Origin of the sequence: Stenotrophomonas sp. AN71, from assembly GCF_050435725.1 — a bacterium.
GTDB lineage: Bacteria > Pseudomonadota > Gammaproteobacteria > Xanthomonadales > Xanthomonadaceae > Stenotrophomonas.
In genome coordinates this window covers 114,385-169,621 of the sequence record NZ_JBNDKU010000001.1, presented here as the reverse complement: position 1 = coordinate 169,621, position 55,237 = coordinate 114,385, and the positions used below count along the sequence as shown (strand labels likewise).

55 protein-coding genes (2 of these 55 running past the window's edge) are annotated in these 55,237 nt (G+C 67.4%); 24 read left to right on the top strand and 31 right to left on the bottom strand.

All coding sequences use genetic code 11. The features are described 5' to 3' along the window. A protein-coding gene (locus ABH900_RS00770) for a histidine kinase (protein WP_429620342.1) crosses the window boundary here: on the bottom strand, window positions 1–381 show its 5' end (the start). The gene continues 1,329 nt to the left of window position 1, outside the view; the window shows 381 of its 1,710 coding nt (coding positions 1–381); its start codon is at window positions 379–381; the stop codon falls past the left edge of the window. 132 nt (window positions 382–513) lie between these two features. Between ABH900_RS00770 and ABH900_RS00765 the strand changes: the two genes are divergently transcribed. Continuing rightward, window positions 514–2,007 carry an alpha/beta hydrolase gene (locus ABH900_RS00765; RefSeq protein ID WP_429620340.1) on the top strand — a complete coding sequence of 498 codons (1,494 nt, stop codon included), beginning with the start codon at window positions 514–516 and terminating at the stop codon, window positions 2,005–2,007. A gap of 28 nt (window positions 2,008–2,035) precedes the next feature. Here the strand turns inward: ABH900_RS00765 and ABH900_RS00760 are convergent, their stop codons facing one another. The 11 genes from ABH900_RS00760 to moaA all read right to left on the bottom strand — a co-directional run bounded on the left by ABH900_RS00760 (window position 2,036) and on the right by moaA (window position 10,009). Continuing rightward, entirely contained in the window at window positions 2,036–2,701 is a 666-nt protein-coding gene (locus ABH900_RS00760; RefSeq protein ID WP_429620338.1) for a sulfate/molybdate ABC transporter ATP-binding protein, read from the bottom strand. Next, window positions 2,691–3,374 (bottom strand): molybdate ABC transporter permease subunit, encoded by a 684-nt coding sequence (modB, locus tag ABH900_RS00755; protein ID WP_429620336.1) that lies wholly within the window; start codon window positions 3,372–3,374, stop codon window positions 2,691–2,693. The genes ABH900_RS00760 and modB overlap by 11 nt, the downstream gene beginning before the upstream one ends. A gap of 3 nt (window positions 3,375–3,377) precedes the next feature. Next, entirely contained in the window at window positions 3,378–4,121 is a 744-nt protein-coding gene (gene modA / locus ABH900_RS00750) for a molybdate ABC transporter substrate-binding protein (RefSeq protein ID WP_429620334.1), read from the bottom strand. Between the two features lie 22 nt (window positions 4,122–4,143). Next, window positions 4,144–4,920: a helix-turn-helix domain-containing protein gene (locus ABH900_RS00745; protein WP_429620332.1), complete on the bottom strand. Its 777-nt coding sequence runs from the start codon at window positions 4,918–4,920 to the stop codon at window positions 4,144–4,146. 68 nt (window positions 4,921–4,988) lie between these two features. Beyond that, window positions 4,989–5,354, bottom strand: coding sequence for a hypothetical protein (locus ABH900_RS00740; RefSeq protein WP_429620330.1), 366 nt, complete (start codon window positions 5,352–5,354; stop codon window positions 4,989–4,991). Next, window positions 5,351–5,887, bottom strand: a complete 537-nt coding sequence (gene mobA / locus ABH900_RS00735) for a molybdenum cofactor guanylyltransferase (protein ID WP_429620328.1) — start codon at window positions 5,885–5,887, stop codon at window positions 5,351–5,353. The genes ABH900_RS00740 and mobA overlap by 4 nt, the downstream gene beginning before the upstream one ends. Window positions 5,888–6,019: 132 nt before the next feature. After that, a complete protein-coding gene (locus tag ABH900_RS00730) occupies window positions 6,020–6,508 on the bottom strand; it encodes a molybdenum cofactor biosynthesis protein MoaE (RefSeq protein WP_429620326.1) in 489 nt (162 codons plus the stop codon). A 3-nt stretch (window positions 6,509–6,511) separates the two neighbouring features. Continuing rightward, entirely contained in the window at window positions 6,512–6,772 is a 261-nt protein-coding gene (locus ABH900_RS00725) for a MoaD/ThiS family protein (RefSeq protein WP_429620324.1), read from the bottom strand. Further along, the gene (locus ABH900_RS00720) at window positions 6,772–8,025 is read right to left on the bottom strand and encodes a molybdopterin molybdotransferase MoeA (RefSeq protein ID WP_429620322.1); all 1,254 of its coding nucleotides are present in this window, start codon (window positions 8,023–8,025) and stop codon (window positions 6,772–6,774) included. Before ABH900_RS00720 ends, ABH900_RS00725 begins: the two co-directional genes overlap by 1 nt. Further along, the gene (gene moaCB / locus ABH900_RS00715; RefSeq protein WP_429620320.1) at window positions 8,022–9,020 is read right to left on the bottom strand and encodes a bifunctional molybdenum cofactor biosynthesis protein MoaC/MoaB; all 999 of its coding nucleotides are present in this window, start codon (window positions 9,018–9,020) and stop codon (window positions 8,022–8,024) included. Before moaCB ends, ABH900_RS00720 begins: the two co-directional genes overlap by 4 nt. An 8-nt stretch (window positions 9,021–9,028) precedes the next feature. Next, window positions 9,029–10,009, bottom strand: coding sequence for a GTP 3',8-cyclase MoaA (moaA, locus tag ABH900_RS00710; protein WP_429620318.1), 981 nt, complete (start codon window positions 10,007–10,009; stop codon window positions 9,029–9,031). 181 nt (window positions 10,010–10,190) lie between these two features. Here moaA and ABH900_RS00705 point away from each other — a divergent pair, with 181 nt between their 5' ends. Beyond that, window positions 10,191–11,732, top strand: a complete 1,542-nt coding sequence (locus ABH900_RS00705; protein ID WP_429620316.1) for a serine hydrolase domain-containing protein — start codon at window positions 10,191–10,193, stop codon at window positions 11,730–11,732. Window positions 11,733–11,749: 17 nt separating this feature from the next. Here ABH900_RS00705 and ABH900_RS00700 read toward each other — a convergent pair whose 3' ends face one another. Beyond that, window positions 11,750–12,766 carry a hypothetical protein gene (locus ABH900_RS00700; protein ID WP_429620314.1) on the bottom strand — a complete coding sequence of 339 codons (1,017 nt, stop codon included), beginning with the start codon at window positions 12,764–12,766 and terminating at the stop codon, window positions 11,750–11,752. 26 nt (window positions 12,767–12,792) lie between these two features. Between ABH900_RS00700 and ABH900_RS00695 the strand changes: the two genes are divergently transcribed. The 4 genes from ABH900_RS00695 to ABH900_RS00680 all read left to right on the top strand — a co-directional run bounded on the left by ABH900_RS00695 (window position 12,793) and on the right by ABH900_RS00680 (window position 15,130). Beyond that, window positions 12,793–13,479: a hypothetical protein gene (locus tag ABH900_RS00695; RefSeq protein ID WP_429620312.1), complete on the top strand. Its 687-nt coding sequence runs from the start codon at window positions 12,793–12,795 to the stop codon at window positions 13,477–13,479. A 133-nt stretch (window positions 13,480–13,612) separates the two neighbouring features. Continuing rightward, window positions 13,613–14,065, top strand: coding sequence for a hypothetical protein (locus ABH900_RS00690; RefSeq protein WP_429620310.1), 453 nt, complete (start codon window positions 13,613–13,615; stop codon window positions 14,063–14,065). A 33-nt stretch (window positions 14,066–14,098) separates the two neighbouring features. Continuing rightward, entirely contained in the window at window positions 14,099–14,626 is a 528-nt protein-coding gene (locus tag ABH900_RS00685) for a nuclear transport factor 2 family protein (RefSeq protein ID WP_429620309.1), read from the top strand. Between the two features lie 111 nt (window positions 14,627–14,737). Beyond that, window positions 14,738–15,130 (top strand): diacylglycerol kinase, encoded by a 393-nt coding sequence (locus tag ABH900_RS00680; RefSeq protein ID WP_429620307.1) that lies wholly within the window; start codon window positions 14,738–14,740, stop codon window positions 15,128–15,130. A 52-nt stretch (window positions 15,131–15,182) separates the two neighbouring features. On the opposite strand, the gene ABH900_RS00675 is transcribed toward ABH900_RS00680, so the two are convergent. Beyond that, window positions 15,183–16,103 carry a M14 family metallopeptidase gene (locus ABH900_RS00675; protein ID WP_429620305.1) on the bottom strand — a complete coding sequence of 307 codons (921 nt, stop codon included), beginning with the start codon at window positions 16,101–16,103 and terminating at the stop codon, window positions 15,183–15,185. Window positions 16,104–16,248: 145 nt separating this feature from the next. Between ABH900_RS00675 and ABH900_RS00670 the strand changes: the two genes are divergently transcribed. From ABH900_RS00670 to ABH900_RS00645, 6 genes are all read left to right on the top strand, one after another. Then, window positions 16,249–16,902, top strand: coding sequence for a DUF3348 family protein (locus tag ABH900_RS00670; protein WP_429620303.1), 654 nt, complete (start codon window positions 16,249–16,251; stop codon window positions 16,900–16,902). A 10-nt stretch (window positions 16,903–16,912) separates the two neighbouring features. After that, on the top strand, window positions 16,913–19,177 hold the full coding sequence (locus ABH900_RS00665) for a DUF802 domain-containing protein (protein WP_429620301.1): 2,265 nt from the start codon (window positions 16,913–16,915) through the stop codon (window positions 19,175–19,177). Continuing rightward, window positions 19,174–19,812 carry an OmpA family protein gene (locus ABH900_RS00660; protein WP_429620299.1) on the top strand — a complete coding sequence of 213 codons (639 nt, stop codon included), beginning with the start codon at window positions 19,174–19,176 and terminating at the stop codon, window positions 19,810–19,812. The genes ABH900_RS00665 and ABH900_RS00660 overlap by 4 nt, the downstream gene beginning before the upstream one ends. Beyond that, window positions 19,730–20,185 carry a DUF2894 domain-containing protein gene (locus tag ABH900_RS00655; protein WP_429620297.1) on the top strand — a complete coding sequence of 152 codons (456 nt, stop codon included), beginning with the start codon at window positions 19,730–19,732 and terminating at the stop codon, window positions 20,183–20,185. The genes ABH900_RS00660 and ABH900_RS00655 overlap by 83 nt, the downstream gene beginning before the upstream one ends. Window positions 20,186–20,377: 192 nt before the next feature. After that, complete coding sequence (locus tag ABH900_RS00650) at window positions 20,378–22,696, top strand: TonB-dependent receptor (RefSeq protein WP_429620295.1); 2,319 nt, start codon at window positions 20,378–20,380, stop codon at window positions 22,694–22,696. A 21-nt stretch (window positions 22,697–22,717) separates the two neighbouring features. Next, window positions 22,718–24,178, top strand: a complete 1,461-nt coding sequence (locus ABH900_RS00645; protein WP_429620293.1) for an esterase-like activity of phytase family protein — start codon at window positions 22,718–22,720, stop codon at window positions 24,176–24,178. A gap of 83 nt (window positions 24,179–24,261) precedes the next feature. On the opposite strand, the gene ABH900_RS00640 is transcribed toward ABH900_RS00645, so the two are convergent. From ABH900_RS00640 to ABH900_RS00600, 9 genes are all read right to left on the bottom strand, one after another. Beyond that, a complete protein-coding gene (locus ABH900_RS00640) occupies window positions 24,262–25,020 on the bottom strand; it encodes a 2,3-dihydro-2,3-dihydroxybenzoate dehydrogenase (protein ID WP_429620291.1) in 759 nt (252 codons plus the stop codon). After that, window positions 25,011–28,907, bottom strand: coding sequence for an amino acid adenylation domain-containing protein (locus ABH900_RS00635; protein ID WP_429620289.1), 3,897 nt, complete (start codon window positions 28,905–28,907; stop codon window positions 25,011–25,013). The genes ABH900_RS00640 and ABH900_RS00635 overlap by 10 nt, the downstream gene beginning before the upstream one ends. Further along, window positions 28,904–29,161: a phosphopantetheine-binding protein gene (locus tag ABH900_RS00630; RefSeq protein WP_429620287.1), complete on the bottom strand. Its 258-nt coding sequence runs from the start codon at window positions 29,159–29,161 to the stop codon at window positions 28,904–28,906. Before ABH900_RS00630 ends, ABH900_RS00635 begins: the two co-directional genes overlap by 4 nt. After that, window positions 29,161–29,793 (bottom strand): isochorismatase family protein, encoded by a 633-nt coding sequence (locus tag ABH900_RS00625; RefSeq protein ID WP_429620285.1) that lies wholly within the window; start codon window positions 29,791–29,793, stop codon window positions 29,161–29,163. Before ABH900_RS00625 ends, ABH900_RS00630 begins: the two co-directional genes overlap by 1 nt. Further along, window positions 29,793–31,445 (bottom strand): (2,3-dihydroxybenzoyl)adenylate synthase, encoded by a 1,653-nt coding sequence (locus ABH900_RS00620; protein WP_429620283.1) that lies wholly within the window; start codon window positions 31,443–31,445, stop codon window positions 29,793–29,795. Before ABH900_RS00620 ends, ABH900_RS00625 begins: the two co-directional genes overlap by 1 nt. Then, window positions 31,442–32,635: an isochorismate synthase gene (locus tag ABH900_RS00615; protein WP_429620281.1), complete on the bottom strand. Its 1,194-nt coding sequence runs from the start codon at window positions 32,633–32,635 to the stop codon at window positions 31,442–31,444. The genes ABH900_RS00620 and ABH900_RS00615 overlap by 4 nt, the downstream gene beginning before the upstream one ends. Further along, a complete protein-coding gene (locus tag ABH900_RS00610; RefSeq protein ID WP_429620279.1) occupies window positions 32,632–33,828 on the bottom strand; it encodes an MFS transporter in 1,197 nt (398 codons plus the stop codon). The genes ABH900_RS00615 and ABH900_RS00610 overlap by 4 nt, the downstream gene beginning before the upstream one ends. Window positions 33,829–33,979: 151 nt before the next feature. Further along, window positions 33,980–34,324: a DUF3817 domain-containing protein gene (locus ABH900_RS00605; protein WP_429620277.1), complete on the bottom strand. Its 345-nt coding sequence runs from the start codon at window positions 34,322–34,324 to the stop codon at window positions 33,980–33,982. Window positions 34,325–34,448: 124 nt separating this feature from the next. After that, on the bottom strand, window positions 34,449–35,384 hold the full coding sequence (locus tag ABH900_RS00600; RefSeq protein WP_429620276.1) for a TIGR03571 family LLM class oxidoreductase: 936 nt from the start codon (window positions 35,382–35,384) through the stop codon (window positions 34,449–34,451). Window positions 35,385–35,450: 66 nt separating this feature from the next. Here ABH900_RS00600 and ABH900_RS00595 point away from each other — a divergent pair, with 66 nt between their 5' ends. Then, window positions 35,451–35,903 (top strand): GNAT family N-acetyltransferase, encoded by a 453-nt coding sequence (locus ABH900_RS00595; protein ID WP_429620274.1) that lies wholly within the window; start codon window positions 35,451–35,453, stop codon window positions 35,901–35,903. 15 nt (window positions 35,904–35,918) lie between these two features. Here the strand turns inward: ABH900_RS00595 and ABH900_RS00590 are convergent, their stop codons facing one another. Beyond that, window positions 35,919–36,680: an SDR family NAD(P)-dependent oxidoreductase gene (locus ABH900_RS00590; RefSeq protein ID WP_429620272.1), complete on the bottom strand. Its 762-nt coding sequence runs from the start codon at window positions 36,678–36,680 to the stop codon at window positions 35,919–35,921. Window positions 36,681–36,718: 38 nt separating this feature from the next. Here ABH900_RS00590 and ABH900_RS00585 point away from each other — a divergent pair, with 38 nt between their 5' ends. From ABH900_RS00585 to ABH900_RS00565, 5 genes are all read left to right on the top strand, one after another. Then, window positions 36,719–37,693 carry a LysR family transcriptional regulator gene (locus tag ABH900_RS00585; protein WP_429620270.1) on the top strand — a complete coding sequence of 325 codons (975 nt, stop codon included), beginning with the start codon at window positions 36,719–36,721 and terminating at the stop codon, window positions 37,691–37,693. A 106-nt stretch (window positions 37,694–37,799) separates the two neighbouring features. Further along, complete coding sequence (locus tag ABH900_RS00580) at window positions 37,800–39,323, top strand: thioredoxin family protein (RefSeq protein WP_429620269.1); 1,524 nt, start codon at window positions 37,800–37,802, stop codon at window positions 39,321–39,323. A gap of 178 nt (window positions 39,324–39,501) precedes the next feature. Further along, a complete protein-coding gene (locus ABH900_RS00575) occupies window positions 39,502–40,131 on the top strand; it encodes a superoxide dismutase (RefSeq protein ID WP_429620267.1) in 630 nt (209 codons plus the stop codon). Continuing rightward, window positions 40,128–40,706, top strand: a complete 579-nt coding sequence (locus ABH900_RS00570; protein WP_429620265.1) for a flavin reductase family protein — start codon at window positions 40,128–40,130, stop codon at window positions 40,704–40,706. The genes ABH900_RS00575 and ABH900_RS00570 overlap by 4 nt, the downstream gene beginning before the upstream one ends. Continuing rightward, on the top strand, window positions 40,703–41,038 hold the full coding sequence (locus ABH900_RS00565) for a tetratricopeptide repeat protein (protein WP_429620263.1): 336 nt from the start codon (window positions 40,703–40,705) through the stop codon (window positions 41,036–41,038). Before ABH900_RS00570 ends, ABH900_RS00565 begins: the two co-directional genes overlap by 4 nt. Before the next feature lie 5 nt (window positions 41,039–41,043). On the opposite strand, the gene ABH900_RS00560 is transcribed toward ABH900_RS00565, so the two are convergent. Beyond that, window positions 41,044–42,192 carry a fatty acid desaturase family protein gene (locus tag ABH900_RS00560; protein WP_429620261.1) on the bottom strand — a complete coding sequence of 383 codons (1,149 nt, stop codon included), beginning with the start codon at window positions 42,190–42,192 and terminating at the stop codon, window positions 41,044–41,046. Window positions 42,193–42,203: 11 nt separating this feature from the next. After that, window positions 42,204–43,274, bottom strand: coding sequence for a ferredoxin reductase (locus ABH900_RS00555; protein WP_429620259.1), 1,071 nt, complete (start codon window positions 43,272–43,274; stop codon window positions 42,204–42,206). A gap of 92 nt (window positions 43,275–43,366) precedes the next feature. Here ABH900_RS00555 and fabR point away from each other — a divergent pair, with 92 nt between their 5' ends. From fabR to ABH900_RS00540, 3 genes are all read left to right on the top strand, one after another. Continuing rightward, window positions 43,367–44,023 carry an HTH-type transcriptional repressor FabR gene (gene fabR / locus ABH900_RS00550; protein ID WP_429620257.1) on the top strand — a complete coding sequence of 219 codons (657 nt, stop codon included), beginning with the start codon at window positions 43,367–43,369 and terminating at the stop codon, window positions 44,021–44,023. A gap of 272 nt (window positions 44,024–44,295) precedes the next feature. Next, on the top strand, window positions 44,296–46,455 hold the full coding sequence (locus tag ABH900_RS00545; RefSeq protein WP_429620255.1) for a TonB-dependent receptor plug domain-containing protein: 2,160 nt from the start codon (window positions 44,296–44,298) through the stop codon (window positions 46,453–46,455). Then, a complete protein-coding gene (locus ABH900_RS00540; RefSeq protein ID WP_429620253.1) occupies window positions 46,445–46,993 on the top strand; it encodes a thioredoxin-like domain-containing protein in 549 nt (182 codons plus the stop codon). Before ABH900_RS00545 ends, ABH900_RS00540 begins: the two co-directional genes overlap by 11 nt. A gap of 67 nt (window positions 46,994–47,060) precedes the next feature. On the opposite strand, the gene mntR is transcribed toward ABH900_RS00540, so the two are convergent. After that, entirely contained in the window at window positions 47,061–47,531 is a 471-nt protein-coding gene (gene mntR, locus ABH900_RS00535; protein WP_429620251.1) for a manganese-binding transcriptional regulator MntR, read from the bottom strand. 117 nt (window positions 47,532–47,648) lie between these two features. On the opposite strand from mntR, the gene ABH900_RS00530 reads away from it, so the two are divergent. Continuing rightward, the gene (locus ABH900_RS00530; protein WP_429620249.1) at window positions 47,649–48,980 is read left to right on the top strand and encodes an Nramp family divalent metal transporter; all 1,332 of its coding nucleotides are present in this window, start codon (window positions 47,649–47,651) and stop codon (window positions 48,978–48,980) included. 95 nt (window positions 48,981–49,075) lie between these two features. Here the strand turns inward: ABH900_RS00530 and ABH900_RS00525 are convergent, their stop codons facing one another. The 4 genes from ABH900_RS00525 to ABH900_RS00510 all read right to left on the bottom strand — a co-directional run bounded on the left by ABH900_RS00525 (window position 49,076) and on the right by ABH900_RS00510 (window position 53,347). Further along, window positions 49,076–49,402 (bottom strand): thioredoxin family protein, encoded by a 327-nt coding sequence (locus ABH900_RS00525; RefSeq protein ID WP_005409967.1) that lies wholly within the window; start codon window positions 49,400–49,402, stop codon window positions 49,076–49,078. Continuing rightward, window positions 49,374–49,841, bottom strand: coding sequence for a flavodoxin (locus ABH900_RS00520; RefSeq protein WP_429621387.1), 468 nt, complete (start codon window positions 49,839–49,841; stop codon window positions 49,374–49,376). Before ABH900_RS00520 ends, ABH900_RS00525 begins: the two co-directional genes overlap by 29 nt. 25 nt (window positions 49,842–49,866) lie before the next feature. Next, window positions 49,867–50,907, bottom strand: coding sequence for a ribonucleotide-diphosphate reductase subunit beta (locus ABH900_RS00515; RefSeq protein ID WP_429620247.1), 1,041 nt, complete (start codon window positions 50,905–50,907; stop codon window positions 49,867–49,869). Between the two features lie 61 nt (window positions 50,908–50,968). After that, window positions 50,969–53,347, bottom strand: coding sequence for a ribonucleoside-diphosphate reductase subunit alpha (locus ABH900_RS00510; RefSeq protein ID WP_429620245.1), 2,379 nt, complete (start codon window positions 53,345–53,347; stop codon window positions 50,969–50,971). 433 nt (window positions 53,348–53,780) lie between these two features. Here ABH900_RS00510 and ABH900_RS00505 point away from each other — a divergent pair, with 433 nt between their 5' ends. Further along, entirely contained in the window at window positions 53,781–54,758 is a 978-nt protein-coding gene (locus ABH900_RS00505; RefSeq protein WP_429620243.1) for a zinc-binding dehydrogenase, read from the top strand. 214 nt (window positions 54,759–54,972) lie between these two features. Further along, on the top strand, window positions 54,973–55,237 hold the 5' portion of the coding sequence (locus ABH900_RS00500) for a TonB-dependent receptor (protein WP_429620241.1). 2,363 nt of this gene lie beyond the right edge of the window; only the first 265 of its 2,628 coding nucleotides appear in the window; it begins with the start codon at window positions 54,973–54,975; its stop codon lies off the right edge, out of view.

The following is a 55,237-nucleotide window of genomic DNA, read 5'->3' as shown; positions in this document are numbered from 1 at the left end:
AAGACCGGGGCGCTCCTCCACCGGGGTGCGGCCCACCACGCCGTTCCCCGGCAAGGACTGGCCGTTCCAGTAGAGCTGGCTGGCACCGCGCAGCGACAGGCGCAGCGCACGACTGGCGTCGCCTGGCGCCGAGATCGTGGTTGATCGCCAGCGCAGCCAGTAGGGATCGCGCCAACCCGCGAGGACGCCCTGGTCGAGCGGGCGCCAGTCCACGTCGCCCGGCGGGCTTTCCGGCAACTGCCCGATGGCCGACAGCGTCGCAGGCGCCATCTCGCCCGCCAGGATCTGCACCGCAGACTCGTCCGGCGTCGACACAAGCCGCCACGCGCCGACGGCGGCGATCAGGACAGCGAGTACGGCCAGGACGCGAGGAATCTGCATGCGTGCATCGTATCGGCTGCAAGGAGACATTGGACAGCCACGGGGAGACGTTCGGCGGCCCAGCGTGGCTGAGTCACCACGTGCGGGCAGATGCTGGCTCCGCAAGCACCCGAGCCCTGACCGGAGTCCAACATGTTCCGCAATCCCTGCCCCGCTTCCCGCCACCGTTGCCCCCGCCTGCCCTGGACCGGACGACTGGTGGCGCTCTGCATCGCCCTCGCCGCCGCACCGGCGTTCGCAGGCGACGCGCCCGCGGGCCTGGTCTTCGTGCCCTATGCCATGAAGACCCAGAGCCACGGCACCATCGCAGCCGAAGAAGCGTTCCTGGAGGTGCCGCGCCGGCACAGCGAACCCGATGGGCCGCGTATCCGCCTGCGCGTGGTGCGACTGCCGACCACCGGCGGCGATGGCCGCGCCGCACCGGTGGTCTATCTTGCCGGCGGCCCGGGCGGCTCGGGCTTCGGCGCCGCGCTCGGCCCACGCTGGCCGGTGTTTGACCGGGTCCGTCGCGAAACCGACGTGCTGCTGCTCGACCAGCGCGGCACGGATTTCTCGGAAATGCCCCCGGAGTGCTCGCACACGCACCGGTTCGATGATGCCCGGCCGCTGCAGCGCGAGACTGCACTGGCCGCACTGCGGGGCACCGCGGCCAAGTGCATCACCGAATGGCGGAAGGGCGGCGTCGACCTGGGTGCCTACACCTCCGCCGAGAGTGCCGACGACATCGATGATCTCAGGCGCGCGATGGGGCTGCCGCGCGTCAGCCTGTGGGGCATGAGCTATGGCACCCATCTGGCGTTGGCCACCATTCGCCGGCATGGGCCGCGCCTGGAGCGCGTGGTGCTGATGGGCACCGAAGGACCGGACGATACGATCAAGCTGCCGCTGGCAGCCGATGCCCTGCTGGCAGACCTGGCCATCGTCGCCGCCGCGCAGGGCTTCGAGGATCTGCAGGGTTCGGTGCGACGCGTGCTGCAGGCGCTGCGTCGCCACCCGGTGGAGGCGGGCAGCGCCCTGCATGGCGGCAGAAAGGTCGTCTTCGGTGAGTACGACGCCCAGATCGCGATCGCCAATGCGCTGGGGCGGCGGTCGACACAGCAGATGCTGCCGCTGCTGTTTCGTCAGGCCGAAGCAGGCGACTACAGCCTGCTGGCAGGCTTCGTGCTGACGATGCGCGAAGATCTGGGCACGTTCCGGGCCATGCCTCTGGCGATGGATATCGCCTCCGGCCAGAGTCCGGGGCGCCGCGCCCGGGTTGAAGCGCAAGCGCGCGACAGCGTGTTTGGCGACGCCCTGAACTTTCCGTTCCCGGAGCTGGCCGATGGCCTCGGGCTCACCGATCTGGGCGAGTCGTTCCGCGGCCCGCTGCACAGTGACCTCCCGGTGTTGTTCATCAGCGGCACGCTCGATGGCCGCACCCCGCCCGCCAATGCCCAGGCACTGCTGCCGGCATTCAGCAAGGGACAGCAGATGGTGATCCGCGGCGCCAGTCATGACAACGAACTGTGGCTGGGCAATACGCAGATTGCCGAGAACATCGCCGGTTTCCTCGGCGGTCGCTCGATCAACGAGGCCGTGCTGGAGGTACCAGCGCCGGTCTTCATCACCCGCATGGGCGAGCGCTGAGGCCTGCGGCGCCGGGCCCTGCGAGGCGCTAGTCGACGATCCGGCCGTCCACCACGCGCGCCACCTGCTGGCCGAACATCGCCACGTCCTGCGGGTCGTGGCTGATCAACAACAAGGGGATGCCGGTCTTGTCCAGCACTGCCTCCAGTTCCTGGCGCAGATGCTGGCGCAGGTCGTGGTCGAGCGCGGCGAACGGCTCATCCAGCAGCAACGCCTGCGGCCGGGTCACCAGTGCGCGTGCCAGGGCGGTGCGCTGGCGCTGGCCGCCGGACACCTGCGAAGGCAGCAGATCCCCCATGTGGTCGATGCGGAACGCCTGCAGCCATTGCTCCACCGCATCGATGCGCCGGCTGCGCGATGGATTGAACCAGCCGCGTTCCAATCCGAACGCCACGTTCTGGCGCACGCTCAGGTGCGGGAACAATGCGTAATCCTGGAACACATAGCCCAGCCGGCGACGCTGCGATGGCAGGTCCATCCCGGTGGCTGCATCGAACAGGGTCTGGCCCTGCAGGCGGACATGCCCCTGGTCTGGCCGAAGCAGCCCGGCCACCGTCTTCAGGGTCAGGCTCTTGCCCGCGCCGGAAGGACCGCACAGCACCACCTGCCGTTGCGTGCATTGCAGTGATACATCCAGCACGAACTCCTGGCCCGCGGCCCGCAGGCGACGCTGCACCCGCAGATCAAGCCACATCGCGCAGCTCCCGGCGGCGCCCGCCTACCAGCCGCGCGGCCAGCAGCAGGATCACGATGCACACCACCGAGGTCAGGATCACCAGCACATTGGCCCGGCCATCCTGCCCGGCCTGCACCGCCTCGTAGATAGCGATCGACAGCGTCTGGGTGCGGCCCGGAATGCTGCCGGCCACCATCAGGGTGGCGCCGAACTCACCCATCGCACGTGCGAATGCCAGCAGCAACCCCGCAAGGATGCCGCGCCAGGCCAGCGGCAGCGTGATGCGGAAGAACACCGCCGCCTCGGAAACCCCCAGCGTGCGCGCCGCCTGCTCCAGCTGGCCATCCACTTCCTCGAACGCTGCGCGTGCCGGCTTGAACACCAGCGGCAACGAGGCGACCGCCGCGGCGATCACCGCCGCCTGCCAGGTGAATACCAGGTTGATGCCGAACCAGGACTGCAGCCACGCACCGATCGGCCCATTGCGACCGATCAGCACCAGCAGGTAGTAGCCGAGCACCGTCGGCGGCAGCACCATCGGCAGGGTCAGCAGCGAATCGAGCAACTCACGACCCGGGAAGCGCCGCCGCGCCAGCAGCGCACCCAGCGCCACGCCCAGCACCAGGTTGATCGCCGTGGCCCAACCGGCCACCTTCAGCGACAACCCCAGCGCGCTCCAGTCCAGATCCATCCGTCAGGGCTTGCCGAACCCGTGCCTGGCCAGGATCGCCTGGCCTTGCGCCGAGCGCACGAACGCGGCGAAGCGCTTGGCTTCGACCGGCTGCGCGCTGGCCTTGGTCACCGCCAAGGGATAGGCGATGCGCCCAGCGACCGGTACGGCAAACGCGCGGCGCACGCGATCCGGCATGGCCTGGGCATCGGTGGCGTAGACGAAGCCGGCGTCCACTTCACCACGTGCCACGTAATCCAGCGATTGACGTACATTCTGCGTGGTGATGGCCTTGCCCTGCACCGACGGCCACAGGCCGGCCGCTTCCAGTGCGCCCTTGGCATAGCGCCCGACCGGCACGCTGTCCGGGTTCCCCAGTGCGATGCGCTGCACGCCGGCACCGGCCAGATCCTTCAACACGCGCGGCGGCGCCTTGGCCTGCGGCGGTACCACCACCCACAACGCGTTCACCGCGAACACCTCGCGGGTGCCCGCCGCCAGCAGATCCTGCTGCTGTGCCTGGTCCATCGTGGTTTCATCGGCCGATGCGAACACGTCCACCGGCGCACCACGGCTGATCTGCTGCAGCAGCACACCGGAGGCGGCGAAGTTGAAATCGACCTTGGTGCCCGGGTGCGCCTTCTCGTAGGCCGCGCCCAGTTCGCGGAAGCTCTCGGTCAGGCTCGATGCCGCCGACACCGTCAGGTCGGCCGCCCAGGCCGGCATCGCAGCCAGAATTCCCAGCAACAACAGTCCCGCTCGCTTCATGGTCGGCCCCTTGGCTGTCTCGTCAGTCCGGATCGGATTCCCTGGCCACGGCCAACGCCGCCAGCCGTTCGGGTTGCAGCAACAGCATCTCACGTTGGTTGACTGCAATCACACCCTCGTCGCTCAGCCGGCGCAGCACCCGGCTCACCGTTTCCGGCGCCATCCGCAGGTAGTTGGCGATCTCGGTACGGGCCATGCTCAGGTTGAAGCGGGTGGCCGAGAACCCGCGCCGTGCATAGCGCTCGGAAAGATCCAGCAGGAACGCCGCCATGCGCTCCTCGGTGCGGTGGTTGGCGGCCAGCGTGGCGACCTTGCCGATCTCGGCACTGAGCAGACTGAACAGCCGTGCCTGCAATCCCGGCATGCGCGTGGCCAGCAGGCTCAATCGCGGGAAGGAGATCCGGCACAGGTACACCGTGTCCAGCGCCACGGCATTGCAGGGGAAACGCGCGCCATGGATGGCATTGAGCCCGATCACCTCACCGGGCAGGCTGAAGCCCAGTACCTGCTCGTTGCCCTGGCTGTCATCAACGAAAGTCTTGACCATGCCGGCACGCACCGCCGCGATCGAGTCGAACGGGTCGCCGGCACGGAACAGGTAGTCACCCGCCTGGAACGGCCCCACATGGTCGACCAGCACGTGCAGCTCGCCCAGCGCGGTCTTGTCGTAGCCCTGCGACATGCAGGCATCGGAAAACGCGCAGGTGCTGCAGAAATGCAGTGCGTCGCCATCATCGGCCGCCGCCGGGTTGGGCGTGGAGAGATGGGAACGGGACGGTACGGAAGGAGTGAGGGGCATTGCAGCAACGCAGGAACGAAGGCCCTCATCATACGACAGCGACCTTGAGCCCCTCGTGCGCAAAGCGCTTACTCCGCCGCAGGCTCTGGACGCCGGTGCGGGCCACGTTGGCGCACGCTGTCGCGCACGTCCACGTCGAACTGCAGTTGCAGCAGGCTGTCGTCATCCAGCGCAATGCTGAAGCCCAGGCCATCGCGGCAGGGCAATCGCTCCGCCAACGCCTCGACCCCTGCACGCGGCAGCACCAGCCGACAGAACGTGCCACCATCCAGCAGCACCGCCTGGTCGCCGGCGTGCAGCGACAGCGCCACGCCCCAGCCGCCACTGCCGCCGAAGCGGGTCAGGTTCTCCAGCGATTCGCCGGCCAGCAGCCGTGCCAGTTCCTCTTCATCAACGCGCAGGCGCATCGATTGCTGTTGCAGCTGGACTTTCATGGTGCGATGGACTCCCATTCCGACGGGGTATTGCAGTTGAGCAGCAGGGCGCGATCCTCAGCGGCCAGGGGCAGCCGGGTAACACCCAGGCGTTCCTGCAGGGCGCGCAGCGAACGACGCGCCAACGGATCATCAACCAGATCCTGCAGCACGCGGCGGCAATGATCATCGATCTGCAACCGCATCGGCAACGGCTCGTCGGCAAACACGGTGCAGGAACTGCCCTCGCCCGCGTGCAACTGCTGCAACAACGCCGGCGTCATCCGCGGTGCATCCACCGGCACCACCCAGGCCGGGCCATCGGGCATCTGCATCGCCACGCTGTAGAGCCCGCCCAGTGGACCGCAACGCGCGACCCGGTCCGGCACGCCGCCGAAGGCCGGGTAGTCGCCACTGATCCAGACCCGTCGTGCGCCGGCCTGCTGCAACACGCGCTGCATGTGTTCCAGCAGGGTGCGGCCCTGCCATGGCAGCAGTGCCTTGTCGCGCCCCATCCGGCTGGACAGGCCACCGGCCAGCACGATGCCGTCCATCGACCCACTCACCGTAGAGCCACGCCATGCGCGGCTGCGCCGATCAGGTACGCGGGAAACGCCCCATCCACGCATGGCGTGGATCTACTGGATTCCTGGCGCTCTTCCACGCGGGGCGTGGATCTACGGAGGTCAATGGCTGTGATGGTGATCATGTGCGGGTTCATCGTCCGCATGGCACAGGCTGCAGCCTTCACTCCACACGCTGTCGCCATCCTCGTAATGCTCCTGCTTCCAGATCGGGCACTGGTGCTTCACCGCCTCGATCAGCTGTCGGCACGCGCGGAACGCCTCGTCGCGATGCGGGCTGCCTGCGGCCACCACCACGGCCACATCGCCAATGCTCAACCGGCCCCTGGCGTGTGCCACATAGAGTTTCAGCTTCGGGCCGAAGCTGGCCTCGACCTCGGCGGCCAGGCGTTTGAACTCGTTCAACACCAGCGGCTCGAACAGGTCATAGGTGATCCCGGTCACCACGCGCCCCACGTTGAGGTCACGCACCTTGCCGATGAACACGTCGATGCCACCAAAGCCCGGATCGGACACCGCCGCGATGCCCTCGGCCGGATCGATCGCCGCCTGCGCGCGCTCCACTACCTTCACGATGATCTTCCCGCTCATGGCTCAGCCCCCGCTCACCGGCGGCAGGATCGCCACCCGGCCATCGTCCGGCAGCGCGTCGCCATCGCGCAGCACGCGCTGCTGGTCGGCAAACGCCGAATAGTCCAGCAGGCCTGCGCGGAAGCCCGGCCAGCGCACGAGCAGCAGCTCGCGCAGTGCCTGGCGCAGGTCAGCCACGGTACCGCCCTCCACATCCACCGCAATCTCGCGGCTGGCGTCGAGATCGGAAAAAGCACCGAACAATTGCAGCGTCACCTGTCTCATCACGTTTCCTGGCTCACCAATCGCACAGGATCCTGGTGACCCCAGCCATGCACGCGCACATAGGTACCCGCACTGGCCAGGTCACCGTCGGCCTCCAGCACCACCCAGGCGTTGGCCTGCAGCATGGACATCAAACGGAACGACTCCTGCCCGGCCAGCACACGCGCAGTCAGGCGGCCCAGTCCGTCCACTTCGACCCGCGCCCGCGCGTGGAAGCGCAGGCCGGGCGGCGTGCGCACATCGGCCTGCAACGGCAGCTGCAGCACGGCTTCCTGTGGCAGCCCCAGCAGGCGGCGCAGCACCGGCTCCACGAAGAAGCGCTGGCCCACCGCAGCCGATACCGGGTTGCCCGGCAGCCCGAAATACAATGCGCCGTTGGGCAGCACCGCGAACAACAGCGGCTTGCCCGGGCGGATTGCCACCTTGTGGAACACGATGCGGGCGCCACGGTCACGCAGCGCATCGGGAACGAAATCGTAGCGACCGGCCGACACCGCGCCGGTGCTGATCAGCAGCTGCGCACCGGCGGCCAGTGCTTCATCCAGCACCGCATTGAACGCGGCCACCTCATCACCCACCGTGCCCTGCCAGACCACCTCGGCACCGGCGGCCTGCAGCCGGCCGACCAGATAGGGTCGGTTGCTGTCACGGATCTGACCCGATTCCAGCGTCTGCGCCGCCTCGGTCACCAGCTCCTTGCCGGTCGCGACCACCGACGCCTTCGGCCGCGCCACCACCGCCACCTCGCCGACGCCGATGGCATGCAGCAAGGTGCGTGCATTGATATCCAGCACCTGCCCGGCCTGCAGCACACGCTCGCCTTCGCTCACGTCCTGGCCGCGCAGGCGCACGTGCTGGCCCGGCTTCGCCGGCGCCTTGAGGGCAATGCGGGTCGGCCGGCCGTCCGCGCGGGAGAGGATCTCCACCTGCTCCACCGGCACCACCGTATCCAGCCCGGACGGCATGCGCGCACCGGTCATGATTTCCCAGGCGCCCTCGCCACCCTCGACCCCTCCATCGCCGGCGGCCTGCCAGCCCTGCACCGCGAACTCGGTACCAGCATCGAACACCGCACCGTTGGCGCGCAACGCGAAGCCATCCATCGCCGAGTTGTCGAATGGCGGCAACGACTGCCCACTGTGGATATCGCTGGCCAGGGTGCGGCCGGCAGCCTCATGCAAAGGCAGACGCTCGGCCGGCAGCGGCGTGGCCGCGTTCAGCAGGTGCTGCAGCGCTTCGCTGTAAGGAATCATGCGTGGCCACCACCATCGACCATCGCCAAGGCGTGGCCCAGCACCGGCGCCAGGATGTCCAGGCACTGCGCCGCTGCCTTCGGGCTGCCCGGCAGCGCGAACACCAGCAGGCCGCCCAGCTGTACCACCTCGGCCCGGCTCAGCCAGGCCATCGGTGTGTGCTGCGCGCTCAGTGCACGCACCATCTGTGCCAGACCGTGCACCGGCCGTGCGTTCAACGAACGCAGCGCCTCCGGGGTCAGGTCTCGCGGACCCAGCCCGGTGCCGCCGGTGCACAGGCACAGGCGCACGCCCTCGGCCGCCAGCGCCCGCAGGCGGCCGGCCAGCGGCTCGATACCATCGGGCAGCACTTCGGCAGACACCACGTCGCCACCCAGCCGCCGCAGGCCGCTGACCAACGTCGGACCCGACACATCGTCGTAGGTGCCCACGCTGGCGCGGTCACTCAACGTAATCACTGCACACGCAGCGCCCCCAAGCCCCTTCGGTGCAAGCGGCTTGAAACGCGCGTGCTCAGCCTCGTCCATGCCATCGGGGTGCAGCCAGACGCCACGCTTGCCGCCCTCCTTGAACAACAGACGGATGCCTTCGATGCGCAGTGCAGGCTCCACCGGCTTGCTCAGGTCGTACAGGGTCAACAGCGCCGCGTTGACGCCGGCCAACGCCTCCATCTCCACGCCGGTGCGCGCCTCGCTGGCACATTCGCACCACACGCGGATCGCCTGCCGTTCCGCCACCGGCGCGCAGAACACCTGCACCAGTTCCAGCGGCAACGGGTGGCACAGCGGCATCAGCATCGAGGCCATCTTGGCGCCCTGCAGGCCGGCAATCTCGGCCATCACCAGCGCATCGCCCTTGGGCAGGCGGCGTTCGACGATCAGCGGATAGGCCACGGGGCCCGCATGCAGCTCGCCGACCGCCACCGCACGGCGGCGACTGATGCGCTTGTTGCGCACATCGGCCATGTGGAAGGCCGCATTCCATTCCCCACTCATCGTGTTGCTCATCCTCCGATGGACGCCAGATGCGGAGTCAGCCCGGTCTGGCCCTGGTGCAGGCCATGCCCGGCCGCTTTCAGGCCAAGCTGGGTGGTGATGCGCGCCAGCAGCGCGTCATGGTCGCCGTCGTTCTGCAGCAACGGGCGCAGCGGCACGCCGAACTCGCCAAACAGGCACAACCGCAGATCGCCCCTGGCGGTCACCCGCAGGCGGTTGCAGCCCTTGCAGAAGTCACGCGAATACGGGGCGATGATGCCGATGCGGCCGCGATGGTCGGGATGGCCGAACTCGCGCGCCGGGCCGGCGTCAGCTGCGCGCGGGCGCTCGTGCCAGCCGGCAGCCAGCAGCTGCTCGATCACCACATCAGCGCGCAGGTGATGGCGCTGGAAATAGGCTTCGTTGTCGCCGGTGCGCATCAGTTCGATGAAGCGCACGCTGAAGGGGCGCTCGCGCAGGTAGTCCATCCACTGTGGCAGCTCGTCGTCGTTCAGGCCGCGCAACAGCACCGCATTGAGCTTGATCGCCGGCAGGCCCAGCGCCTGCGCCAATGCCAGCCCCTGCTCGATCTCCGGCAGACGGTCGTGCCCGGTGATGGCCGCGAAGCGCTCGCGCTGCAGGGTGTCCATGCTCACGTTCAGGGCGGTCAGCCCGGCGCGGTGCCAACCCGGCAGGCGCCGCGGCAGCAATGTGCCATTGGTGGTGATGGCCACCTTGGCGATGCCCGGTACCGCCGCCACGGTTGCGATGATCTCGTCCAGGTCCTTGCGCAGGCTGGGCTCGCCGCCGGTCAGGCGGATCTTGCTCATGCCCAGCGCAGCAAAGGCACGCACCAACCGCGCGATCTCATCCACCTGCAGGAAGCGCGGGCGGCCATCGGCCTGGTAACCGTCAGGTAGGCAGTAGCTGCAACGGAAGTTGCAGGCCTCGGTGAGCGACAGGCGCAGGTACGGAAAGCTGCGTCCGAAGCTGTCGGTGAGTTGGCTCATGGCTGTTCCACCTCCTGACTCCACCGTGCCACCGGGTGCCTGAACGGCCTGTCGATCCGAGCCCCCAGAGTGCGCCGGGGCGTTGGAGGCGTCAACCTCGGCCCCGCCCGTCCGCTTCCACCAAGCCCCCTATACTCGGCGCGCCCTCCACACCCTGCCCGTCCCACCCAAGGCCCCCTCAATGCCCAGCGCCAGCAACGCACGCCCCGGTAGACCTCTGCGTGATCACGTCCGCGCCAACGCCTTCGCACTGCTGATGCTGCTGACGCCCTGCACTTACGCCATGGCCGCCGATATGCCGGCGGCCTCACCGGGCGATTCAGCAGAACTGCTGGCACGTATCGCCCGCGTCGAAAACGGGCTCTCCAGCCGCATCGTCATCAAGGGGCGGCCCGGCCAGAAAACCCCCTTGGCCGAGCGCATGGCCTATCACCATGTTCCCGCGGTCAGCATCGCCCTCATCAACAACCATCGCATCGAATGGGCACGCGCCTACGGGACCCTGGAATCGGGCAGTCAGCGTCCTGCGACACCGGACAGCCTGTTCCAGGCGGGCTCGGTCAGCAAATCGGTCACCGCGGTGGGCGCACTGCGCCTGGTTGAACTCGGCCGCCTCAACCTGGACGGCCCCGTCAACACACAGCTGCGGCAGTGGAAGGTACCCGACAATGCCTTCACCCAGCAGCAACCGGTCACATTGCGCGCGCTGCTCAATCACAGCGCCGGAATGAACGTGCACGGCTTCTTCGGCTACCCGCAGGGCCAGCCGCTGCCCACCTTGCCGCAGATACTGGAAGGCGTTGCGCCTGCCACATCGGACCCGATCCGGGTCGAGGCGACACCGGGCACGGCATGGACCTATTCCGGCGGCGGCTACACGGTCATCCAGGCACTGATGAGCGACGTCAGCCAGCAGCCCTTCCCCGACGTCATGCAGGTGCAGGTACTGGATCCGCTGCAGATGCACGACAGTACGTTCGCCACCGAGCTGCCGTCCACCTGGCGCGCGCGGGCTGCCCATGCCCATCCTGCCGATGGCAAGCCGGTGCCCGGCGGCTGGTATGTCTACCCCGAATCGGCTGCCGCTGGCTTGTGGACCACCGCCAGCGATCTCGCCAAGCTGGTGCTGGAGGTGCAACAGGCCCAGCATGGCGCGCCGGGGCGAGTGCTTTCCGGCCCGATGACCGACGCCATGCTGACCCGAGGCCTGGGCGAGTATGGGCTGGGGTTCTATGTCGAACGGCTGGGCGCAGGCAGCAGCTTTGCACATACCGGCGGGACCCACGGATTCCGTGCGCAGCTCTACGGTTACTCCAACACCGGCCAGGGCATCGTGGTGCTGACCAACAGTGACAGCGGTGCGGCGCTGGTGGACGAGATCCTGGTGAGCGTGGCTGCCGAGTATGGCTGGCCAGAGTTTCAGACCATCGAGAAGACCGCGCTGGCGCCCGACCCTGCGGTGAATGCCGAAGTGGCAGGTGACTACCTGCTGTTGGACAAGCCTGCGCACGTGGTGGCCGAAGGGGATCGCCTGTATTTCCAGAGCGATCTGTTCGGCGCGCAGCGCATGGAGCTGTTCCCGCTGTCGGCGCGCACCTTCTTCATGACCGCGCAGGACATGACCCTCCAATTCCCGGTGGCGAATGCAGGCAAGGTGGAGGGCTTTTCGTTGAATCGGGGTGCGACGGTCTATCCGGCTACGCGGAACCAGGTGGACGAATAGCGCACGTCCACCGACGCTCAGCTCTCCCTGCTCACCCACTCCCAGACCCGCTCCCAGATTTCCGGCGCAATGGAGATCCGCTTGCCCGGATGGTCCGGATCGGCCACGCGGAACCCATGGTCCGCCTCGGGATAGACCCAGTAGTCCAGGTTGCTGCGGCCACGTGACAGGAAGGCCACCATGGCGAAGTCGGTATTGATGATCGGCGCCTTGGCATCGTCGCCGCCCTGCACCAGCAGCAACGGGATCTCCAGCGCCAGCATGTCGTCGACTACGGCATGCGGGCCAAACCCGGACCAGCGCCGGTTGGTCTCACCCATGAAGCGTTGTTCCAGACCGAGCGGGTCAGCGTTGATCGCCTTGATGGCCGCGAAGATTTCCTCGACGGACGCCTGCGCCTCGGCACGGGAAATTTCGCCGCGCTCGGCGCGCAGCCGTTGCTCGATGACGAAATCGTGGTACTGCGGCAACGCCAGCCCGCCCCAGCCCACGGCCTTGTCGGCGTGCGCGAGGCCTGCCACCGCGAAGACATACTGCGCCCCTTCCGAGCCGCCGATGACCACCACCCGGTCAACCTTGTCGCCCAGCGTGCGACGCGCCGCTGCAATGGCCAGCACCGTGCGCGCGATCAGGTTGTCACGGGACAGGCCCGCACGATAGACCGGCCCATCCAGAGGAATCGGCCGCCCTTTGGCTTCATCCAGGTGCATCCGTGCGGAGAACGGAATGCCAGGCTTGTCGATCAGCAGGAAATGCGCACGGTCACGGAATGCGAGAAGGTCGCGCGGGAAGCTGGTGCCCTGGCTGCCATCGCTGAAACTCTGGAAGTGCGGGAACGCCCCGGACCCCGGCAGCCAGACCACCAGCGGGCCCTTCTGCTGCGCGTTGACGGTGTCGATATGCCAGCTGATCTCACCCAGCGCCGGGTCGCGCACAACGTGGCTGTCGAACTGTGCCGGCGTTGCCGCCTCCAGGGCGGCGGCCGGGCCTGCCAGCACGGCCAGAACCAGGGCCAGGGCCAGGATCAATCGCATGGCGTTCCTCTTGACGTGAAGCGGCGGTGCTCGACTACATCTCACACCCACGCGCCATGCCACAAGTGAGGGAGGTATCGATCGGCAATACAGGCGCATTGCTCACCCATACCCATCCCGGGCATTATCCAAAGCGGGATTTGAGGACCACAGAAGGCACCACCAAGGACGCCGAAGCCATGAAACGGAGTGCGTACTTCTTCACGTTTGCCGTCCTCCTCTGCGGCCCGTTGCCCGGCAACGCCCAGGAGAGCGAAATCCGCCTTGTATCAGAACAGCCCTCGCCCCTTACCCGATCCGTATTCGTCGCCCCCAACGAAACGCGTTTTTCCGGCAGCGCCGAGGTGACGGGTACGGTAGAGATCATGTGGGAGCCCTCCTACGAGGGGTATCCGGGGTATTTCCGTGTCGCGCTCAAGCCCGATGTTCGGAGCCAGAAAATACTGCCCCATGAAGTCCGACGCGGTCCCGTGCGCGAGATATGGCTCCGCAACGCCGATACCGCCGTCGCGACGCTGATGACACCGGCCCAGAAGAAGGCGGTTTCGACCGGGCGGCAGATGTTCGCCGCCCAAGCCACCCTCATCATCCGCTCCTATCGCACAGCTGTTGACTGCGATACCCGGGCCTACAACGCACTACTGGTGTCTGTTGTCGGGCCGCCACCTGCGCTGAGCGCAATGGCCCGTCCGCAGGAGATTCCGGGCTGCTAGAGACCAGACCCCGATGCAACAGGGCGTGGTTCCAGGGCCGGCAACTTCCGCCATGACGGCACAGGACGGCGTCTCGCGTCCGTGTTAGCGTGCGCCGACCGATGCTTCAGGATGAACACAGGGACGTCCGCCGATGGCAGGCAAGCGCAGCAAGAACAGGATAAAACGCGCCATCATGGTCGCACTCTGCACTGCGCTGTGCGCCTGCGGTCTGGTGATGGACAGTTCGTTCGACACGATGCAGGAGGCGATCGACTCCGACCAGGTGAACAAGGGATGGATTCCCGCTTGGGTGGCGCACGAGGCGACCGATCTGCGCGAGGTGCACGACCTCGATTCGAACACCAGCGCGCTGGCGTTCACCAAGCCCCCTGCGGTGCCATTGCAGTTGCCTGCCGATTGCCAGGCGACCACATTCAACAACAGTGATCCTGTTGCGTTCAATCGATACTGGTGGCCCGGCGAGGCAACGCTCAGCAGGTCGTACAGTGCCTTTCGCTGCGCGCCGGAATCCGGAAATTCGGTCTTCGTTGCAATGAACAGGACCACAGGCCGCGTGCTCTTCTGGCGCACCTACGCGCGGTAATGCAGCTGTGCTCCCTCCCACCAGGAATCACCGATGTCCATCGCACGTGCACGCGTCACCGCCCTCGCCCTCTGCCTCCCGGCCTGTCTGCCCGCTCACGCTGCACAGAACGCGCCCGCCGACGTCAAGGCGATCGAACAGGTGGTCGAGTCGTTCCGGACTTCGCTGATCAACAAGGACAAGCCGACCTACATGCGCCTGTTCTTCTCGGACAGGGCGGAAGACATCGGCTGGCAGTTCGTGTCCGAGGACGTGCGCCTGCAGGACATCCGCAAGGCCAAGCCTGACGCGATCAAGGCGCGGAGGATCCCCGCCAACAACTTCATCGCACTGATCGATGGCGCCGTTGCGTCGCCGAAACCGAAGGAGGAGAAGTTCTCCAACACGAAGATCGAAACGGATGGCGACGTGGCTTCCGTGTCCTTCGACTACAGCTTCCACGACGATGGCGTGAGGACCAACTGGGGCAAGGAGATGTGGCAGCTGATCCGCACCGAGCAGGGCTGGAAGATCTTCTCGGTGATCTATTCGATCCGCGATTCGCGCAGCCCGGCCAACTGAAGGGTTGTTCACTCAGGCGCCCACGTTCTCCGACAGGGGCAACAGCGATCCGACGCTTTCCCGACGCGCACCTGCACATGCTGGGGCAGATAACCTCATGGCAGGACGGGCATGCAGCCACCTCACCCCAGGAACAGCGGCAAGTACCCGCACGGCAAGACCGGGCTTCGCCGCATCTTCCATACGCTGATCCATTCACGCGATGGATTCATCGCCACCTTCCGTGGCGAAGCGGCGTTCCGGCAGCTGTTGCTGCTGCATGCATTGCTGATCGCCACCGCGTTCCTGCTGGACATCAGCACGGTCGAACGGGCGTTGGTGCTGGCCGTGTGCTTCATCAGCCTGCTGGTGGAACTGCTCAACTCGGCCATCGAAGCGGTGGTCGACCGGATCTCGCTGGACCACCACCCGCTGTCGAAGAACGCCAAGGACATGGGCAGTGCTGCACAGACCACCGCGCTGCTGATGGTGGGCGCGGTGTGGGGCGTGATCCTGCTGGGCTAGACCACACCCGTGCACGCCGGGCATGGCCCGGCGCTACCGATGCGGGAATGGCTTACTGCGCCGCCATCGCGAAATCCAGGCCCGCACACACCGCTGCCACCTGGGCGTCGTTGCACTCCTGCGGGCTGGTGCGCGGGCTGTCCGGGTAGACCTCGGTGGTGGTGGCAAAGCGTGCATCGGTGAAGCCTGCACAAGCGCCGATCGAGCGCGACTCGCCCCAGACCACACCCGGCGACTGCAGCGGCAGGCCGACCAGGTTGCCCTCGGCATCGGCCGGGGCGATGTGGGTGACCGGCGCCACGGCGGCGATCAGCGCTTTCTGGAACTCGGCCTGCGGATCTTCGCTGTTGCCGATCACGTAGAAGCCATCGGGAATGCTGTCCAGCTCGAACGACTTGCCGTCGCGGGCGCAGCGCGCCGGGTCGAATTCCTGCAGGTCGCTGTCGGTGGTTTCGTGCAGGTCCAAGTGCACCAGAAGGCTCGGCTTGCGCTCGGCCACCCAGCGCATCAGCGCGGCGGCTTCCTCGATCTGGCCGCCGTCACGGAAGCTGCGGTTCGGGTCGATGGCATCCGGGTTCCAGCGCTGGATGCGCTCATAGCCCCACGGGCTCACGCACGGCGCCACGATCAGGTTCAACCGGCCCAGGTAGCGCTCGGCCTGCTGCTCCAGGAACTGCAGGGCGCCATGCACGCCACTGGTCTCGTAGCCATGGACGCCGCCGGTGATCAGCGCGGTCGGCAGCGCCGGGTTCCAGTCGTGGTTGACCACGGCGAACAGCGGGTAGTGGTCCGGGGCATAGTCCAGCTGGCCGTACTGGATGACGTCGAAACTGTCGTCCAGGCGCTCAAGCGCGGTCACCACGTCGTCGTGGTAGCTGCGCTGGCGCTGCTGGCGGGCCCGCCACTGTGCGCGTTCCGCGTCGCCCCAGGGCTGTCCAGGGGTGCCGATCGGGTAGAACTGCGCAACAGTCATTGGGAACTCCAAGGGTCGAACGGGATGGGTGCAGCCGGACATTCTAAGCCTTGTGGCGCCTGCCGGTCCCCACCCCCGCCCCCGCCTTCATCCAGCCAGGGTCATCTGGTTGTAAAATCAACGGTTTTTGGCACCCAACCCCTTGATGGCGAACGCAGCGCAGCCGGTCCTGGGTGGACCGGAGTTCCTCCGCCTGCTCGCCCGTCTCAGTGACGGCGCGATGCCGGCCACCAGTCCCGCTCTGACCGATCGTCTCGGCCAATGGGTGGACTGGAGCCGTGCCGTGGCCTTGTCAGGAGCCTTGGGCGGACGCCTGCCCGAGCCCGGCGAGGCCGCCGAAGCGATCGACGATGTGCTGGCCGACTGCACCCAGGCCCACACCAGCCTGCTGGCCTCGATCAGCGAGGATGCCGAGGCCGAGCGCCTGCTTGACCTGGCCGAGGCGGCCGCTACGCCCAACTTCGCCTCGTTGCGCCAGCGCTACCGGGTGCTGCAGCAGGCCATCCAGACCGCCACCGGGCGCCTGCGCGGGCGCCTGCGCGACCAGCTGGTACAGGTTTCGCCCGAGCTGGCGCGGCTGGCCGAGGTCGATGCGGTGATGGAACAGACCCTTACCCCGCGCGAGCACAGCCTGCTGGCCACCGCGCCGGCGGTGCTCGGCGCCCGTTTTGAACGCGTGCATGGCCAGCCCGGCTGGCGCGCTGCCTTCCGCCATGACATGCGCACGCTGCTGCTTGCCGAGCTGCAACTGCGCTTTTACCCGATCGAAGGGCTGCAAGACGCCCTGCGCTCCCACTGACCGGAACATCATGTCCAGAACTGCTTTCCATGTCGTTGTTTTCCTTGTCGGCCTGCTGGCCGTGTGCTGGATCGGCATTGGCTATGTTTCGGTGCACCCGGTGGGTGCGGCGGTGGCCGCGATCATCGCGGCCTGCTACATCGCCGGTGGCGTGGAGCTGTATCGCTACCGCCAGGCCAGCAATGGCCTGCGCAGCGCGCTGAGTGACCTGTCCAGCGCCAAGGAGCGCCTCGCCCCCTGGCTGGATCGCGTGCCGGTGGGCCTGCGCAACGCCGTTCGCCTGCGCGTGGAAGGCGAGCGCACCGCCCTGCCCGCACCGGTACTGACCCCGTACCTGGTCGGCCTGCTGGTGCTGCTGGGCATGCTCGGCACCCTGCTGGGCATGATGGACACCCTGCGTGGCACCGGCCTTGCACTGCAGAGCGCGACCGACATGGCCGCCATCCGCGGCTCGCTGGCTTCGCCGGTACAAGGCCTTGCGGTGGCGTTCGGCACCTCCATCGCCGGTGTGGCCAGCTCGGCAATGCTGGGCCTGTTGGCCGCCCTGTTGCGCCGCGACCGGCTGCAGGCGGTGCAGCAGCTGGATCGCGCGATTGCCGGCGACCTGCACCCGTACTCGCAGGCCTGGCAGCGCGCCGAATCGCTGCGCCTGCTGCAGGCGCAGTCTGCAGCAATGCCGGCGCTGGTCGACCGCCTGCAGGCGATGACGCAGACCTTTGAACAGCACAGCACGGCCGCCAATGAGCGCCTGCTGGCCGGCCAGGCCGAGTTCCTGACCCAGAGCCAGGCGTTGCAGGAACGGCTGGCGGTGTCGCTGCAGCAGTCGTTGCGCGAGGGTGCCGAAGCCAGCGCCGCCGCGATCGGTGGCGCGCTGCAACCGATGGCCGAAACCACGCTGGCCGGTCTGGCCAGCCACGGCCAGGCCCTGCATGCGCGGGTTGAACAGGCCGTGCAGCAGCAGCTGGCCGGCCTCAGCGATGGCTTCGAGCGCAGCCGCGTGGCCACCGAGGCCAGCTGGGCCAAGGTAGTGACCGAACAGACCCAGGCGCAGCAGGCGCTGGTGAATGATCTGCGCCAGCATCTGCGGGCCTTCAGCGACGGCCAGGGTGCGAGCGCCGAAGCGCTGGTCACCCACATCGGCGAGCGCCTGCAGGCCGATGCCCGCGGCAATGCCGACGCCTGGCGCGCCGCCGCCGAACAGCAGCAGACGCTGAATGGTGCACTGGTCGAGCGTCAGCAACAGGCCCTGCTGGCCGCCAGCCAGCAGCTGGACGAACGCGCGCAGGCATTGCTGCAGGCCCTGGATGAACGCCACTCCGCCGGCCAGTCGCTGCTGCAGGAGCACGAGCAGCAGCGCTCGCAGGACTGGCAGGCCGCGCAGGCTGCCGCCGCCGCTGCGCACGCCGAACTGCAGGCCAGCCTGGACAACCGAGAGCAGCATCGCCAGGCGCGCTGGGACGCGGTCAGCGCCGAGCTGCAGCAGGCCCACGCCGGCCTGCAGGCGCAGCTGCAGGCCGGCGACGAACAGCGCCTGCAGCGCTGGAGCGATGCCTTGCAGCACGTGTCCACTGATCTGGCCGAACGCCTTGAGGCCAACGGTGAACGCCTCGCTGCCCAGCAGCAACACGTCTGCGACGCCCTCGCCGGAACCGCGCAGCAGATCGGCGAGAACGGCCGCGTGCAGGCCAGCGCCACCCTGGCCGAAGTCTCCACTCTGCTGCAGACCGCCGCGGCCGCGCCGAAAGCCGCCGCCGACGTCATCAATGAACTGCGCAGCACGCTCTCCGAAAGCCTGGTGCGCGACAACGCGATGCTGGAAGAACGCGGCCGCCTGCTGGCCACCGTGCAGACCCTGCTCGATGCGATCAACCACGCCTCGCACGAACAGCGCAAGGCAGTGGACGCACTGGTCGGTGGATCGGCCGAACTGCTGGAACGCGTCGGCAACCGCTTCACCGACCACATCGCCGCCGAGACCGGCAAGCTCGATGGCATCGCGGCGGCGCTCAGTGGCAGCGCAGGAGACGTGGGCCAGCTGGCCGGCGCCTTCGGCGAGGCGGTCGCGCAGTTCGGCGGCGCCTCCACCGAGCTGTCCGGCCGCCTGGAACAGATCGGCGGCGCACTGGATGCCTCGCTGGCGCGCAGCGATGAACAGCTGGCCTATTACGTGGCCCAGGCGCGCGAGGTGGTCGACCTCAGCCTGCTGTCGCAGAAGCAGGTGATGGAAGAACTGCAGCAGCTGGCGGCCCGCCGCGGCAAGGCCGGCAGCGCATGAGCGACGAACTGGAGGTCGACGGCGGCTCGCATGCCCCGATCTGGGCCGCCTTCGGCGATCTGATGTCGGTATTGCTGGGCGCGTTCGTGCTGATCCTGGTCGGCGTGGTGGCCGTGCAGCTGGAACTGTCGCAGCGGCTGGACCAGGAAGTGAAACAGCGCCAGGCCGAAGCCAAGCGACTGCAGACGTTGGAGCAGGCACTGGCCGGCCCACTCGCTGCCGGCCGCGTGACCCTGGTCGATGGCCGCATCGGCATCAGCGGCAGCGTGCTGTTCGCGCTGAGCTCGGACCAGCTGCAGCCGGAGGGCCAGGAGCTGCTGCGTAGTCTGGCCGCGCCGCTGGCTGCCTACCTGGGCACGCGCGAAGAGATCCTGATGGTCAGCGGCTTCACCGATGACGCGCCGGTGCGCGAAGGCAACCGTCGCTTCGCCGACAACTGGGAGCTGTCCGCACAGCGCTCGCTGACCGTGACCCGCACCCTGATCGCCGACGGCGTTCCCGCCGATGCGGTATTCGCCGCCGCGTTCGGTAGCGAGCAGCCGGTCAGTTCCAATGCGAGCGAAGACGGCCGCGCGCGCAACCGCCGCGTCGAGATTGCGCCGATTCCCAAGCCCAAGGCCCCGGATGGCAAGTAAGCCTCCCGCGCCGGATAGCCTGCGCGCCCTCGTACGTGATCTCGACGCGGGGTCGCGAGCGCTGGCGCACTACCCACAGGTGCCGATGCGTGAGCAGGTTCAGCGCGAGTGGTCCGAACTGCGCAGCGAACTGCAGGTACGCCGCTCGCTGCGTGCAGAAGCGCCCACTGACGGCGGCCCACTGAACTCGGCAGTGCTGGTGCAACGCATGCTCGACACGATGCAGGCGACCAGCCCGGGCTACCTGCGGCATTTCATCGACTACGTGGATACCCTGTCCTGGCTGCAGGCCCTGCAGGACGGCGCCGCCAGCGCTGCGGATGCCGCGAAGCCCAAGCGCACGCGCAAACCCCGCCAGACGCCGAAGGGGTAGTGCCGGCCGCTGGCCGGCACTACCACCTCACAACGGATGAACATGTCACCAGACAGTCATCTGTCTAGCGCACCATTTTCACGTTGACCCACGGCGCCTGCGGCGCTCGCGGTCGCATCGGTAGTCTCCCCTTTTGAACTCCATGGGCTCCGCCTGCGCGTGGTGGCTCGTGCCTGCCTGAGTGTCTGCATCATGACGAAGACTTTGTTGGCCGCCGCGCTGTCCATCGCGCTGGCTCCTGCGGCTTGGGCGCAGGATGCTGCCCCGACCTCCGGCGGCGCGTCCGCTACCGACCTCGACGCGGTTTCGGTGATCGGCAGCGGCGAAGCGCGCCAGGTGCAGCGCATCACCCGCGAGAACCTCGACATCCTGCCGCCGGGCACCAGCCTGCAGAAGACCCTGAACCTCCTGCCGGGCGTCAATGCGCAGTCGGCCGACGCGCTGGGTACCAATGAGCAGTCGATGACACTCAGCCTGCGTGGCTTCAACTCTACGCGCCTTGGTTACACCCTGGACGGCGTACCGCTGGGCGATGGCGCATACAACAACTACAACGGCCTGACCATCAACCGTGCGCTGATCAGTGAGAACATGGCCGGCGCCGAACTGGCGGTGGGCATCGGCAGCCTCGGCACGCCCTCCACCAGCAATCTCGGCGGCACGATCTCCTACACCTCCGACCGCCCGGCACAGGAACTCGGCGGCCGCGTGGTGCAGACTTTCGGCAGCGATGCCAACCGCCGCACCTTCGTGCGCGTGGACAGCGGCGAATACAACGGCTTCTCCGGCTACGTCTCCGGCATGAACGCCGTCTCGGACCTGTGGAACGACCAGAGCGCCTACAACCAGTCCACCACCAGGCAGTTCAATGCCAAGGGCGTGTGGAACTTCGGTCGCGGCCAGATCACCGGTTTCGTCGATACCTCGCGCACTACCCAGGCCGACTATTTCTATCTGTCCAAGGACGAGATGGCACGTGGGCTCGGTTGGGACTGGGGCGGCTACGCGCCTGACTGGAACAAGGCCGTGGCCAAGGCCTACTGCAACACCGCCAGCTTCAACGCGAAGAAGTGCGACAGCAGCGGCCCGGACAAGGACGCCGACGGCGCCTTCACCGCTGGCCAGATCCTGCGCGACGACAACCTGTACTACCTGGCCGGCGACTTCTTCCTGGCCGATGGCTTCAGCCTGCGCGCGCTGGCCTACCACCACGATGACCGCGGGGAAGGCCACAACTGGAACAGCGGCGCGTGGTCGAACAAGGGCACCGCGCAGGAAATCCCGATCATCTTCCGCAACACCATCTACACCATCGACCGCGACGGCGGCACGCTGTCGTTCGATTGGGAGCTGGGCGCGCACCGCATCGAAGGCGGCGTCTGGTACGAGCGCAACACCAGCAGCGCCGAGCGCTACCAGACGGCAGTGGACGGCCCACGCGACCTGAGCGGCATGAACACCCTGCCCTCCGATGTCGGCGTGTTCGCCCAGCGCACGCGCTGGAAGACCCATCAGTTTTTCCTGAAGGACACCTGGCGCCTGCTCGACGACCGCCTGACCCTGGAATTCGGCGCCAAGAGCCCGCACGCCACCTCCGACGCGCAGGCGATGCCGGGCGACGCGAAGACACCGATCTCGCCGAGCTCGAACAACCAGTTCGCCACCGGCTCGCTGAAGGCCAGCAAGAATTTCCTGCCGAGCATCGGTGCCAACTTCCGTCTGGCTGAGCATCACGAGATCTTTGCCAGCTACGCCGAGAACATCGCCATGTTCCAGGGCGGCTTCAAGCTTGGCCCGCAGGCGGTCAGCCAGGCTACCTGGAACGCACAGGCCGATCTGAAGCCGGAAGAATCGCGCTCGCTGGAGGCTGGCTACCGCTTTGTCACCGACACCCTGCAGGCCTCGATCGCGGCGTACAGCGTGCGCTTCGACAACCGCCTGCTGCAGTACAACCCCTGCGACTCGCGGCAGGCGGTCGGACCCACCTGCGGCAACCGCTTCTACAACGTGGGCGGCGTCGACAGCCGTGGCGCCGAGCTGACCGTGCTGTGGACCCCGAACGAACACTTCAGCTGGTACACCTCGGCCTCGCTGAACCGCTCGACCTATGCGTCCAATTACGTGCAGGCCGGCGTCGAGCAGCAGATCAAGGGCAAGATCCAGACCGACACGCCCAAGCAGCTGCTGGCCACCGAGATCACCTGGCGCGACAACGGCTGGTTCGCCAGCCTGCGCGGCAAGTACACCGGCGAGCGCTTCTATACCTATACCAATGACCAGGGCTTCGGTGGCTTCACCGTGTTCGATCTGGCCGGCGGCTACGACTTCGGCCAGGTCAGCTTTGCCAAGGGTGTGCGCCTGTCGTTCAACGTGACCAACCTGACCAACAAGCGCTACGCCAGCAACCTGGACTCGAGCGTGTTCGCACCCAGCGACCCGGCCGGCAAGCTGTATGTGTTCCATGCATCGGCACCGCGGCAGGTGTTCGGTACCATCGACCTTCGCTTCTGATCGACCGCCCGGAGTCCACCGATGCTCGCTACCGCCCTGCTGCTGGCTACCCTTTCCGCCAGCGGCTACTCCGCGCCGCATGAGGCTGCCGGCGCGCCGCCGCGTGCCCTGCAGCTGGGCGGCCGTACCTATGTGGACAAGGGCCTGGTCGCGGCCGGGCGCCTGTCGGCGGGCACGGTGGACTTCCTCGGCGACACGCTGGGCTCGTTCTCCTCACTGGCGGTGCAACCCGGCACCTGGCAGCGCACTGCCAAGGGCTACGAAGGCGTGCTGTGGACCCTGCCCGACCGCGGTCGCAATGATCCCGAGGCCGGCCTGTTCTACGACTATGCCGGCCGCGTCGAGCGCATGCGGTTGCGCATCGAGACCGCACTGGGCAAGCCCGGGAAGCTCGGTACGCTGACCATGGTGCCGGACAAGGGCCTGGTGCTGAAGGACTTCAACGGCCAGCCGTTCACCGGTGCCGACCCGGGCGACCACACCCTCACCCAGCGCAACGTGGTGCTACCCTCTCCGGCCAGCGGTGCCGGCGCGGGCAAGGTCTCGCTGGATGCCGAGTCGCTGCAGTTCACCACCGATGGCCATTTCTACATCGGCGATGAGTACACCGCCAACGTCTACTACTTCGACCCGCAGGGCCACCTGCAGGGCGTGATCGTGGCACCGCCGGCGATCCGGCCGCAACGCGATGGCAAACCCGCCTTCGGTTCACTGATGGCGCCGCAGACCGGGCGCCGCAACAACCAGGGCGTGGAGGGCATGGGTCTGTCGCCCGACGGTACGCGCCTGTTCGTGGCATTGCAGAGCGCCACGCTGCAGGACAGTGCACAGGGGAATGCAGCGGGCCGCATCAACACCCGTGTGCTGGTCTACGACGTGACGGCTTCGGCCACGCCACAGCAGCCGATCGGCCATTACGTGATGGCGCTACCGGCTTATGCGCACGACGGCAAGGGCAAGCTGGACCGCACCGCCGCGCAGAGCGAACTGCGGGCGTTGGATGCGAGCCGCTTTCTGCTTCTGGCCCGCGATGGCAATGGCCTGGGCAAGGACGGTGACGATCCGATCGTCTACAAGTCGGTGCTGCTGGTGGATCTGACCGACGCCACCAACCTGGCTGGAAGCCGCTATGAAACCGGCACAACGTCAGTGCTGGCCGACCCGGTAGATACTGCGTTGAAAGCAGACATCACGCCTGCGCGCAGCGACGAGCTGCTGAACCTGCTGGACCGCCCGCAGCTGGCCCGTGCGGGTCTGGATCTGGACACAAAGCGTGGCCCGCATGACGGCCTGCTGTCGGAGAAGTGGGAGGCCATGGATGTACTCCCGGCGCTGGACCCGCAGCATCCGAACGACGTGCTGCTGCTGATCGGCAACGACAACGACTTCATCGCCCGCCATTGCCGCATGCAGGGCGAGGTCTGCGACAGCCCGTACGACAATGACAACCGCGTGCTGGTGTACCGCCTGACCCTGCCTTGAAGCACCGCCGCGCCTGGCTCGGCGCTACCGAACGAATCCGATGCTTCCTGTAGAGCCGAGCATGGGCTCGGCTCTACAGAACCTCAGCCACGCAGGGTGGCGCCGCCGTCCACGTACAGGTCGCTCATCGCCACGTGCCCAGCCTGCTCGGACAGCAGGAACATCACCGAGTGAGCGATGTCGTCGGGGGTCGCCAGCTTGCGCAATGGAATGCCGGCCTTGTAGGTCTCCAGGTTGCCGGCGATTACCCGCTCGGCACCGTGCTCGTCCTGCCACATGCCGGTCTGCATCGGGGTCAGCGTAGAACCCGGGGCCACGATGTTGCAACGGATGCCCAGCGGCGCCAGCTCCAGCCCGAGGCAGCGGGTGAACATCGTGGCAGCGGCCTTGGAAGCGGCATACGCCGCCATGCCGTGCCGCGGCACGCCGGCAGCGTTCGAACTGACGGTGACCATCGCGCCCAGGCTGCGCGGTGACATCACCCGCGCGAGCGCACGCCCGACATGGAACACCCCGTCGGCATTGACCGCGAAGACCCGGCGCCAGTCGGCATCGGTGGTCTCGGTGACGCCCCCTGCATGCAGCACGCCGGCGACGCTGGCGGCCAGCGCGATCGGTCCGATATCAGACTCCACCCGATCCACCAGCGCCTCCACGGCTGCGCTGTCGGTCACGTCGAGTGCGAACGCCTGCACCCGCGTATCGGCCACGCGTGGCACCTCGCGATCAGTCGCTACGACCATGCACCCTGCCTCGGCCAGCAGCCGTACCAGTGCCTCGCCGATGCCGCCGGAGGCGCCCGTGACCAACGCCACGCGGCCTTCAAAACCGCTCAACTGCATGTTGCGATCTCCTCTTGCTCATCCCATTGACGCAGGCGCTCCGACAACCATGGCGCCAGCTGCGCCACCGCATCGCGGCCGGTCAGCTCGGCGTGCAGGAACGGCAGTTCCAGCGCCTGGACCGTGCGCGCATGTGCCCGCCACAACGCCGACTGCAGCTGCGGCCGCGCCTGGTGATCCCGACCAGCGCGCACATGCACCAGCGTGCCATCGAACGGCCGGTGGTGATGTTCGCGGATCAGCCGATTGGTGCCGGTCACCGCGCGCACCACGCCATCAAGCACGACATCGGGCAAGCTGCCCAGCGCACTGCCGCCGCGACGCAGGAAGGCCAGGATACGTTCGCGACTGTCCAGTTCCGGATGCGCATCCGGGTCGTGCCCTGCGATGGCCAGCAGCGCACGCAGCGCAGCAATCGGGTCCGGTTCCGGCTCGGCCCGCCAGCACTCGCTCGGATAGGCGTCCAGCAACACCAGCTCACCCACTTCGCGCCCAATTTCATGCAGGCGAACCGCCATGGCCTGGGCCAGGATGCCACCCACCGACCACCCCAGCAGGTGCACCGGCCCCTGTGGCTGCAATGCGGCCACGCGCTGCACGTAGTCGTTGGCCATCGCTTCAATGCACGAAGGCAGCGGCTGGCGCGTATCCAGCGCAGGCGACTGCAGGCCATACACCGCGCGTGCGGGCTGCAGGGCGCGCGCCAGCGTGCGGTAGTTCCAGGCAATGCCGCCGGCCGGGTGCAGCACGAACAGCGGCGATGGCTGCGCTGCACCCGTCGTGGCCAGCGCGATCACCGGGCCCAGCGCATGGTCGGCCGGTGCCGGGGGCTGCGCAATGCGCGCGGCAAGTCCAGCCACCGTCGGCTGCGCAAACACCGCGCCCAGGCCCAGTTCGCAACGCCAACGCTGCTCGATGGCCAAGAGTAGATGCACGGCCGACAGCGAGTCACCGCCGAGGCTGAAGAAGTCCGCATCTACCGCCACCGATGCCGTGCGGCCCAGGGCCTGTGCGAACAGCGCCGCGAGCTCCTGCTCCAGGGGGGTGCGTGCGGCCAGGCCGGCCATCTCCTGCTGCGGCGGCTTGGGCAATGCGTCGCGATCCAGTTTGCCGTTGGCGGTCACCGGCCAGCGATCCACGCCGACGAAGACCGCAGGTACCATGTAGTCGGGGACGCGCGTGGCCAGATGGCTGCGCAGCACCGCAGCATCGGCCAATGCGGAAGGCACGTAGGCCACCAGCCGCGCATCACCCGGCCGATCGTGGCGCAGCAACACCTCCACACGCTCCATGCCGGGCAGCTCGCGCAATGCCACTTCGATCTCGCCCAGCTCGATGCGCAACCCGCGCAGCTTCACCTGGTGGTCGCTGCGGCCGAGGTACTCGACGGCGCCGTCGGCACGCCAGCGCGCCACATCGCCGGTGCGGTAGATGCGTTCACCCGGCAGGAACGGGTCGGCCAGGAAGCGCTCGGCGGTCAGGTCATCACGGCCGAGATAGCCACGTGCCAGCTGTACGCCGCCCAGGTACAGATCACCGGCCACGCCAACCGGCAGCGGCTGCATCCCGGCGTCGAGCACATACAGCCGGGTGTTCCAGACCGGGAAGCCGATCGGTACCGGACGCGAGGTGTCATCGGCCGACGCCGGCCAGTAGCTGACGTCCACCGCGGCCTCGGTCGGCCCATACAGGTTGTGCAACTCGGCCTGCACGCGTGCATGGAAGCGGTCGCGAAGCGAGGCGTCCAGCGCTTCGCCGCTGGTGAACACCCGGCGCAGCATCAGCCCGTGCGACGCCGGCGCGGCGAGGAACGCATCGAGCATCGACGGCACGAAGTGCGCGGTGGTGACGGCGTGCGCATGGACCAGACGTGCCAGCTCGCTGGGATCGCGATGCGCGTCGGGGCCGGCAATCACCAGCGTGGCCCCGCACAACAGCGGCAGGAAGAACTCCCAGACCGAAACATCGAAGGTCGCTGGCGTCTTCTGCAGCACCCGGTCATCGGCGCCAAAACCATAGTGCCCGCGCATCCAGAGCAGCCGGTTGACGATGGCGCGGTGCTCGATCAATACGCCCTTGGGCTCACCGGTGGAGCCTGATGTATAGATCACATAGGCCGCATCGCTGGGCGCCGGATCGGCCCACGGCGCAGCGAAACTGAGTGCGGTCCATTGATCGGGCGCCAGCACCGGCACTCCACCCAGGCGCCCCTGCACCTCGGCCGCTGCCAACACGCATACCGGCTGCGCCGAAGCGATGATGCGCGCCAGCCGCTCATCGGGGTGCGCCAGATCCAACGGCAGATAGGCGGCACCGGCACGCAACACTGCGACCAGCGCGATCACCAGCTCCAGCGAACGCGGCAACGCCACCGCCACCACGCTGCCGGGACCAGCCCCCATCGAACGCAGCTGTGCCGCCAACGCGAACGTGCGCGCCTCCAGCGTCGCGTAGTCCAGTGCGATTTCGCCGAACACCAGCGCAGTGGCCTGCGGGTCGCGGTCGATACCCTGCTGCAGCAGTTCAACCAACGTGGTATCTGGCAATGCATGCGCTTTGGCGTTGAAGCCGTGTACCACCTGCTGCGCTTCCGCGGCAGTGGCCAGCGGCACCTGTGCAATGTCCTGGGCGTCCACTGCGGCCGATACGAAATGCAGCAGGCGCTGGGCGTGCGCCTGCACGTCTTCGCGACGGTACAACGCCGGATTGGCCTCGATTTCCAGATCCAGCAGATGCTCCCCATCGCCGCGGAAGCCCAGCGTCAGATCATCCACCGGCCCGGTGCACAATACCTCCAGCGTGGCCTGCACTCCCGGCAACATCATGGGTCTGTAGAACGGCTGCACATTCACCATCGGCCCGTGCAGGCGCTGCTGTGCGCCCACCAGGCCGAGATCACGGCGCAGCTGCTCACCCCGGTAGCGGCCATGCTTTCGCCCCTGGCTGAGCAGTCGGCCCAACCCGCGGGTGAACGCCTCGACGCTGACGCTGCCCTCGCCCGCCGCAACACGCAGGGGCAGCACATTCATCACCATCGCCGGAACGCGCGCCGACGCGTTGCCGAGTCGGCCCATGTAAGGCACACCCAGCACCACTTCGTCGGCCGCGCTCATCCGGCGCAGATACTCGGCTGCCAGCGCTGTCAGCACGTCCGGCCACGGTTGCAGCCAGCGCACCGAAGCCTGCAGCAAGCGCTCGCGGAATCCTGCATCAAGCGGCTGTATCCAGCGCAGCGCGTCATCGCTGGCCGGCAGTGTGCCGGCCAGGCCGGCGGCCGCCGGTGCTCCCTGCATCCGCTCGCGCCACCACTGGCCGGCCTGCTCGCGCCGGGGATCGGCGCGGTACGCGGCATCGTCGGCCAGCACGCCCGCCAAGGCGGGCAGCGCGTCCCCACTACGCCCGGCATACAGGGCGCAGACGCGGTCACTGAACAACGCCATGCCATAGCCATCGGCGGCCAGGTGATGCACGCGCACGTACCAGACCCAACGCTGACCGCCCAGCGCGAACAACACCTGCTGGCTGATCCGGTCGCGGGTCGGGTCGACCGCGCTGAGCCGGTCGGCCTGCATCAGCACCCGCGCCGCAGCATCCGGGTCTGCGTCGCTGGACACATCACGCAACGACAGCAGCGGCACGTGTGCCGGGTCGTGCCATTGCAACGGCTGGCCGTCCGCGCCCTCGGCGAAACGCAGCGCAAATGCCTGCGCCTCGGCCGCGGCCTGGTTGGCCGCTGCCGTGAAGGCTGCAACGTCCAACGGCCCCTCGATCCACACCGCGTGCGCGGTATTGAAGGACGGATTTCCCGGTGCCAGGCGCTGGGCGAACCACAGCCCGGTCTGGGCCTCGGTCAATGCCACCGGCGTGGCCAGCGCGGCGGCGTTCATGCGGTACGTACGGCCTGCAGTGCCTGTACCACGCCCCACCACTGGCGCAGCGTGGTGTGCTCGGCCAACTGCGAGAACTCCAGCGGTAACCCGGTATTGCCCCACGCCAGCACCAGGCCGAGCATGCGCATCGAGTCCAGGTCCAGGTCCATCAGGTTATCGTCATCTCCAATTTCTTCCGGAGCGCACTCCAGCACCCGCGCCACATCGGCACGCATGCGCTCCAGGTCCAGCGCGTCAGCGTTCGTTTCCATCACAGCACCTCAAGCAGCTGGTCGGTCGTCATCGGCACGCCACAGGTCCGCGCGATCCAGCGCAGTGCCTGCTCGTGGTCCTCACGCGAAAAATCGGCCACGGCATCGGCGGCGATGAACGCCTCGATATCTCGCTGGAACGCCTCGACCAGGGTGGCGGTGCAACCAATGTGTGCGTACACGCCGGTCACCAGCAGCTGGTCACGGCCACGCACGCGCATCAGCGTTTCCAGGTTGCTGCGCTGGAACGCGCTGTAGCGGTGCTTCACCAGCACATGCTCACCCGGCTGCGGCGCGAGCACTTCGATGATCGGTTCGTGGTCGGCGCTGCGGCGCATGCCCGGTCCCCATAGATCGGCCTGCAGGCCACGGTCGCGGCGATCCTGGTCACCGTGCTGGGCGGTGTAGAACACCGGAATATCGTGTGCACGGCAGTGCGCCAGCAGGCGCACGATGTTGTCCACCGCTGGACGCAGCGGCGTGCTGCCGGCGTCGAACGCGGCCAGGAAGTAGCGCTGCATGTCATGCACCAGCAGCGCGATGCGATCGCGCTGCGGGCGCCATGGGCCACGTGGCTGCGGCAGCTCGGCGGCGGTCGGCAAGGGATAATCGGTGATACGGGGCAGCGCCATCAGCGCGTTCCTCCTGTCTGTTGCAGATGACGCGCGCGCAGCTGCGCACGCAGTTCGCGGCGGCTGATCTTGCCGACCGCTGTGGTATCGAAACTATCAACGAATACGACCTGGTCAGGCACCTTGAAGGCCGCCAGGCCACGCTCTCGCATCCACGCCTTCAATGCGGGCGCCTTGAATGGTTCGCCCTGTGCGATCACGAAAGCGCAGCTGCGCTCGCCAAGATAGTCGTCTGGAATGGACACGACTGCAGCGTCGAACACGCCCGGATGGGCCAGCAGATGATCTTCGATCTCTTCGGCCGAAATCTTCTCGCCCGCGCGGTTGATATGGTCGCCGGCGCGCCCCTGCACCACCAGGTAGCCACCGGGCAGCTGCTGCACGCGATCGCCGGTGCGATAGAAGCCGTCATCGGTGAACGAGCGTGCGTTGGCGGCCGCATCGTTATGGTAGCCACGGATGGTGTACGGGCCACGGGTCAGCAGATGCCCCACTTCGCCCTCGGTCACCAGCCGGTCGTGGTCATCGACCACCCGCACCTCATCATCCGGGCTGATCGGCCGGCCCTGGCAGGCCACGATCAGCGCTTCCGGATCGTCCAGGCGGGTGTAGTTGACCAGGCCCTCGGCCATGCCGAAGACCTGCTGCAACGTGCAGCCGAGACCGTCGATCACCCGTCGCGCCGCCTCCGGCACCAGCTTGGCGCCGCCCACCTGCAGCACCTGCAGGCTGGACAGGTCATGCTTGCTGGTTGCAGCGGCCTGCGCCCACAGCAATGCCAGCGGCGGCACCAGCCCGCAGCAGGTCACCCGCTCGCGGGCGATCAGCGGGAATGCGGCGTCCGGGCCGGGGCCCGGGCTGAGCACCACGCGCGCACCGGCGTACAGTGCGCCGAAGAAGCCCGGCGAGCTCATCGGAAAATTGTGCGCGGCGGGCAGCGCCACCAGGTACACACTGTCGCGGTCGATGCCGCAGATCGCATTGCTGGCGCGGAACGAATAGATGTAATCGTCGTGCGTACGCGGAATCAGCTTGGACAGGCCGGTGCTGCCACCGGAAATCTGCAGGAACGCCACCGACTGCGGGTCCGGGTCGGCCGGCAGCTGGCTGCGGTCGCCCTGCAGCGCATTCAGGGCGATGAACTCCGCCGCGTCACCCTCGATCACCACCTCGCGCACCGCGGGCACCTCGGCCTGCAGCGCGCGCGCCAGCCCACGATGATCGAACCCGTCGTGCAGATCGGTGGTGACGTAGGCGCTGGCCTCGGCCTTGCGGGCAAAGTGCACCAGCTCGGTGATGCGGTGCGCAGGCAGCGCGTACACCGGCACCAGGCCGGCGCGGAACAGCCCACAGATGGTGGCAATGAAACCTGCCGTGTTGCCCAGTTGCACCAGCACCCGCTCACCGGGCTGCAGCCCACGTTCAAGCAGGCCAGCGCCGATGCGCCCGGCTTCATGCCACAACTGCGCGTAGCTCAACCGGACATCACCGGCGACCACCGCGATGTCATCGGCATAGCATTCGGCACGCTCGCGCAGGAAGGCCGGGAACGTCTCGCCCCGCCAGTAGCCGGCCGCGCGGTAGCGCGCGACCAGCGCGTCAGGCCAGGCCTGCTGCAGTGGCAGGCGGCAGGATGTCGTTGGAGTCGTCATGCTGCAGGCTCGATGGCAGGCGCGGGCTCATGCACTCCCAGCGCGTTCAACAGGGCAGCGAACTTCGCGGCGGTTTCGGCCACCTCGGCTTCCGGTTGCGAGTCGGCCACGATGCCGGCGCCGGCATACAGGCGCAGGTGCGCGCCCTGCAGGCGTGCGCAGCGGATCGCCACGTACCAGTCGCCGTCCCCCTGGGCATCGAGCCAGCCCACGGCACCGGCATAGAAGCCGCGCGGTACCGGCTCCAGTTCACGGATGCGCTGCAGCGCCGACAGCCGCGGCGTACCACAGACCGCGGGTGTGGGATGCAGCGTCGCCAGCAGCTCCGCGGCCGACGTGGCCGGGTCTTTCAGCGTGGCATGGATACGCGTACCGAGGTGCCACATGCTGGCAGTGGCGTGCAGCGCCGGGCGCGGCTGCGCATCGATATGGCTGCAGTACGGGGCCAGGCCAGCAACGATGGCTTCGACCACGTGACGGTGCTCGTCGTGGTCCTTGCTCGAGGCCAGCAGCGACTGCGCGGCACGTTCGTCGACGATCGCGTCAGCGCTGCGCCGCGCCGAGCCGGCCAGCGGATGCGACAGCAGCTGCGCACCACGCTTGCGCAGCAGCAGTTCGGGGGTCGCGCCGATCAGCCAGGCCGGTGCCTGCCCCAGTTCGACCGGCAACGGCACGGCGTAGGTCGCCACCGATGGATCGGCTGCCAGCCGTGCCAGCAGCACCTCCGGCGACAGCGCAGCCTGCGTGCGTGCCAACAGGCTGCGCGCCAGCACCACCTTGTGCAGGTCCTGCTCGGGCGCGCGCAGCGCCTGTACTGCGGCGGAGACCGCAGCGGCATAGTCCTGTGCCGCCGGCTCGGCCTGCAGTGCGCCGTCCAGCGGCGGTGCCGCCTGCGGCTGCAGCGGCAATGGCGGCAGCAGGCGCTCGGGCTGGTACAGCGCGTCATCAGCGCGTGGTTCAAACGGCACCGCCCCGACCAGCAGGCCAGGGCCACCGCGCTGCTGCGCGAAGAACGCCGCCACGCGCTCTGCAAGTGTCGCCAGCGCACCGGCCGGCAGCATCGCGCGGCATCCACGGGCATGTACATGCTGGCCGGCATGCTGCAACAGGAACAGCGAGGCGTCGTCGGTAGCCTCCAGGGGCGATGGCGCAGCCTCCGGCCACACGCCCTGCATCAGGGAATCGTTCATGGGGTCTCCTTCATGCGATGGGCCGCGGCCAGCGCGCACAGCAACAGCAGCAGCGCGCCCACCAGCAGGTATGGCAGGCTCGGCCCGCCGCGATACAACAGCGTGCCGAGCATCGGTCCGGCCACCATGCCCAGGCCCTGCGCCGCCGCCGCCGTGCCGGCGGCAGCACCCTGTTCCTGCGCCTGCACTGCATCGGCGGCCAGCGCCTGGAACGAGGGAAATACAAACCCCATGCCGAATGCCGCCAGTGCGTAGGCGGCGGGCAGTTGCCAGGCCTGTTGCACACCTGCCACCGAAGCAAAGCCGATGCCGGAGATCAACGCGCCTAGCATGATCCAGCGCCGCGGATGCACCTCCAGCTTCATCACCAGTACCTGCGCCAGGATCAGGCCGACGCCGACCGCAGTGAGCGCGATGCCCGCCATGCGTGCACCAGCTGCGGCGTCGAGGCCGAGGCGGTCGATCGCAAAGAAGCCGACCGTAACCTGGGCGATGGTCACCGACACCATCGCGATGAACGCCGCCAGCTGTGGCAGGCGCAAGCGCGGATCGAGGCGGCTCATGGATGGGCGGCGCGGCGCGGACGCGCCGACCACCGGTTCGGTGGCCGGCAGCCGCCAGGCCAGCAGGGCCAGGGCCAGAAGGGGCAGCAGCGCCGCCACGTACAACGCCAGCGACAGATTGGTATAGGCCAGCCAACCGGCGGCGGCCGGGCCCAGCACCATCCCCAGTGCATTGGCACTGCCCAGTCGGGCAAGGAACTGGGCGCGCTGCCCGGGCGGTGCCTTGTCGGCGATCAGTGCTGCCGCGGTGGGCGGAACAGCGGCGTAGAACAGGCCGATCAGCCCACGCGCACCCACCAGCACCAGCACCGACACCAGCACCGGCGGGACCACCTGCAAGGCCACGTCGATGAACACCGCCAACGCGATGTAGACCACGGTGTAGGCGCTCATCGCCAGCATCAGCACGCGCTTGCGGCCGATGCGATCACTTAGTTGGCCCCACGGGCGCGCGGCCAGCATCCACAGCACGCCGGCAGCGGTGACCGACAGGCCGGCATGCCATTCGGACAGCCCGAGCAAACGGACCACCGGGCCGATCACGGCAACAAACGACATCATTGCCATGGTGCCGATCAGGGCTGCCAACACCAGCGCCGGCAAGCCGGGAACGACGGGACGTGCGTGCATGGAACACCAGCCGTAACAGGAAAGGATCACCGGGCGCTGCTGCACCCGGTCCGGCATCCGCCCTGGTCAGGACTGGACACCACCCTTAAATGATAACGGCTCTTATTTGCATTTGATACCCATTCTCTTGAATGGGCATGCAACAGTGACCTCAGCGCGTTGCACGCAGACCCAGCAGGCCACGGCGCTTGAACCACCACTCCAGCGGCAGGGTCACCAGGGGCGGGATGGCCGCCAGCAGCGCCATTGCGCTCGCCCACCACGGCCAACGCAGGCGGACCGCAGCAAACAGGGTCACCGCTACGTAGACCAGGAAGGCCAGGCCGTGCAGCGGCCCGAACAGCTTCACCAGCGCCAAGTTGGCCATCGGGCCGTACTTCATCCACATGCCGATCAGCAGGCCGGCCCAGGTGATGGCCTCGATGAAGGCAACCGCGGCGAACAAGCGCCCGGTCGGGTGCAGCGGGGAACGTTGGGTCACGCGGGGCTCCGGCATCGGGATATCAAATGCGAATGATACGCAGATGCAAGGCGTGTGTAGAGTCGAGCGCTGCCCGGCTGCTTTTGCTCGAAGGAAGAATCGACCGCAACGACAGCCTCGTGTCCACCAAGGTGGACACCTACCGAAGCGTATGCGGCAGCACGTGCTCGCCGATCTCGCGCAGCACCTCGTCCACTGCCCGCCCGTTGTCGACCAGGTTGAACATCACATGCGCCACGCCCTGCGCGTGAACGCGCTGCAGGTAGTCGCGCAGCCCATCGCGGCCGACCTTCAGGCCCAGCGGCAGCGGCTGCGGCGGCGCCGACGGGTCGCGCTGCAGATCCAGTTGCATCGACTGCACGAACGGCTTGGCTGATCCACCGCGTTGCACCAACGCCTGTTGCCAGAGCCCGATGCGCCCCTCCTGCGCGGTCTCCTCGCGATGATAGGTGGCCCAGCCCTCGGCCTCGCGCGCGATCCACTGCAGGCTCTGCCGCGCGGTGCCCACCACCAGCATCGGAATGCGTGCAGCCGGCGCCGGCAGCACGTCGAAGCCGCCGGTGGCCTGCCGTACCGCAGCACGCGCGTCGGCATCGGGAGACAGCGCCGCGCGCAGCAGTGACCATCGCTCACGGAACGTCGCTGCCCTGCCCTCAAGATCCTCGCCGAATGCAGCAAACTCCTCCGGGCGGTCGCCCGAGCCCAGGCCCAGCACGAAGCGCCCGTTGCTGATCCGGTCCAGGCTCAACGCCGACTTCGCCACCTGCAACGGCTGCCGCAACGGCAGCACGATGGCCGCGCTGCCGACCGCGATGCGCTCGGTTGCCGCCGCCAGCATGCCCAGCCACAGGAACGGATCATCCAGCGCACTGGCGGTCGCGTCCGGCCCCTGCGGCACCATGAGCGGCACGTCGCGCGTCCACAGCGCGGCGAAGCCAAGGTCATCGGCCAGCCGCGCGATGCGTCGTGCCGCATGCGGATCGGCCAATCCCCGCGCCGCCGCCGGCGTCATCAGGCCCAGGCTCAGGCGCTGCTTCGGAAACACCAACGCGTGTGCAGCATTGAATTCACTCATGCCGACAGCTTAGCGTGCAGGACCGCGGCGTCGATGACGCACCGCCCGCCACAGGAAGAACACTGCATGCCGAGGATCCGCCCCGCCCACGCCGATGACCTGCCCGCAATCAGTGCGGTGTGCCTGGCCGCTTTCAACGCAGCGGTCGCGCCATCACTCAGCGAGGCCGGCATCGCCACCTTCGGCAGCGTCGCGGCCGCCGATGCGTTCGGTGCGCGCCTGCAAGGCGACAACCTCATCCTGGTGGCCGAGCACGAGGCGCGCATCGTCGGCGTGGTCGAACTGAAGGAAGGCCGGCATCTGGCGATGCTGTTCGTCGATCCCGCGTGCCAGGGCCAGGGCATCGGTCACGCGCTGTTCGAGGCGGTGCTTCCGCAGGTGCGCGATCCGGTATTGACCGTGCGCGCTTCGCTCAATGCCGTAGCCACCTACCAGCGCTACGGCTTCGCGCTGGACGGCGACGTCGGTGAGTTCAATGGCTTGGTCTACCAGCCCCTCGCCTACGCCGCGCCATCGTGACCGTGAGCGCGGCGATCAGACGAACATGCCGCCGGAGGCCTCCACGCGCTGGCCATTGACCCAGCCCGTGGACGGCGACAGCAGCGCCACCATCACCGGGCCGATGTCATCGGGCCGGCCGGCGCGGCCCAACGCAGTGATCGAGGACACCATCGCATTGACCTGGGCATCGTCGCGTACCCGGCCTCCGCCGAAGTCGGTCTCGATCGCACCCGGCGCCAGCGTATTGGCACTGATCCCGCGCGCACCCAGCTCCTTGGCCAGGTAACGGGTGAACACTTCAATGCCGCCCTTCATCATCGCGTAGGCCGAACTGCCCGGCAGCGAGAAGCGCGCCAGGCCGCTGGACACGTTGAGGATGCGGCCGCCATCGGCGATCAGCGGCAGCAACGCCTGGGTCAGGAAGTATGGCCCCTTCAGATGCACGGCCACGGCATGGTCGAACTGCGCTTCGGTGGTATCGGCAATGGATGAGTACAGCCCCTCGCCGGCATTGTTCATCAGCCCCTGCAGCGTATCGGTGCCCCACGATCGCAGGGCGTCGCGCAGGCGGGCGGCAAATTCGGGAAACGCGGCACTGTCGGCCACGTCCAGCGACAGCGCCTGTGCACGACGGCCGAGCGCCTGTACCTGCTGCACGACCTCGGCCGCCGCCTCGGCCTGCGCGCGATAGGTGATCACGATATCGGCACCGTCGGCGGCCAGCGCCAGCGCGGCATTGCGGCCGAGGCCACGGCTGCCGCCGGTGATGAGGACAACGCGGGAAGAAGCAGTCATGGCCAGGCACCTGGAAAGGAGAAGGTGCGGCCAGAGTATTGGGATTGCCGGCGCGCATAAATCGCGCGATGCTGATTTTACTGTTCAATCCCTGCGAACAATCCATGGATCGTCTCGACACTCTGCGGGTCTTCCTGCGCGTCACCGAACTGGGCTCCTTCACCCGTGCGGCAGACGGCCTGGGCCTGCCCAAGGCCAGCGTGTCGCAGGCGATCGCCCGGCTGGAGGCCGATCTGGGCACTCAACTGCTGCACCGGACCACCCGGCGCGTCCACCTCACCGCTGACGGCGCACAGCTGCAGCAACGTGCGCACGACCTGCTGGACGACATGGACGAACTGCAGAACCTGTTCAGGCGCCAGCCAAGCGAACTGAGCGGGCGCCTGCGGGTGGACATGCCAGGAGGCATGGCCCGCAACGTTGTGATCCCGCAGCTTCCCACCTTCCTGGCCCTGCACCCGGGGCTGGAGATTGAACTGAGTGCGACCGACCGGCGCGTGGACGTGGTGCGCGAGGGCTTCGACTGCGTGCTGCGCGTGGGCACCCTGGACGACAGCAGCCTGGTCGCCCGTTCGCTCGGACAGATGCGCATCGTCAACGTGGCAAGCCCCGGCTACCTGGCCGCGCACGGCGTGCCCGGGGTGCTCGCCGACCTGGACCAGCACGCGCTGGTGCATTACGTCGGCACGCTCGGCCAGCGCTCACCCGGTTTCGAATACTTCGATGGCCAGCGCTACCGCAGCTGGCCGATGCGCGGCGCGCTGACTGTCAACAGTGCCGATGGCTACAGCGCCGCCGCGCTGGCCGGGCTGGGCATCATCCAGGTACCGGAACTGGGCGCACGCGAAGCGCTGCGCAACGGCAGCCTGGTGGAAGTGCTGCCCGACTGCGTGGCCGAGCCGATGCCGGTCAACCTCGTCTATGCTCAACGCCGTCACCTGCCCCGCCGCGTCGAAGCCTTCATGACCTGGCTGGCCGGCCTGCTGGCGGCGGAGATGCAGCGCCCGCGCTGAGCGCACCGCAGCGCACATATGCCGCTCTTCGCGCCGCTCATGAGCAAACTGCATCAGCGCCGGCAGCCGGCCTTCCTACAATGCCGGCTTACCCCGCCTTTCCGAGATGCTGCCGATGCGCGCTGCCCTTCCCCTGTTGCTGCTGGCCACCGCGCTGAGCGCCTGCTCCCCGGCCCAGGCCCCGCTCGCCACGGCCAAGGCCGCCGAGGCCGCACCGGCCACGGCCATCGCCTGGCGCCAGGGCGACGTCGATGATGCGTTCACCGAGGCAGTCGAGAGTGGCAAGCCCGTGCTGCTGTACTGGGGCGCGGTATGGTGCCCGCCGTGCAACCAGCTCAAAGCCGGCCTGTTCAAGGATCCGGCCTTCATCGCGCTGACCGGCAAGTTCGTGCCGGTCTATCTGGACGGCGACGAGGAAGGCGCACAAGCCTGGGGCGAGCGCTTCGGCGTGCGCGGCTATCCGACCCTGATCGTGCTCGACCCGCAGCGCAATGAAATCACCCGCGTGGCCGGTGGCAACGACGCCGCCGAATTGACCCGTGTACTGACCGTGGCCGCCAACCGCCGCAGTGCGGTCGCCGCCACGCTGGCCACTGCATTGGCTACGCCCGCCAAACTGGGCGCCGAGGACTGGCAGGTGCTCGGTGACTACGGCTGGGAAGTGGATGCCAACCGCCTGGCCGGTGAGCGCAAGAGCGCCGATGTGCTGCGCCAGCTTTCCAGGGCGGCACCGGACGCGGCACTGCAGCGGCGCTTCACCCTGCTGGCCCTGGCCACCACCGAACATTCCAGCGCCTCGCCCACGGAGGTACGCGAGCTGCTGCAGGCGGTGCTGGCACACCCGGCCGAAGTACGTCGCAACCGCGAACTGCTCGGCTATGCCGGCGCTCAACTGGTCAAGCAGGCCAGCGCCGGCCCCGCCACCAGCAATACGCTGGGCCAGCAGCTGCTGGTGGCACTGGAGCGCGCCGATGCCGAGCGTGGCGATCGCGCCGACGATGCGCTGTCGCGTGCATTGACCGAAGTATCCCTCGCACGCCAGCAGCAACCCAAGGGTGCATTGCCTGACGCGCTGGTGGCGCGGGTCAGGCAGCGCGTGGCCGCCGCCGATTCCGCCGCCAGCGATGCGCATGCGCGCCAGGCCACGATCAGCAGCGCGGTGTATGCCCTGCGCCAGGTGGGCGACGATGCCGGTGCGGAAGCATTACTGCTGGCCGAGTTGAAGCGCAGCGAGCAGCCGTACTACTACATGCCCGAGCTGGCGGAGCTGGCCGAGCAGCGCGGCGACACTGCCGGTGCACTGGAATGGCTCAAGCGCGCCTACGACGGCGCACAAGGCCCGGCCACTCGCGTGCAGTGGGGCGTGCTGTACGTGGAAGGCCTACTGCGGCTGGCTCCGGATGATGCACCGCGCATCGAGCAGGCCACCACCTCGCTGATCGCCGAACTGGATGCGCAGCCGTCGGGCTATCACCAGCGCACCCGGCAGCGCTTCGAGCGCCTGGCGGGGCAGCTGAAGGCGTGGAGCGGCAAGCACCAGGGCGCCGAGACGCTGGCGCGATTGCAGCAGCGGATGCAGCAGGCCTGCGGCGACCAGGTGGATGGGGCGTGCAAGGAGTGGCTGAGCTGAGATCCAGTAGTGCCAGCCCATGGCTGGCAGCTTCATGCACTTCGGGCTGCCAGCCATGGGCTGGCACTACGGAACACGCCCATGCCTGACGCGCCTCTTGACCTCAACCCATGTTGAGGTGCGATAACGATCTCCGCAACGGCCAGCTCCCCTGGCCTTCCCCACGGAGATCGCTTCGATGTCGTACTCGCTTCCCCCGCTCCCCTACGCCTACGACGCCCTCGAGCCGCATTTCGATGCGCGCACGATGGAGATCCACCACAGCAAGCACCACCAGACCTACGTCAACAATCTCAATGCCGCCGTCGAGCAGGCGGGGCTGGCGGCGCAACCGGTGGAAGCGCTGATCGCCCAGCTCGATGCCGTGCCTGAAGCGCAGCGTGGTGCAGTCCGCAACAATGGCGGTGGCCACGCCAACCACAGCCTGTTCTGGACCGTGCTCAGCGCCGATGGCGGCGCACCCGATGACGACCTTGCCGCAGCGATCGACCGCGATCTCGGCGGTTTCGATGCGTTCAAGGACGCCTTCACCAAGGCTGCGCAGACCCGCTTCGGCAGCGGCTGGGCCTGGCTGACCAGCGATCGCGAGGGTCGCCTCCTGGTCGAGAGCAGCGCCAACCAGGACAGTCCGCTGATGGGCGCGGCAGCCGGCCTGTCCGGCAATACCCCGATCCTGGCGCTGGATGTCTGGGAGCATGCCTACTACCTGCACTACCAGAACCGCCGCCCGGACTACATCGGCGCGTTCTTCAACCTCATCAACTGGGCCGAGGTCGGCCGGCGCTACCGCCAGGCCAGGGCCTCATGAACGGCGAGACGCTGCCCTATGCCGGGCCGTGGGCGGGGGTCTTCCCCGCCCCGGCCCCGGTACCGTCGGTCGAGATGCCCCCGCGCGCGCTGCGGCGGCTGCTTGGCCATTTCCCGACCGGCGTGGCCATCGTCTGCGCGCGCGATGCGCAGGGCGAACCGGTGGGCCTCACCATCAATTCATTCGTGCCGGTCTCGCTGCAACCCCCGCTGGTACTGTGGAACCTGGCGCTGCACGCGCAGAGCCTGTCCACGTTCCAGCGCACCACCCGCTTTGCGATCAGCGTGTTGTCCGCCGACCAGGAAGCGCTGGCACGGCGTTTCGCCGATCCACAGGTACGCAACCGATTCGATGGCCTGCCGCTACTGGAGGACGACGAAGACGCCCCCCCGCGCATCGCCGGTGCGGTGGCCCACCTCACCTGCACCCGCCACGCACAGTGGCCGGTCGGCGATCACCTGCTGCTGGCCGGGCGCATCATCGAGGTCAACGAGAATGGCGGTGCGCCGCTGCTGTTCCATCGCGGCCGGTTCCAGCCGGGGCCCGCCGAGCTGCTGGTGGAGGTGCGGCCATGAACATCGAGGCGCTGGAACACATGCTCGCCGCCGGCAAGGACGGGGCACTACTGCGCTTCGGCCTGGGCAAGGGCTGGCTGGATGCGGGAAACCCGGTGCGCGCGGCCACTCACCTGGGGCGCTGCGTGGTCCTTGATCCGCAGTACTCGGCGGCGTGGAAGCTGCTGGGCAAGGCCTGGCTGGCCGGCGGCCAGCCGCAGGCGGCGCGCGAAGCATGGCAGCGTGGGCTGAGCGTGGCCGGCAGCAAGGGCGACCAGCAGGCTCGCAAGGAAATGCAGGTGTTCCTGCGACGCCTGGACCGCGAGCAGGCGGCCCTGGCGAAGGCCGGCTGAGTCGATCAGCTCGCGTTGGCCGATGCCGGTGCGGACATGATGTCCGCCATCGGCAGGCGGCGCGGCTTGCTCGGGAAGGCGTGACGCAGGATGCGCCAGACCACCTGGCCGAACTGGCGCGGCAGAGAACCGTTGTTGTAGTGCTGGCCGTAGCGGCGGCAGATGTCCTTCACTTCCTTGGCGATGGCCGCGTAGCGGTTGGCCGGCAGGTCCGGGTAGAAGTGGTGCTCGATCTGGTGGCTGAGGTTGCCCGACAGCACGTTGATCAGGAAGCCGCCGCTGATGTTGGACGAGCCGCGCAGCTGGCGCAGGTACCAGTGACCACGCGATTCATTGCGCAGGCACTCCTTCGGGAACGTCTCCGACTGGGCGGTGAAGTGGCCGCAGAAGATGATCACGTAGGTCCAGATGTTGCGCAGGCCGTTGGCCACCATGTTGCCCAGCACTACGGTCAGGAAGAACGGACCGGCCAGCAGCGGGAAGAACACGTAGTCCTTCAGCACCTGGCGGGCCATTTTGCGTGCCACCGGACGGGTCTGCAGCCACATCGCACGGGCACTCATGCGGCCCTTCAGCCAGCGGCCCAGGCGCAGGTCCTGCGCGGCCACGCCCCACTGGAACAGCAGCGCGAAGATCGGCGCGATGATCGGCTGCAGCAGGTAGAACGGCTTCCAGCGCTGCTCCGGGAAGATGCGCAGCAGGCCGTAGCCGATGTCATCGTCCATGCCACGCACGTTGGTGTAGGTGTGGTGGCGGAAGTTGTGGGTCTTGCGCCAGTTGTCGGCGGTGGCAACGATGTCCCACTCGTAGGTGTTGCCGTTGAGCTTGGGGTCGCCGGTCCAGTCGAACTGGCCGTGCATGACGTTGTGGCCGAGTTCCATGTTCTCCAGGATCTTCGACAGCGCCAGCAGCAGCGTGCCGGTGATCGCGGCCGGCCACAGCAGCGGCATCCAGAACAACGGCGAGAACGCCGCCAGGAACAGCAGTCCGCGGCCACCCACGCCGAACCAGCGCACGGCCGCGGCCACGCGGCGGATGTAACGGGTATCGGAGGCGCCGAGGCTGCCGATCACACGGTCGCGGATCGCGTCGAGTTCCTCACCGAAGGCATGCATCTCGGCAGTACTCAGGGCACGGTCGGTAGCGCGGGTCATGGCAGGCGTCCTCAGAGATCCAGGGTCAGGTCGGTGGTCGGTGCGCTCACGCAGATCCGTACCGGCTGTGCCGATTCGGACTGCAGGTCGCCGGTGCGCAGATGGCGGGTGGCGCCACTGACGCGGTCGCAGGTACAGGTGTTGCAGATGCCCATGCGGCAGCCATGCTTGGGCTTGATGCCATGGGCTTCGAGGCTTTCCAGCAGCGAGCGGCCACGCGGCACGCTCAACTGGCGGCCACTGCGCGCCAGTGTCAGCGACACCTCGCCTTCGCTGCTGGCGTCACGCAGCGGCGCCGGCGGGGTGAAGGCTTCGGCCTGGAAACCCGCCACCTGATGGGCCAGGCGCGTGCGCGCGGCCGCGACGAAACCGTCCGGGCCACAGGCCAGCACATGGCGCTGCGCCAGCGGCGTGTCATCGCCGGCAACCCGCAGATCGTGGGAATCGATGCGCGCGGCCGGCATCTCGCCGTCGCGGGTGGTCAGCAGGTGCACGCGCAGGTTCGTCTGGGCTGAGGCCAGTGCCTGCAGCTCATCACGGAACTGCAGATGTGCGGCCGTGCGCTCCCAGTAGAACAGGTCCACCGGTGCGGCCAGCGGACGCTGGCAGGCCTCGCGCAACAGGCTGCGCATCGGCGTGATGCCACTACCCGCGGCCAGCAACAGCACCGGTGCAGCGGCCGGCAGGTGGAACTCGCCGAAAGCGGCATCGAGGCGGAACAGCTCGCCCGGACGTGCATGGTGGACCAGATGCTGGCTGACCCGGCCGCCCTCCACCGCCTTGACGGTGATCGCCAGCTCGCGACGGCCCAGCCGGGTCGGGCTGTAACTGCGGTGCAGCACCCGCCCCTCAAGCTCCACGCTCAGGGTGACGTGCTGGCCGGCGCGCATGCCGGCCCAGTGCCGGTTGGTACGCAGTACCAGCGTTGCCGCGCCCTCGCCGGCCGGCTCGCGCCGTACCAGGCGGGCCATCGGCTCACGCAGGGTCCACAACGGATTCAGCTGGCCCGCCCAGAAATCGAACAGCGTCGGCGACACCCAGCGGTACGGGGAAAACAGAGAGGGACGGACGACAGCGCTCATGGGCGCACTATACGGGCGCACATACACCTGTGTATACATGTGTATATTGAACCGGATTGGGTATGATTCAGCCTCGCCCCACCGGAAGACCCATGGCCGCCGCGACCGCCCTGACGCCGAATGAAGATGCCAGCAGCCCGGCCCGCCGAACGGTGAGCCGCGAGGATCTGCTGGCTGCCGCGCTGAAGCTGATCGGCCCGCACCGCAGCCTGTCCACGCTGAGCCTGCGCGAAGTGGCCCGCGAGGCGGGCATCGCCCCGAACAGCTTCTATCGGCAGTTCCGCGACATGGACGAATTGGCCGTGGCACTGATCGACGTCGCCGGCCGTTCGTTGCGCACGATCATCGGCGAGGCTCGCCAGCGCGCCACCTCCAGCGCCACCAGCGTGGTTCGCGTGTCGGTGGAAACCTTCATGGAGCAGCTGCGTGCCGACGACAAGCTGCTGCATGTGCTGCTGCGCGAAGGCGCGGTCGGTTCGGACGACTTCAAGCATGCGGTCGAACGCGAGCTGCACTATTTCGAGGAAGAGCTGCAGCATGACCTGGTCCGCCTGGCCGCCCTCGATGGCGCGGTCCTGCACAAGCCGGAACTGGTATCGATGGCGATCACCCGCCTGGTGTTCGCGATGGGCGCCTCGGCCATGGACCAACCTCCGGAGAAGGATCCGGAGCTGGTCGAACAGATCTCCACGATGATCCGCATGATCATCGTCGGCGCACGCACCCCCGCCGCGTTCCGCCGCGGCTGACCAGCGCTGGATGCCGGGGGCGGATCCCTTTCCACAGGAAAGGGCTTTGCGCCCACCTGGCAAATCCCACCTGCATCGCATGACCACCGGCACGGTTGCGGCGCCAAAGTGTAATGTTATAACACCAGCATGATGCCCCTGGCCGCACGTACCGAACCGAATTGCTACGGCTTCGTTATATAGCCCTTGCTATATTCATAAGCCATTGCTTTTATATACATCAGCCAGGTCGCCCTCGCCGCCCTCCCTCCCCCAAGGACGACGCCCTCCTCATGCCCATTGCCACCTACCGCCCCCAATGTCTGCGCCTGGCCGCCGCCATCGCACTCGCCCTGCCGTTGCCCACGCTGGCGGCCGCGCCGCAACCCACTGAGCTGGACCGCGTGCAGGTGAAGGTCAGCACCGCCACGCGCAGCGAACGCCTGCTGTCGGACGTACCGATCCGCACCGAAGTGCTGCGCAAGGAAGACATCGCACTGCGCGCGGCCACCGATTTCTCGCGCGCCGCAGAACTGATCAACGGCCTGCGCGTGGAGAGCAACTGCCAGAACTGCAACACCAGCGAAGTGCAGCTGCTGGGCCTGCCCGGCGCCTACAACCAGCTGTTGTTCGATGGCATCCCGCTGCTGTCCACGCTGGGCAGCGTGTACGGCCTGGAACAGATTCCGGCCGGCTTCGTCGACCGCATCGAAGTGGTCAAGGGCGGCGGCTCGGCGCTGTACGGCCCGGGTGCGGTGGCCGGTGTGATCAACCTGATCCCGCCCCTGCCCGCGCGCAGCGGCGGCCACGTGCAGGCCGGCGTGGACGTGCTGAAGGGCACGCCACAGAAGAACGCCGATGTGCGGCTGGACCTGGTTGCAAAGGACGCCGATGCCGGCCTGTCGGTGATCGCCCAGCGCAACTGGAACAGCGGCATCGACTACAACGGCGACGGCTATACCGAGATCACCCGCAAGAGCCTCAAGGTCGGCGGGCTGCAGGCCTGGTATGCGCCCACACCGGGCACCCGGCTGCGGCTCGACCTGCAGGTCACCGACGAAACCCGTCGCGGCGGCAACCGCCTGGACCAGCCCGAATACTTGGCCAACATCGCCGAGTCGCTGGATACGAAGTACCGCCGCGGCAGCGTGTCGTGGGACCAGGAAGTGAATGCCGACGTCGACTTCCGGCTCGCCTACGCCTTTGCCGACATCGACCGCGACAGTTTCTATGGCGGCCTTGGTGATGTGGTCACCGATCCTTCCGCGCCCGGTTATGACCCTTTGCAGCTGGACCCGGACGTGGCCGGCAGCGCCGCATCACGTTCGTGGCGCCAGTACGGCCGTACCCACAACCCGCTGCACTACATCGACAGCCAGCTGAACTGGCGGCTGGGCGCGCATGCGCTGGCGTTCGGCGTGCAGTACAAGCACGAGGCGCTGCGCGACGACAACCGCAATGGCGCCGGCCAGCGCCTGGCGGTGCTGGAGGATGCCACCTTCCACAACCTCGGCGCCTTCATCCAGGACGAATGGAGCCTGCGCGACAACGTGGACCTGGTGCTGGGTGCACGCGTGGACAAGAGCTCGGAGCTGGACAATGCCGTGTTCTCGCCGCGCATCGCACTGGCCTGGCAGGCCACGCCGAACCTGAAATGGCGGGCCGGCATTGCCACCGGGTTCCGTGCACCGGAAATCTTCGTCGAAGACGTGCACGTGGATACCCTTGGCGGCGAGCAGGTGCGCGTGCGCAACACCGAGGGATTGAAGGAGGAGCGTGCGCTGACCACCCTGTTCGGCTTCGACTGGCGCTCGGATCCGGCCAACCCGGTGTGGAGCTGGGATGCCACCGCCTCGTATGCGCGCATCCGCGATACCTTCGCGCTGGGCGAGATCCAGCGCGGTGACGATGGCCGGCTCAGCCAGCTGCGCTACAACGCGTCCGGCTCGAACGTGCTGGGCATGGAAACCAATCTCGGCTGGCAGCCGTCCGCACAGTGGCGGTTGACCGCCGGCGCCTCGTGGTACCGCTCGCGCTTCCGCGAACCGCAGCGGATCTTCGATGACACCGGCGACGGCGGCAACACGGTCATCGAAAGCCGCGACTATCTGAAGACACCGCGCTGGAGCGGCGTGGCGCAGCTCAGCTGGATGCCGGCCGAGCCGTGGGAGACCTTCGTCGCGTTGCGCCACACCGGGCCGATGTCGGTGCTGAACAACCGGCTGGGCGAACTGCACCGCACCCGTTCGTTCCTGGTCACCGACCTCGGCGCGCGCTGGCACCACCACCTCGGCGCACAGGCACAGCGGGAAGTGTCGGTGGCCGCCGGCGTCAAGAACGTATTCGACCAGCGCCAGAAGGATCTGGAAGTGGGCGCACTGCGTGACAGCGATTACGTCTACGGGCCGCGCTTCGCACGCTCGTGGTACGTCAACCTGCGCTATGCGTTCTGAGCCACCGCGCAGGTTGCTGCTGGCCGCTGCGCTGCTGTTGGCGGCACCGGCCATGGGCGCGGACCTGCATGCACAGGTTTCCGCTTCGCTGATGCGGCCCGAGCAGCGCTCGCTGCGGCCAATGCAGTGGTCACCACCACCGAAGCTGGTGGCGCTCTATTTCGGTGCTGACTGGTGTGCGCCCTGCCATGCCTTCGTGCCGACCCTGCGCAGTGTGCGCGATGCATTGCGTAACGCAGGCGCCGATACCGAGGTGGTGTATGTCAGCCTCGACGAGAGCGAGGCTGCGCTGCGCCGCTACATGCAGGCACAGGACATGCCATGGCCGGTGCTGGACCCGCGCCGCGCCACGCGCATGCCAGCACTGCAGGCCCTGGCCGGGCTGGGCCCACCCAACCTGGTACTGATCGATGCCCACGGCAATGTGCTGGCCAACGGCTGGCAGGGCCGGCGATACGACGGCCTGCAGCCGGTGCTGAAGGAGTGGACCAAACGGGCGTGCGCGCAGGAGCAGGCGCGTTGTCCACCTGCGTTGTAGCGTCGAGCCTTGCTCGATTCATTCCATCACCGCGCGAACGGCAGCCGGGCATGGCCCGGCACAACCGCTACGGCGCCCCACCTTCGGCCTTGCGCACGAACGCTTCGAACAGCGCCAGCGTCTGTTCGCTGACATGGTGCTCGATGCCCTCGGCATCACGCCGGGCGGTATCTGGATCCACACCCAGCGCCAGCAGGAAGCGCTCCACGGTCTGGTGGCGCTGACGGCTGGCGTGCGCCAGCGCCTCGCCTTCCGGGGTCAGGAACACGCCACGATACGGCCGCTGGACCACCCAGCCATCACGGGCCAGCCGCCGCAGCATCTTCGCCACCGTCGGCTGGGCCACGCCCAGGCGGGTCGCGATGTCGACCTGGCGGGCCTCGCCGCCGTCGGCCAGCAGGTCCGAGATCAGCTCGACATAGTCCTCCACCAGCTCCATCCGGTGCGCCTCGCGCACCTGCCGGAAGCTCTCGACCTGGCGCTCGGCCTCGATCAATGGAGTGCTTTTCAGCGCTGTCGAATCATCGGTCTTGCCCACGCCTGCGCCTGTCCTGCCGGAGGGATCCGGGGTTGAAGCTGAATTCTGGACCAGTAACGCGATAAAGACGATTGTTTCACATTGCTAACCACTATAGCAGGGGCTATATTCGGGTCCATGAATACCCTCGCGCCCCGCGATCCTTCGGCCTCCACTCCGGCCAGCCTGGGTGCGCTCAACGCCTCGGTCGCGGTGCCCGACAAGGGCCATTGGTGGTTCCGCCTGCTGGCGTTCCTCGGCCCGGGCTACATGATCTCGGTCGGCTACATGGACCCGGGCAACTGGGCCACCGACCTGGCCGGCGGTTCGCGCTTCGGCTACCTGCTGCTGTCGGTCATCCTCATTTCCAACCTGATGGCGGTGATCCTGCAGGCGCTGTCGGCGCGGCTCGGCATCGCCACCGGCATGGACCTGGCGCAGGCCTGCCGCGCGCGTTACCCCAAGCCGGTGAACCTGGCGCTGTGGGCGCTATGCGAGGCAGCGATCATCGCCTGCGACCTGGCCGAGGTGATCGGCACCGCGATCGCATTGAAGCTGCTGTTCGATCTGCCACTGCTGTGGGGTGCGGTGATCACCGCACTGGATACATTGCTGGTCCTGCTGCTGATGAACCGCGGCTTCCGTGCGCTGGAAGCCTTCGTAATCGCGCTGCTGATGGTGATCTTCGCCTGCTTCGTGGTGCAGATCGCGATGGCCGCGCCGCCGGTGATGGCGGTGCTGGGCGGCTTCATTCCGCGCGCGCAGGTGGTCACCGATCCGCACGCGCTGTACATCGCGATCGGTATCATTGGTGCCACGGTGATGCCGCACAATCTCTATCTGCATTCGTCCATCGTGCAGACCCGCGCCTATCCGCGTACGGATGAAGGTCGTCGCAGCGCCCTGCGCTGGGCGGTCACCGACAGCACCCTTGCGTTGACCCTCGCATTGTTCATCAACGCCAGCATCCTGATCCTGGCCGCGGCTGTGTTCCATTCCAATGGCCGCTTCGACGTGGAAGACATCGAACAGGCACACCAGCTGCTGGCACCCATGCTGGGCGTAGGCCTGGCCTCGACCCTGTTCGCGGTGGCACTGCTGGCCTCGGGGCTGAACTCGACGGTGACTGCCACGCTGGCTGGCCAGATCGTGATGGAAGGTTTCCTGCGCCTGCGCCTGCCGCCGTGGCTGCGGCGCCTGCTGACGCGCGCACTGGCGATCATCCCGGTGGTGGTGGTGATCGTGATGTTCGGCGACCAGGGCGCGGTGAAGCTGCTGGTGCTGAGCCAGGTGGTACTGTCGATGCAGCTGCCGTTCGCGATCATTCCGCTGGTACGGATCGTGACCGACAGGATGACCATGGGCGCACTGGTCGCACCGCGCTGGCTGGGTGCAACCGCCTGGGTGATTGCCCTGGTGATCGTGGTACTGAACGTGAAGCTGCTGGTGGATACTTTCGCCGGAGCGTGACCCCGGTAGATCCACGCCATGCGTGGATCCCTTTACACGGTGTGGGGGTCAGAGCCCTTGCCTCCGGCAAGGGATCCGACCCCGCCATCTCCGCCTTACAGATGCAGCGCGATCGCCGCTTCGATCTGCTGCGGCGACTGGAACCCGGCCAGGCGCGTGCGTTCGTCACCGTCACGGAACAGGGACAGCGTCGGCGTCTGCCGCAGCCCCAGCTCCCTGAAGAACGCCTCACCCAGCACCTCCAGCTGCACGCGCAGCAACGTGGTGCCCTGCCCCGCCACGCTGTTGGCTACCCGGTGCAACGACATCTCAAGCATCCGGCACCCTGGGCACTGGTCCTTGTGGAAATCCACCAGCACCCGCGGGTGCTCGGCCAGCAGCTGCTGGAACTGTTCAGGCGTGGTGGCGTCGATGATCTGCATCGCTGTTGCTCCAGTAGTGGGCCAGGACCGCATCGGTCCAGGCATCGATGGCTTCGGCATGACGCTCGCCATGCGGCATCTGTTCGATCTCCAGCGGCGGGTAGTCGCTGCGGAAGTAGCGGATCAAGCGGTGCACCGCGCCGCAGTAGTACTCCTTCCCCCACTGCGTCTCGCCGGTGCCGAACACCGCCAGCTGCCGTGGGCGCTCGCCGCGCTCGGCGGTGCCGGCCACCCAGGCCTTCATCTCCGTCGGCGTACGGCCGGCGTTGTCGGTCCAGCAGCCCAGCAGCACCAGGTCGGCCTCGTCGGCAGCCAGCGGAGGTGCCTGGCGCAGGTCGTCGGCCTCGTGCCAGTGCACGACATGACCCGCGGCGCGACAGCATTCGGCAATCTGCCGGCCCAGCTCACGGGTGTTGCCGCTCAACGAGGCAACGACCAGCAGGATGCGCAGCGCGGCGCCAGGCTCAGAGATCGTCGAAGCCGTTGTCGACGTTGGTCTTCTTGTAGCTTGCATTGCGCATCTCGAAGAAGTCGGTCTTGGTCTCGGTGAAGTTGTCGGCGTAGGCCTTGATCCACGGCATCACGTTGTCGGTGGTGTCGCTGTACAGGCGATCGATGCCGAGCATGCCGGCCATCTTGTTGGCGCGGTACTTCACGTAACGCACCATCTCGTCCACGTCGATGCCATCGATGCCGTCCAGCACCTCCGACGACCACTGGGTTTCCAGCTCGATGGCATGCTGGAACGCCCCGTGCACGTAGTCGGTGAGCTCGTGGGTCTGCAGTTCCGGGTTCTCGCCGATGATCGCCCGGATCAGCTCGCTGATGAACTTGGTATGGGCCAGTTCGTCGCGGTTGATGAAGCTGATGATCTTGCCGGTGCCGGTCATGCGGTTCTGCCGCACCATGTTGTAGAAGTAGGCGAAGCCGGAATAGAAATTGATGCCCTCCAGGATCGAGGACTGGATCAGCGACTTCAGCAGGGTCTCGGCGGTCTTCTCACGCATGAAGTCGTCATACGCCCCCATGATCGGTGCGTTGCGCTTGATGATCGTCGGGTGGGTACGGGCAATCTCGAAGATGCGGTTCTGGTTTGGCAGGTCGGTGATCGAGGCCAGCACGTAGCTGTAGCTCTCGTTGTGGATCACTTCCTGCTGGCCGATGATCGCCGCGTTCGCATGCGCCGCCGGGTCGGTGATGTACTCAGCCACGTTGTAGATGAAACGGGTCTGCGGCGAATCGAGCGTGGCGAGCAGACCGATGATCGAGTCGTAGGCGTTCTTCTCGCGTCCGGACAGCTCGCCGTACTGGCGCGCGTCCAGCTTCATGTCCACCTCGTCGGGAATCCAGAAGTTGGTCGAAAGCTCCTTGTACGCCCGATAGAACGACGGGTACGGGATGTCGTTCCAGTTCAGGATGCCGCTGGTGCGGCCATTGATGATGCCGGTGCTGCGGTTGGGGTGGCGCGGTTCGAGGATCTTGATGCGGTCGAGCGGAGTTGCCATGGTCGTTTGCCTTCGTTCTTTTCCCACCGGGTTGCCGGCCAGCGGCCGGCACTACCATTGATCAGCTGGCGCACCACTCGCATTCGCTGATGTCGATGTCGTTGGAGCGCACGTAGTAGGTCGTCTTCAGGCCTTCGCGCCAGGCACTCAGGTGCAGCTCCAGCAACGTGCTGGCGCGGATGGTGCTGGGCACATACAGGTTGAAGCTGATCGACTGGTCGACGTGGCGCTGGCGGCGCGCGTTCTGGCGCACACTGGCGAACTGGTCGACCTTGTAGGCGCCCTTCTCGTAGTACGGCCAGGTCTCCAGCGACAGGCCCGGCGCAGCCACCGGCCGCCGGAAGTCCTTCTTCTCCTCGTAGTAGAACGCGCTGTAGATCGGGTCGATCGATGCCGTGGACCCAGCGATCTGGGCGGTACTCATGTTCGGCGCGACCGCCAGCAGCCAGCCGTTGCGCAGGCCGTGCGTGGCCACTTCGCGGGCCAGGCTGTCCCAGGCGGCACCGCTGTAGTCACGGTCACGGAAGTAGCGCCCGTTGTGCCAGTCGCTGTCGGCGAACATCGGATAGCTGCCCTTCTCCTTCGCCAGTTGTGCGCTGGCCTGGATGGTCAGGAAGTTGATTCGCTCGTACAGGCGGTCGGCCAGCTGCTCGGCATCCGGCGACTCCCAGTGGATCGCCTGCTGTGCCAGCAGGTGGTGCCAGCCGAACGTACCCAGGCCGATGGCGCGGTACTTGCGGTTGGTGATCGTGGCCTGCGGCACTGGCAGTGCGTTGAGGTCGATCACGTTGTCGAGCATGCGCACCTGGATCGGGATCAGCCGTTCCAGTACGTCGGCGGCCAACAGGTCATCCGGCGCGCTGATGGCGCGACCGAGGTTGATCGAGGACAGGTTGCAGACCACGAAGTCGCCGGCACGGCGGGTGGTGACGATCTGGTCGCCGCTGACGATCTCCTGGATCATCCGCGTCGGGCTCATGTTCTGCAGGATCTCGGTGCACAGGTTGCTGGAATAGACCATGCCCGCGTGCTTGTTCGGGTTTCTCCTGTTTACCTCGTCGCGGTAGAACAGGAACGGATTGCCGGTCTCCAGCTGGCTGAGCATGATCCGCTTGAACAGGTCGATGGCCTTCACCGTGCGCCGGCTGATGCGCTCGTCGGCCACCAGTTCGGCATAGCGGTCGCGGAAGCTACCCTGGCCGCGCTTCTCATCGTAGAAATCCTGCAGGTACCAGCCCTTGGCCTGCTTCACCTCGTGCGGATCGAACAGATACCAGTCGGCACGGCGTTCAACCGCTTCCATGAACAGATCGGGCACGCAGATGGCGGTGAACACGTCGTGCGCGCGCAGGCGCTGGTCACCATTGTTCAGGCGCAGGTCCATGAAGGCTTCGATGTCGCGGTGCCAGATGTCCAGGTAAACCGCCACCGCACCTTTGCGCTGGCCGAGCTGGTCGACCGACACAGCGGTGTTGTTGAGCTGCTTGATCCACGGCACGACGCCGCCGGACGAGTTGGGCACACCGCGGATCGGAGCACCGCTGCTGCGCACGTAGCCCAGGTAGGCGCCGACACCACCGCCGTGCTTGGACACGCGTGCGATATCGGTGTTGGAGTCATAGATGCCCTGCAGGCTGTCGTCCACCGTGTCGATGAAGCAGCTGGACAGCTGGCCACCGACCTTGCCGGCATTGGCCAACGTCGGCGTAGCTACCGTCATGTACAGGTTGGACAGCGCCCAGTAGGCCTCGCCGACCAGCTGCATGCGCCGCACGCGGCCGCTCTCACCCGGCCCGCCCTCCTCCTGCATCAGGTACAGCGCGATGGTCAGCCAGCGCTCCTGCGGCAGCTCGTAGACCTCGCGGCTGCGGTCGCTGGCCAGATAGCGCGTGGCCAGCAGGTACAGGCCGTTGTAGGCAAACAGACGGTCGCGTTCCGGGTCGATCATCTCACCGGCCTGCTGCAGCTCTTCCTTCGAGTAGCAGCGCAGGATGTCGTTGCTGTAGATGCCGCGGTCGGCCAGGCTCTCCTGCAGCCCCACGTACGAGCCGTACTTCAGGCCGACATCGTAGAAGCGGTTGCGGCTGGCACGCTTGTACAGGCGACGCAGGTAGATGCGCGCGGCGAACTGCTCCCACTCCGGCGCGACGAGGTCCACCCGCGACTCGGCCTCGCGGATCAGCAGATCGACCAGGTCGTCGGCACTGAGGCTGGGCTTGCGCTCGACCATCGCCTGCACCACACGGCGGTAGTCGCTCACATCCAACTGCGGGAACTCGGCATGCACGGCGTCGATGCTGCGTTGCAGGCGCGCAGCCTCGAACGGCAGGCGACGGTTGCCGGCTTCCTTGGTGATCCAGGTCGGCACACGCTCGCCGCCAGCGCGCAAGGCGTCGCCGGCGCCGGCCAGATCGGCCACGCGGAAGGTACTGTCGGTCATGGTGGTGAAACTCCAGGCTCGCACGCACTCTGGCGGTCGATGCCATGGCGGCCCTGCACGCGATACCGGCGCACGGGGCGGTCGGGGTGGGATGCCAACGCGCGGGAACATCAGATCGTCGGCAACTGCCTGCGCCTGCGGCCGGTATCCGGGCCGTGGGGGCGATCTGGGTCCGCGCGATGGCGGCCGCGTCGACACGGCAAGCCTTCAGGGGCGGGCCGCGGGACGTTTGCTGCATGTCCGGCGGCGGCGGCTGACCGGGAGTGACGGCCACAACATAGTGTGGATATCCAGTGCCGTCAACACAAGATGCAGTAATCAGCACATGCCGCGACGATCCGTCGCAGGATGCCGTGTTGCACCTGCAGTGCCTTGTCGACACCGCGTGCGGCCCCAGTTCGGTACAACATCCACTTTCCCCGGAACACCGCCCATGCGCGCTGCCCAGTACTCTTCCTTCGGCGACCCGGCCGACGTCCTTGCCGTTGCCGACGCCCCCCTGCCCGAACCTGGCCCTGGCGAGGTGCGCATCCGCACCGTGCTGGCCTCGATCCACAACCACGATCTTCTGACCGTGCGCGGCCTGTACGGCTACAAGCCAACGCTGCCCGCCATCGGTGGCAGCGAAGCACTGGGTCTGGTCGATGCGCTCGGCGAGGGTGTGGACGGTCTGCAGATCGGCCAGCGCGTTGCCGCCGCATCGGTGCACGGCACCTGGGCCGAAGCCTTCATCGCACCGGCGCGGATGGTGATCCCGATGCCGGAAGCCATCCCCGACGAGATGGCCGCACAGCTGATCGCCATGCCGTTGAGCGCGCTGATGCTGCTGGAGTTCCTGCACGTCGAGGCGGGCCAGTGGGTCGTGCAGAACACCGCCAACGGCGCCGTCGGCAAGTCGCTGGCGATGCTGGCGCGGGCGCGCGGCGTGCACGTGGCCAATCTGGTGCGCAATGCCGAAGCAGTGGCGCAGTTGCAGGCGCTGGGCATCGATCATGTGTTCGACACTTCGGTGGACGGCTGGAAGGACCGTGTGCGTGAAGCCACCGGCGAAGCACAGGCGGCGGCCGCAGTGGACTCCATCGGCGGCGACGCCAGTGGCGACCTGGTCGACCTGCTCGGCCACCACGGCACCCTGGTCTCGTTCGGCGTGATGAGCGGCGAACCCATGCGCATTCCCGCCGGCGGCCTGATCTACAAGGAAGCCACGGTGAAGGGCTTCTGGGGCAGCAAGATCAGCCAGGCGATGGCGGTGGAAGACAAGCGCAGGCTGGTCGGCGAGTTGTTGAAGCGTGCGGCCGGCGGTGAACTGACCCTGCCGGTGGAGCGGATCTTCGCATTGGACGACATCGCCAAGGCGGTGAAGGCCGGAGGCGGTTCGGGCCGAAACGGCAAGGTGTTGCTGCACCCGTGACAACCGGGGTCAGATCCCTTTCCGCTGGAAAGGGATCTGACCCCCCAGGAGGAGTGCGGACCAACGGTCCGCACCCACCGCACCGGTCGATAACAAGGCCAGTTATTTCGTTAAGAACCTGTGATGTATAACTGAATGCGCTTTCGTCATTGGAAGGTGCAGGTACCTGCATGCGGTACTGACGGCTCCTCCCCCGTTCGGCGTTGTCGCTTCCATGTACCGCACCACCTTGAACCTGCTTGCCGGCGCCATTGCGCTGGGCCTATCCGCCGGCGTTGCCGGCGCCGCTGAAACCGCCGATACCGGCAAGGACAGCACCACCCTCGGCGCCGTGCTGGTGACCGGCTCGAACATCAAGCGCAGCGATACCGCCGGCCCGAACCCGGTGCAGATCGTCAGCCGCGAACAGATCGAGCAGACCGGCCGTTCGACCCTCACCGACGTGCTGCGCAACCTGTCGGCCAACGCCGGCAACAGCT

What these genes read in the sequence shown, in the direction of transcription:
- ABH900_RS00530 (WP_429620249.1), top strand. Translation starts at nt 47,649, where the DNA reads ATGAATACCCTCGCGCCCCGCGATCCTTCGGCCTCCACTCCGGCCAGC.
- ABH900_RS00730 (WP_429620326.1), bottom strand. Translation starts at nt 6,508, where the DNA reads ATGAGCGGGAAGATCATCGTGAAGGTAGTGGAGCGCGCGCAGGCGGCG.
- ABH900_RS00515 (WP_429620247.1), bottom strand. Translation starts at nt 50,907, where the DNA reads ATGGCAACTCCGCTCGACCGCATCAAGATCCTCGAACCGCGCCACCCC.
- ABH900_RS00660 (WP_429620299.1), top strand. Translation starts at nt 19,174, where the DNA reads ATGAGCGACGAACTGGAGGTCGACGGCGGCTCGCATGCCCCGATCTGG.
- ABH900_RS00765 (WP_429620340.1), top strand. Translation starts at nt 514, where the DNA reads ATGTTCCGCAATCCCTGCCCCGCTTCCCGCCACCGTTGCCCCCGCCTG.
- ABH900_RS00605 (WP_429620277.1), bottom strand. Translation starts at nt 34,324, where the DNA reads ATGCCGGAGCCCCGCGTGACCCAACGTTCCCCGCTGCACCCGACCGGG.
- ABH900_RS00555 (WP_429620259.1), bottom strand. Translation starts at nt 43,274, where the DNA reads ATGAGCGCTGTCGTCCGTCCCTCTCTGTTTTCCCCGTACCGCTGGGTG.
- ABH900_RS00725 (WP_429620324.1), bottom strand. Translation starts at nt 6,772, where the DNA reads ATGAGACAGGTGACGCTGCAATTGTTCGGTGCTTTTTCCGATCTCGAC.
- ABH900_RS00570 (WP_429620265.1), top strand. Translation starts at nt 40,128, where the DNA reads ATGAACGGCGAGACGCTGCCCTATGCCGGGCCGTGGGCGGGGGTCTTC.
- ABH900_RS00595 (WP_429620274.1), top strand. Translation starts at nt 35,451, where the DNA reads ATGCCGAGGATCCGCCCCGCCCACGCCGATGACCTGCCCGCAATCAGT.
- ABH900_RS00720 (WP_429620322.1), bottom strand. Translation starts at nt 8,025, where the DNA reads ATGATTCCTTACAGCGAAGCGCTGCAGCACCTGCTGAACGCGGCCACG.
- ABH900_RS00700 (WP_429620314.1), bottom strand. Translation starts at nt 12,766, where the DNA reads ATGCGATTGATCCTGGCCCTGGCCCTGGTTCTGGCCGTGCTGGCAGGC.
- modB (WP_429620336.1), bottom strand. Translation starts at nt 3,374, where the DNA reads ATGGATCTGGACTGGAGCGCGCTGGGGTTGTCGCTGAAGGTGGCCGGT.
- ABH900_RS00565 (WP_429620263.1), top strand. Translation starts at nt 40,703, where the DNA reads ATGAACATCGAGGCGCTGGAACACATGCTCGCCGCCGGCAAGGACGGG.
- ABH900_RS00745 (WP_429620332.1), bottom strand. Translation starts at nt 4,920, where the DNA reads ATGCCCCTCACTCCTTCCGTACCGTCCCGTTCCCATCTCTCCACGCCC.
- ABH900_RS00580 (WP_429620269.1), top strand. Translation starts at nt 37,800, where the DNA reads ATGCTGCCGATGCGCGCTGCCCTTCCCCTGTTGCTGCTGGCCACCGCG.
- ABH900_RS00540 (WP_429620253.1), top strand. Translation starts at nt 46,445, where the DNA reads ATGCGTTCTGAGCCACCGCGCAGGTTGCTGCTGGCCGCTGCGCTGCTG.
- ABH900_RS00670 (WP_429620303.1), top strand. Translation starts at nt 16,249, where the DNA reads ATGGCGAACGCAGCGCAGCCGGTCCTGGGTGGACCGGAGTTCCTCCGC.
- ABH900_RS00560 (WP_429620261.1), bottom strand. Translation starts at nt 42,192, where the DNA reads ATGACCCGCGCTACCGACCGTGCCCTGAGTACTGCCGAGATGCATGCC.
- ABH900_RS00650 (WP_429620295.1), top strand. Translation starts at nt 20,378, where the DNA reads ATGACGAAGACTTTGTTGGCCGCCGCGCTGTCCATCGCGCTGGCTCCT.
- ABH900_RS00625 (WP_429620285.1), bottom strand. Translation starts at nt 29,793, where the DNA reads ATGGCGCTGCCCCGTATCACCGATTATCCCTTGCCGACCGCCGCCGAG.
- ABH900_RS00705 (WP_429620316.1), top strand. Translation starts at nt 10,191, where the DNA reads ATGCCCAGCGCCAGCAACGCACGCCCCGGTAGACCTCTGCGTGATCAC.
- ABH900_RS00680 (WP_429620307.1), top strand. Translation starts at nt 14,738, where the DNA reads ATGCAGCCACCTCACCCCAGGAACAGCGGCAAGTACCCGCACGGCAAG.
- ABH900_RS00600 (WP_429620276.1), bottom strand. Translation starts at nt 35,384, where the DNA reads ATGAGTGAATTCAATGCTGCACACGCGTTGGTGTTTCCGAAGCAGCGC.
- ABH900_RS00590 (WP_429620272.1), bottom strand. Translation starts at nt 36,680, where the DNA reads ATGACTGCTTCTTCCCGCGTTGTCCTCATCACCGGCGGCAGCCGTGGC.
- ABH900_RS00675 (WP_429620305.1), bottom strand. Translation starts at nt 16,103, where the DNA reads ATGACTGTTGCGCAGTTCTACCCGATCGGCACCCCTGGACAGCCCTGG.
- ABH900_RS00610 (WP_429620279.1), bottom strand. Translation starts at nt 33,828, where the DNA reads ATGCACGCACGTCCCGTCGTTCCCGGCTTGCCGGCGCTGGTGTTGGCA.
- ABH900_RS00525 (WP_005409967.1), bottom strand. Translation starts at nt 49,402, where the DNA reads ATGCAGATCATCGACGCCACCACGCCTGAACAGTTCCAGCAGCTGCTG.
- ABH900_RS00655 (WP_429620297.1), top strand. Translation starts at nt 19,730, where the DNA reads ATGCGAGCGAAGACGGCCGCGCGCGCAACCGCCGCGTCGAGATTGCGC.
- ABH900_RS00620 (WP_429620283.1), bottom strand. Translation starts at nt 31,445, where the DNA reads ATGACGACTCCAACGACATCCTGCCGCCTGCCACTGCAGCAGGCCTGG.
- ABH900_RS00690 (WP_429620310.1), top strand. Translation starts at nt 13,613, where the DNA reads ATGGCAGGCAAGCGCAGCAAGAACAGGATAAAACGCGCCATCATGGTC.
- moaCB (WP_429620320.1), bottom strand. Translation starts at nt 9,020, where the DNA reads ATGAGTGGGGAATGGAATGCGGCCTTCCACATGGCCGATGTGCGCAAC.
- ABH900_RS00760 (WP_429620338.1), bottom strand. Translation starts at nt 2,701, where the DNA reads ATGTGGCTTGATCTGCGGGTGCAGCGTCGCCTGCGGGCCGCGGGCCAG.
- ABH900_RS00630 (WP_429620287.1), bottom strand. Translation starts at nt 29,161, where the DNA reads ATGGAAACGAACGCTGACGCGCTGGACCTGGAGCGCATGCGTGCCGAT.
- ABH900_RS00575 (WP_429620267.1), top strand. Translation starts at nt 39,502, where the DNA reads ATGTCGTACTCGCTTCCCCCGCTCCCCTACGCCTACGACGCCCTCGAG.
- ABH900_RS00640 (WP_429620291.1), bottom strand. Translation starts at nt 25,020, where the DNA reads ATGCAGTTGAGCGGTTTTGAAGGCCGCGTGGCGTTGGTCACGGGCGCC.
- ABH900_RS00645 (WP_429620293.1), top strand. Translation starts at nt 22,718, where the DNA reads ATGCTCGCTACCGCCCTGCTGCTGGCTACCCTTTCCGCCAGCGGCTAC.
- ABH900_RS00740 (WP_429620330.1), bottom strand. Translation starts at nt 5,354, where the DNA reads ATGAAAGTCCAGCTGCAACAGCAATCGATGCGCCTGCGCGTTGATGAA.
- ABH900_RS00635 (WP_429620289.1), bottom strand. Translation starts at nt 28,907, where the DNA reads ATGAACGCCGCCGCGCTGGCCACGCCGGTGGCATTGACCGAGGCCCAG.
- ABH900_RS00545 (WP_429620255.1), top strand. Translation starts at nt 44,296, where the DNA reads ATGCCCATTGCCACCTACCGCCCCCAATGTCTGCGCCTGGCCGCCGCC.
- ABH900_RS00685 (WP_429620309.1), top strand. Translation starts at nt 14,099, where the DNA reads ATGTCCATCGCACGTGCACGCGTCACCGCCCTCGCCCTCTGCCTCCCG.
- ABH900_RS00615 (WP_429620281.1), bottom strand. Translation starts at nt 32,635, where the DNA reads ATGAACGATTCCCTGATGCAGGGCGTGTGGCCGGAGGCTGCGCCATCG.
- moaA (WP_429620318.1), bottom strand. Translation starts at nt 10,009, where the DNA reads ATGAGCCAACTCACCGACAGCTTCGGACGCAGCTTTCCGTACCTGCGC.
- ABH900_RS00510 (WP_429620245.1), bottom strand. Translation starts at nt 53,347, where the DNA reads ATGACCGACAGTACCTTCCGCGTGGCCGATCTGGCCGGCGCCGGCGAC.
- ABH900_RS00505 (WP_429620243.1), top strand. Translation starts at nt 53,781, where the DNA reads ATGCGCGCTGCCCAGTACTCTTCCTTCGGCGACCCGGCCGACGTCCTT.
- ABH900_RS00665 (WP_429620301.1), top strand. Translation starts at nt 16,913, where the DNA reads ATGTCCAGAACTGCTTTCCATGTCGTTGTTTTCCTTGTCGGCCTGCTG.
- fabR (WP_429620257.1), top strand. Translation starts at nt 43,367, where the DNA reads ATGGCCGCCGCGACCGCCCTGACGCCGAATGAAGATGCCAGCAGCCCG.
- mobA (WP_429620328.1), bottom strand. Translation starts at nt 5,887, where the DNA reads ATGGACGGCATCGTGCTGGCCGGTGGCCTGTCCAGCCGGATGGGGCGC.
- modA (WP_429620334.1), bottom strand. Translation starts at nt 4,121, where the DNA reads ATGAAGCGAGCGGGACTGTTGTTGCTGGGAATTCTGGCTGCGATGCCG.